At 55.7% G+C, this 57671-nt stretch carries 53 protein-coding genes and 1 other annotated feature (2 of these 54 running past the window's edge); of the genes, 37 read left to right on the forward strand and 16 right to left on the reverse strand.

The features are described from left to right. The 20 genes from tagH to deoD form a co-directional block, all read left to right on the forward strand. Window positions 1-873, forward strand: partial view of a type VI secretion system-associated FHA domain protein TagH gene (gene tagH / locus JWF83_RS10380; RefSeq protein WP_413650127.1) — the 3' portion only. Its footprint begins 831 nt before the window's first position; the window shows 873 of its 1704 coding nt (coding positions 832-1704); the start codon falls outside the window, past its left edge; its stop codon occupies window positions 871-873. After that, window positions 873-1667 (forward strand): PP2C family protein-serine/threonine phosphatase, encoded by a 795-nt coding sequence (locus tag JWF83_RS10385; RefSeq protein ID WP_413650330.1) that lies wholly within the window; start codon window positions 873-875, stop codon window positions 1665-1667. The genes tagH and JWF83_RS10385 overlap by 1 nt, the downstream gene beginning before the upstream one ends. Before the next feature lie 25 nt (window positions 1668-1692). After that, window positions 1693-2646 (forward strand): hypothetical protein, encoded by a 954-nt coding sequence (locus tag JWF83_RS10390; protein ID WP_413650128.1) that lies wholly within the window; start codon window positions 1693-1695, stop codon window positions 2644-2646. A 32-nt stretch (window positions 2647-2678) separates the two neighbouring features. After that, window positions 2679-3212: a type VI secretion system baseplate subunit TssE gene (gene tssE, locus JWF83_RS10395; RefSeq protein ID WP_413650129.1), complete on the forward strand. Its 534-nt coding sequence runs from the start codon at window positions 2679-2681 to the stop codon at window positions 3210-3212. A gap of 2 nt (window positions 3213-3214) precedes the next feature. After that, window positions 3215-5089, forward strand: coding sequence for a type VI secretion system baseplate subunit TssF (tssF, locus tag JWF83_RS10400; RefSeq protein ID WP_413650130.1), 1875 nt, complete (start codon window positions 3215-3217; stop codon window positions 5087-5089). Continuing rightward, window positions 5086-6147, forward strand: coding sequence for a type VI secretion system baseplate subunit TssG (gene tssG, locus JWF83_RS10405; RefSeq protein ID WP_413650131.1), 1062 nt, complete (start codon window positions 5086-5088; stop codon window positions 6145-6147). Before tssF ends, tssG begins: the two co-directional genes overlap by 4 nt. 1 nt (window position 6148) lies before the next feature. Beyond that, entirely contained in the window at window positions 6149-6547 is a 399-nt protein-coding gene (locus JWF83_RS10410; RefSeq protein WP_413650132.1) for a lysozyme inhibitor LprI family protein, read from the forward strand. Window positions 6548-6650: 103 nt separating this feature from the next. After that, entirely contained in the window at window positions 6651-8051 is a 1401-nt protein-coding gene (locus JWF83_RS10415) for a serine/threonine protein kinase (protein ID WP_413650133.1), read from the forward strand. Window positions 8052-8505: 454 nt separating this feature from the next. Continuing rightward, window positions 8506-8973: a hypothetical protein gene (locus tag JWF83_RS10420; RefSeq protein ID WP_413650134.1), complete on the forward strand. Its 468-nt coding sequence runs from the start codon at window positions 8506-8508 to the stop codon at window positions 8971-8973. 96 nt (window positions 8974-9069) lie between these two features. Continuing rightward, complete coding sequence (locus tag JWF83_RS10425; protein ID WP_413650135.1) at window positions 9070-9519, forward strand: lysozyme inhibitor LprI family protein; 450 nt, start codon at window positions 9070-9072, stop codon at window positions 9517-9519. 326 nt (window positions 9520-9845) lie between these two features. Then, a complete protein-coding gene (gene prfC, locus JWF83_RS10430) occupies window positions 9846-11435 on the forward strand; it encodes a peptide chain release factor 3 (RefSeq protein WP_413650136.1) in 1590 nt (529 codons plus the stop codon). A gap of 314 nt (window positions 11436-11749) precedes the next feature. Next, the gene (gene osmY, locus JWF83_RS10435; RefSeq protein ID WP_413650137.1) at window positions 11750-12364 is read left to right on the forward strand and encodes a molecular chaperone OsmY; all 615 of its coding nucleotides are present in this window, start codon (window positions 11750-11752) and stop codon (window positions 12362-12364) included. Window positions 12365-12505: 141 nt separating this feature from the next. After that, window positions 12506-12667, forward strand: coding sequence for a DUF1328 domain-containing protein (locus JWF83_RS10440; protein WP_413650138.1), 162 nt, complete (start codon window positions 12506-12508; stop codon window positions 12665-12667). 57 nt (window positions 12668-12724) lie between these two features. Continuing rightward, window positions 12725-12925, forward strand: coding sequence for a CsbD family protein (locus JWF83_RS10445; RefSeq protein ID WP_413650139.1), 201 nt, complete (start codon window positions 12725-12727; stop codon window positions 12923-12925). Between the two features lie 184 nt (window positions 12926-13109). Next, on the forward strand, window positions 13110-14162 hold the full coding sequence (locus tag JWF83_RS10450) for a patatin-like phospholipase family protein (protein ID WP_413650331.1): 1053 nt from the start codon (window positions 13110-13112) through the stop codon (window positions 14160-14162). Then, complete coding sequence (locus JWF83_RS10455) at window positions 14159-14929, forward strand: TatD family hydrolase (RefSeq protein WP_413650140.1); 771 nt, start codon at window positions 14159-14161, stop codon at window positions 14927-14929. The genes JWF83_RS10450 and JWF83_RS10455 overlap by 4 nt, the downstream gene beginning before the upstream one ends. A 274-nt stretch (window positions 14930-15203) precedes the next feature. Continuing rightward, the gene (gene deoC, locus JWF83_RS10460) at window positions 15204-15983 is read left to right on the forward strand and encodes a deoxyribose-phosphate aldolase (RefSeq protein ID WP_413650141.1); all 780 of its coding nucleotides are present in this window, start codon (window positions 15204-15206) and stop codon (window positions 15981-15983) included. Window positions 15984-16042: 59 nt separating this feature from the next. Further along, entirely contained in the window at window positions 16043-17365 is a 1323-nt protein-coding gene (gene deoA, locus JWF83_RS10465) for a thymidine phosphorylase (protein ID WP_413650142.1), read from the forward strand. A gap of 103 nt (window positions 17366-17468) precedes the next feature. Beyond that, complete coding sequence (deoB, locus tag JWF83_RS10470; protein ID WP_413650143.1) at window positions 17469-18692, forward strand: phosphopentomutase; 1224 nt, start codon at window positions 17469-17471, stop codon at window positions 18690-18692. 72 nt (window positions 18693-18764) lie between these two features. Then, window positions 18765-19484, forward strand: coding sequence for a purine-nucleoside phosphorylase (gene deoD, locus JWF83_RS10475; protein WP_413650144.1), 720 nt, complete (start codon window positions 18765-18767; stop codon window positions 19482-19484). A gap of 246 nt (window positions 19485-19730) precedes the next feature. Here the strand turns inward: deoD and JWF83_RS10480 are convergent, their stop codons facing one another. After that, complete coding sequence (locus JWF83_RS10480) at window positions 19731-20426, reverse strand: YtjB family periplasmic protein (protein ID WP_413650145.1); 696 nt, start codon at window positions 20424-20426, stop codon at window positions 19731-19733. 152 nt (window positions 20427-20578) lie between these two features. Between JWF83_RS10480 and serB the strand changes: the two genes are divergently transcribed. The 3 genes from serB (at window position 20579) to nadR (ending at window position 24255) form a co-directional block, all read left to right on the forward strand. Further along, window positions 20579-21556, forward strand: a complete 978-nt coding sequence (gene serB, locus JWF83_RS10485) for a phosphoserine phosphatase (protein WP_413650146.1) — start codon at window positions 20579-20581, stop codon at window positions 21554-21556. Between the two features lie 14 nt (window positions 21557-21570). Continuing rightward, on the forward strand, window positions 21571-22953 hold the full coding sequence (gene radA, locus JWF83_RS10490; protein ID WP_413650147.1) for a DNA repair protein RadA: 1383 nt from the start codon (window positions 21571-21573) through the stop codon (window positions 22951-22953). A 72-nt stretch (window positions 22954-23025) separates the two neighbouring features. Further along, entirely contained in the window at window positions 23026-24255 is a 1230-nt protein-coding gene (gene nadR / locus JWF83_RS10495; protein WP_413650148.1) for a multifunctional transcriptional regulator/nicotinamide-nucleotide adenylyltransferase/ribosylnicotinamide kinase NadR, read from the forward strand. Window positions 24256-24450: 195 nt separating this feature from the next. Here the strand turns inward: nadR and JWF83_RS10500 are convergent, their stop codons facing one another. Beyond that, window positions 24451-25452: a zinc-binding alcohol dehydrogenase family protein gene (locus JWF83_RS10500; RefSeq protein WP_413650332.1), complete on the reverse strand. Its 1002-nt coding sequence runs from the start codon at window positions 25450-25452 to the stop codon at window positions 24451-24453. A gap of 96 nt (window positions 25453-25548) precedes the next feature. Between JWF83_RS10500 and JWF83_RS10505 the strand changes: the two genes are divergently transcribed. Continuing rightward, window positions 25549-26445, forward strand: a complete 897-nt coding sequence (locus JWF83_RS10505; RefSeq protein WP_413650333.1) for a LysR family transcriptional regulator — start codon at window positions 25549-25551, stop codon at window positions 26443-26445. Window positions 26446-26477: 32 nt separating this feature from the next. Here the strand turns inward: JWF83_RS10505 and ettA are convergent, their stop codons facing one another. After that, window positions 26478-28145 (reverse strand): energy-dependent translational throttle protein EttA, encoded by a 1668-nt coding sequence (gene ettA, locus JWF83_RS10510; RefSeq protein ID WP_413650149.1) that lies wholly within the window; start codon window positions 28143-28145, stop codon window positions 26478-26480. 217 nt (window positions 28146-28362) lie between these two features. On the opposite strand from ettA, the gene JWF83_RS10515 reads away from it, so the two are divergent. Beyond that, a complete protein-coding gene (locus tag JWF83_RS10515) occupies window positions 28363-29310 on the forward strand; it encodes a 2-hydroxyacid dehydrogenase (RefSeq protein WP_413650150.1) in 948 nt (315 codons plus the stop codon). Between the two features lie 40 nt (window positions 29311-29350). Here JWF83_RS10515 and deoR read toward each other — a convergent pair whose 3' ends face one another. Continuing rightward, the gene (deoR, locus tag JWF83_RS10520) at window positions 29351-30115 is read right to left on the reverse strand and encodes a DNA-binding transcriptional repressor DeoR (RefSeq protein ID WP_413650151.1); all 765 of its coding nucleotides are present in this window, start codon (window positions 30113-30115) and stop codon (window positions 29351-29353) included. 15 nt (window positions 30116-30130) lie between these two features. Next, on the reverse strand, window positions 30131-30811 hold the full coding sequence (deoC, locus tag JWF83_RS10525) for a deoxyribose-phosphate aldolase (protein WP_413650152.1): 681 nt from the start codon (window positions 30809-30811) through the stop codon (window positions 30131-30133). Between the two features lie 191 nt (window positions 30812-31002). On the opposite strand from deoC (JWF83_RS10525), the gene rbsK reads away from it, so the two are divergent. From rbsK to JWF83_RS10540, 3 genes are read left to right on the forward strand one after another with little or no spacing between them, the layout of a single operon-like run. Beyond that, window positions 31003-31917, forward strand: a complete 915-nt coding sequence (rbsK, locus tag JWF83_RS10530) for a ribokinase (protein WP_413650153.1) — start codon at window positions 31003-31005, stop codon at window positions 31915-31917. Between the two features lie 14 nt (window positions 31918-31931). Next, complete coding sequence (gene fucP, locus JWF83_RS10535) at window positions 31932-33260, forward strand: L-fucose:H+ symporter permease (protein ID WP_413650154.1); 1329 nt, start codon at window positions 31932-31934, stop codon at window positions 33258-33260. Beyond that, entirely contained in the window at window positions 33257-34273 is a 1017-nt protein-coding gene (locus tag JWF83_RS10540; RefSeq protein WP_413650155.1) for an aldose 1-epimerase family protein, read from the forward strand. Before fucP ends, JWF83_RS10540 begins: the two co-directional genes overlap by 4 nt. A 38-nt stretch (window positions 34274-34311) precedes the next feature. On the opposite strand, the gene urtE is transcribed toward JWF83_RS10540, so the two are convergent. From urtE to atzF, 8 genes are all read right to left on the reverse strand, one after another. Then, entirely contained in the window at window positions 34312-35010 is a 699-nt protein-coding gene (gene urtE, locus JWF83_RS10545; RefSeq protein WP_413650156.1) for an urea ABC transporter ATP-binding subunit UrtE, read from the reverse strand. 1 nt (window position 35011) lies between these two features. After that, window positions 35012-35803: an urea ABC transporter ATP-binding protein UrtD gene (gene urtD / locus JWF83_RS10550; protein ID WP_413650157.1), complete on the reverse strand. Its 792-nt coding sequence runs from the start codon at window positions 35801-35803 to the stop codon at window positions 35012-35014. Beyond that, window positions 35796-36872 carry an urea ABC transporter permease subunit UrtC gene (urtC, locus tag JWF83_RS10555; protein WP_413650158.1) on the reverse strand — a complete coding sequence of 359 codons (1077 nt, stop codon included), beginning with the start codon at window positions 36870-36872 and terminating at the stop codon, window positions 35796-35798. The genes urtD and urtC overlap by 8 nt, the downstream gene beginning before the upstream one ends. Further along, window positions 36872-38446, reverse strand: coding sequence for an urea ABC transporter permease subunit UrtB (gene urtB / locus JWF83_RS10560; RefSeq protein ID WP_413650159.1), 1575 nt, complete (start codon window positions 38444-38446; stop codon window positions 36872-36874). Before urtB ends, urtC begins: the two co-directional genes overlap by 1 nt. A 91-nt stretch (window positions 38447-38537) precedes the next feature. Then, a complete protein-coding gene (gene urtA / locus JWF83_RS10565; RefSeq protein ID WP_413650160.1) occupies window positions 38538-39806 on the reverse strand; it encodes an urea ABC transporter substrate-binding protein in 1269 nt (422 codons plus the stop codon). Window positions 39807-39837: 31 nt separating this feature from the next. Further along, window positions 39838-40536: a GntR family transcriptional regulator gene (locus JWF83_RS10570; protein ID WP_413650161.1), complete on the reverse strand. Its 699-nt coding sequence runs from the start codon at window positions 40534-40536 to the stop codon at window positions 39838-39840. Then, entirely contained in the window at window positions 40520-44164 is a 3645-nt protein-coding gene (gene uca, locus JWF83_RS10575; protein ID WP_413650162.1) for an urea carboxylase, read from the reverse strand. Before uca ends, JWF83_RS10570 begins: the two co-directional genes overlap by 17 nt. Next, window positions 44157-45959 (reverse strand): allophanate hydrolase, encoded by a 1803-nt coding sequence (atzF, locus tag JWF83_RS10580; RefSeq protein WP_413650163.1) that lies wholly within the window; start codon window positions 45957-45959, stop codon window positions 44157-44159. Before atzF ends, uca begins: the two co-directional genes overlap by 8 nt. A 361-nt stretch (window positions 45960-46320) precedes the next feature. Here atzF and sltY point away from each other — a divergent pair, with 361 nt between their 5' ends. Next, window positions 46321-48243: a murein transglycosylase gene (sltY, locus tag JWF83_RS10585; RefSeq protein WP_413650164.1), complete on the forward strand. Its 1923-nt coding sequence runs from the start codon at window positions 46321-46323 to the stop codon at window positions 48241-48243. A gap of 45 nt (window positions 48244-48288) precedes the next feature. Next, complete coding sequence (gene trpR, locus JWF83_RS10590) at window positions 48289-48618, forward strand: trp operon repressor (protein ID WP_413650165.1); 330 nt, start codon at window positions 48289-48291, stop codon at window positions 48616-48618. Here trpR and yjjX read toward each other — a convergent pair. Further along, the gene (yjjX, locus tag JWF83_RS10595) at window positions 48604-49146 is read right to left on the reverse strand and encodes an inosine/xanthosine triphosphatase (RefSeq protein ID WP_413650166.1); all 543 of its coding nucleotides are present in this window, start codon (window positions 49144-49146) and stop codon (window positions 48604-48606) included. The genes trpR and yjjX overlap by 15 nt on opposite strands. A gap of 51 nt (window positions 49147-49197) precedes the next feature. Here yjjX and gpmB point away from each other — a divergent pair, with 51 nt between their 5' ends. Continuing rightward, window positions 49198-49845, forward strand: coding sequence for a 2,3-diphosphoglycerate-dependent phosphoglycerate mutase GpmB (gpmB, locus tag JWF83_RS10600; RefSeq protein ID WP_413650167.1), 648 nt, complete (start codon window positions 49198-49200; stop codon window positions 49843-49845). Between the two features lie 46 nt (window positions 49846-49891). On the opposite strand, the gene robA is transcribed toward gpmB, so the two are convergent. After that, a complete protein-coding gene (gene robA / locus JWF83_RS10605; RefSeq protein ID WP_413650168.1) occupies window positions 49892-50767 on the reverse strand; it encodes an MDR efflux pump AcrAB transcriptional activator RobA in 876 nt (291 codons plus the stop codon). Window positions 50768-50978: 211 nt separating this feature from the next. Between robA and creA the strand changes: the two genes are divergently transcribed. Further along, on the forward strand, window positions 50979-51452 hold the full coding sequence (gene creA / locus JWF83_RS10610) for a protein CreA (protein ID WP_413650169.1): 474 nt from the start codon (window positions 50979-50981) through the stop codon (window positions 51450-51452). A 96-nt stretch (window positions 51453-51548) separates the two neighbouring features. Here the strand turns inward: creA and arcA are convergent, their stop codons facing one another. Then, window positions 51549-52265 (reverse strand): two-component system response regulator ArcA, encoded by a 717-nt coding sequence (arcA, locus tag JWF83_RS10615; protein WP_413650170.1) that lies wholly within the window; start codon window positions 52263-52265, stop codon window positions 51549-51551. Window positions 52266-52891: 626 nt separating this feature from the next. On the opposite strand from arcA, the gene JWF83_RS10620 reads away from it, so the two are divergent. The 5 genes from JWF83_RS10620 to thrC all read left to right on the forward strand — a co-directional run. Continuing rightward, on the forward strand, window positions 52892-53590 hold the full coding sequence (locus JWF83_RS10620; RefSeq protein WP_413650171.1) for a tRNA/rRNA methyltransferase: 699 nt from the start codon (window positions 52892-52894) through the stop codon (window positions 53588-53590). Window positions 53591-53783: 193 nt separating this feature from the next. Continuing rightward, window positions 53784-53855, forward strand: a complete 72-nt coding sequence (thrL, locus tag JWF83_RS10625) for a thr operon leader peptide (protein WP_413650334.1) — start codon at window positions 53784-53786, stop codon at window positions 53853-53855. Further along, window positions 53791-53914: a sequence feature (Thr leader region), on the forward strand. Its footprint overlaps the gene before it by 65 nt. A gap of 27 nt (window positions 53915-53941) precedes the next feature. Further along, window positions 53942-56404 carry a bifunctional aspartate kinase/homoserine dehydrogenase I gene (gene thrA / locus JWF83_RS10630; protein ID WP_413650172.1) on the forward strand — a complete coding sequence of 821 codons (2463 nt, stop codon included), beginning with the start codon at window positions 53942-53944 and terminating at the stop codon, window positions 56402-56404. Between the two features lie 2 nt (window positions 56405-56406). Next, window positions 56407-57336 (forward strand): homoserine kinase, encoded by a 930-nt coding sequence (gene thrB, locus JWF83_RS10635; RefSeq protein WP_413650335.1) that lies wholly within the window; start codon window positions 56407-56409, stop codon window positions 57334-57336. Window positions 57337-57339: 3 nt separating this feature from the next. Continuing rightward, a protein-coding gene (thrC, locus tag JWF83_RS10640) for a threonine synthase (RefSeq protein ID WP_413650173.1) crosses the window boundary here: on the forward strand, window positions 57340-57671 show its 5' end (the start). Its footprint extends 952 nt past the window's final position; only the first 332 of its 1284 coding nucleotides appear in the window; the start codon lies at window positions 57340-57342; the stop codon falls past the right edge of the window.

Raw genomic sequence — 57671 nt, forward strand, 5'->3', positions numbered from 1 at the left:
GGCCTGTCGACGCCAGCTGCCGAGGCGACTGGCGCCGCAAGCCCGGCGCAGGCCCCCGCGCTGCCGGTCGATAATAACTCACCGCCCGCGCTAAGCGCGCAGCCGCAAACCGGGCAACAGGATTATGGCGGTATTACGTTGCCAACGCCGCAAACCGTGGCGCGCAACTATCCGCCGCCGCCGAAAGGGCGTCTCGGTATCGACCCGGTGGTGAATAACACGCAGCATCCGCCACCGTCGTCAGCCGGCGGCGAGGTTTTACAGGGGGAATTATTGCAGGCGCTGATCGACGGGATGGGGCTGACCGATATGCAGCCGGTGCCGCGTTTTGCACCACAGAATATGGAGCAACTCGGCCAGATGCTCAGCATGTTTTCTCAGGGCACGGTAGCGTTGCTGTCATCACGCTCAATCCTGAAGCGAGGCGTAAAAGCGGAGATGACGGTGATCCTTGATGAGGCTAACAATCCATTCAAATTGCTGCCTTCTGGCAAAACCGTCCTGATGCAGATGTTTGGCAGCCGCATGCCGGGTTTTATGCCGCCGACGCAATCAGTGCGCGATGCGCTGGTCGATCTCCAGGCGCATCAGCTGGGGATGATTGCCGGGATCCGCGCGATTATCGCTTCAATGCTGCAGTCGTTTAACCCGAAGCAGCTGGCTGAAGAAGCGCAGCAGGAAAATTCGCTGTCGCGACTGTCGCTGCCAGCCAGCCGCAAAGCCGCATTATGGGACTATTTCACCCGCCGCTATAAGCAAACTGCCGGTGAAATTGAAGACGACTTCCATACCTTGTTTGGCGAAGCCTTCTTACATGCCTACGACATGGAAGTTAATCAGTATAAAGATTCACAGAACCGAACGGAAAAATGATGAATATCACCTTTGCTTCCCTGTCGAATCAGGGCGACCGCGAAAGTAATCAGGACCAGCTTGGTGAACTTGTCGGGGAGCGTTCCGCCTGCTTTGTCGTCTGTGATGGTGTGGCTGGCTTTCCCGGCGGCGATATTGCCGCCAGGCTGGCACGCGATACGCTGGTTAGCTGTTTTGACGGGCAGCAGCATCTTAACGCGCAGCGTATTCGCCAGTGTGTGACCCACGCCAACCACGTAATCCGTCAGCAGCAGCAGCTTAATCGCGCCCACGGCCGGATGGGAACCACGATGGTCAGTCTGTTTATCGATCGTGATTACCAGCTTGCTTACTGGGCGCATGCCGGTGATAGCCGTCTGTACCTGTTTCGCCGTGGCTATCTGTTTCATGTCACCACTGACCACAGCCTGGTGCAGCAGATGAAAGATGCCGGACATCAAACCGATGGCATCAACAATAATCTGCTCTATTTTGCTTTGGGCATGGACGATGAGGAGCGTGGCGCCAGTTACAGCGACGTCGTGCCGCTGGAAGACGGGGATGTGTTTCTGCTCTGTACTGATGGTTTCTGGCATGGCGTGGCGCAGCAGTATATGCAGCAGGCGCTGCATATGGTGAATACGCCGCAAGAGTGGCTGACATTAATGCATCAGTTAATCAGGAAAACCGATGAACAGGCGGCAGGTAAGCAGGATAACTACAGTGCGATTGCGGTTTGGCTGGGTTCGCCACAGGAAACGACGCTGCTGCACTCCCTGGCGGACACTGCCCGGTTTATCTCCCCGGATGCCTGAGATATTACGTGGTGTAAGGAAACCTATGAAATATCCGCTAGTTGCAGTTTTTGCTCTGCTGACTGCCGCAGAGGCCGGCGCGCAGAATTATCGTGTGGTCTATTCCCCCTCACTCCAACTGGAGATCTATATTGATAACCTGAAAGATCAAAATCCGGCCAGCTGGTGCGCGCCGCAACTGCCGCTGCGCATTGTGGCGGGTGGCGACAAGCAACCTGAAGTGCTACAGGATTTTCTGCCGCGGGTGGGAAATTTGCTCGGACAACAGTGTGCCAGCCTTAATCAACTTGACTGGCAGATGAACGATAGCGCGGGCAACCCTCTGGCGCGCGGCAATGCGGCCAAAATGGATAACTGGGCGCCGAAGCTGAACGGCGGGGATGATCCGCGGACCCTGAGTAAGGCGCCAGAGTTGTCTCCGGCCGCCGATACCACACCCTGGCTGCAATTCAGTTTAATTGAGGGCTGCCATTTCCGCGGCTATTGGGGAACCGATAGCCGGGCCAGCGCGTTATTTGTACCGGCGAAGCAGGGGACAAAATGTGGCGATGATGGCTGGCTGAGCGGCCAGAGCCAGATTACCCAGGTGCTGCCGGGGGCGACCCGCAATATCAGCATCACTTTTCTGCAGGGTTTCCCGGTGGCTGGCCTGAATGGCGCGGCAGCAGAGAGTCCGCTGCAAATTACTACCGTTAACAATCAACGTATGGTGTTGAGTGATGCCGGCGCGCCGCAAAGCTGGATGATTTTACCCTATGCCGCGCAGCTGAATGGCTGGCAATCTGACGGTACTGTCGCGGTACAGCTGGCGCAGAGTGATGCGGCAGATGAAGACCAGTTACAGGCACGGCTGGAGGCGGTGCGTAAGGTCTGGTCGTCGTATCTGCTGGCGGACGGCCCGCTGACCATTCTGCTGGTAGATGCTCTGCAGCCGCAGCTTAAAGATCCGGCCGCAGGCGCCTGGCGCAGCATCAAATAAACCCCAGGCCATAACTGGCAGAGGATAAGGATATGCTCTCTCTTCATCAACAACGTCATCAATCTTCATCACTGCAAGGGCGTGACAGTATGCAACCCTCGCTGCTGGATCGTCTGAGTGATGATGCCCCGGACAAGCTGCAGGAGCTGCCTTCCCAGCGCTTACTGAGCCACAGTGCGCTGCGTCGTCAGGTATTGCGTGATTTGCAGTGGCTATTAAACAGCATTAACAGTACCAGCCGTCACGACCTGCGGTCATTGTTACATGTACAGCGTTCCACCTTTAATTTTGGCGTCACCGCACTGTCTGGTCAGCATGTGTCGGCTATCGAATGGTCGCGGCTACAGCGCCAGCTGACTGAGGCCATTGTGCATTTTGAGCCGCGGATATTGCCGCAGGGATTGCAGGTGCGTTGTCTCTCGGATTGCAAAGCGCTGAATCTGCACAATCTGCTATCGATTGAGATTAAAGGCCGGTTGTGGTGTGTGCCGTATCCGCTTGAGTTTCTGTTTCACAGCAAAATCGATCTGGAAAACGGCCATTTCGAGCTGAAAGATGTGGGTTAAATATGGACAGTAAACTCCTCGATTATTACAACCGTGAACTGGCCTATCTGCGCGAGATGGGCGCCGAGTTTGCCGCACGTTATCCCAAAGTGGCAGGCAGACTGGGGATGCACGGCATTGATGTCGCCGACCCCTACGTTGAGCGCTTAATGGAAGGCTTTGCTTTTCTGACCTCACGGATTCAGCTAAAAATGGATGCTGAATTCCCGCGTTTTTCCCAGCAATTACTGGAAATGATCGCCCCTAACTATCTGGCGCCGACACCCTCAATGGCCATTGCCCAACTGCACCCCGATGACAGTAAAGGGGATATCAGCAAAGGGTTTTGCGTGCCGCGCGGCACTATGATGGAGAGCGCGACCTTAAAGCGCAGTGGCGTCACCTGCAGCTATACCACCGCGCATGAGGTGATGCTGCAGCCGCTGTATATCCGCAATGTCGAACTGGGCGGCATTCCGGCGGATATTCCCCTCGGGCAACTGGGGCTCAGCCAGTGCGGCGCCGTCAGCGCATTACGGATTTCTCTCGAATGCTTTGACAACGTGATGCTTAGCCAGCTCAGTTTCGATCGCCTGATGTTCTTCTTTAGTGGTCCCGATATCCTTGCCCAGCAGTTGCTGGAATTGGTCATGGAGCATCGCGTCGCCATCCTCTGTCAGACCTCAGGCTCGCAACCACAGCGGATAACATTGCGCGATGACGCCTTACAGCAGGAGGGATTTGCCGCGGACCAGGCGTTATTGCCTGATGATTTGCGCAACTTCGACGGCTACCGGTTGTTGCAGGAGTATTTTGCCCTGCCGGCACGTTTCCAGTTTATCAGTATCAGCCAGCTAGGCCCGTTGTTAGCTGCGGCTAACGCTGCCCGGGGGTTTGAAATTATCGTGCTGCTGGATAAAGCCGAGATGGCGCTGGAACGGGTGGTCGACGACAGCCATCTGGCGCTGCATTGTACACCGGTGATTAACCTGTTCCCGAAAGTCACTGAACGGCAAAAAATCAGTGACAGCGCCCATGAGTATCACCTGGTGGTCGATAATATTCGTCCGCTGGACTACGAAATTTTTTCGGTAAAAAAGTTGTATGCCATAACTGATACAAGGCGTGAAGAGCAGGTTTTTCGCCCTTTCTGGCACACCTTCAGCCGGGATGACGGCAATTACGGCGCTTACTTCTCCCTGCGTCGTGAACCGCGCACCTTATCGGAAAGCGCCGAACGTTATGGCGCGCGCAGTAGCTATAGCGGCTCTGAAGTTTTCCTTTCGCTGGTGGATGAACGGCACACGCCCTGGCATGAAGATCTGCGCTATCTGACCGCCGAAGTGATCTGTTCCAGCCGGGATTTACCGTTACTGCTATTGCAGCAGGAACAGGCTAATTTCACCATGGCGGATTCGCTACCGGTGCGCGCGCTGAGTTTGCGTAAGGGCCCCACCGCCCCACGCCCGGCGCTGGCCGAAGGGGAAATAGCCTGGCGGCTAATCAGTCATTTACAGATGAATTATCTCAGTCTGATGGATGGTGATGACGGACAAGGCGCATCGGCATTACGTCAGTTGCTGGGACTGTATGCGGACCTGGCGGACGCGGCAGTAGCCCGCCAGATTGACGGGATCCGTCATTGCCAGCTTAAAGCGGTTAACCGGCGGGTAGCGCAACCCGGTCCGCTGGTCTACGCGCGCGGCATCGCCATTGAACTGACAATTGATGAGCAGGCATTTTCCGGTTCCGGTGCATGGTTACTGGGGAGCGTGCTGGCGCGGGTGTTTTCCCGTCTGGTGGCAATCAACAGTTTTACCGAGATGACGCTGTGTAGCCAGCAGCGCGGCGAAATCGGCTACTGGCCGCCAGCGACGGGCAAAAGGACGTTAATATGAATCAGGTCTCGACTGAGTCCGAATCGCACGGAAAAAGGCTGCGTTTAGCGGCGGATTTCTGGTCCGTACTGGCTGCGGCTCCCTGGCGCTATGACCTGTTTCAACTATTGCGGCATATTGATGCGCGCAGCGGTGAGCGCTATCCCCTTGGCCGTGCGCCGCTGCCATTACATGAACCGCTGCGGCTGGGGCAGCTTCCGGCCATGGCTTTTGCGCCATCCACGCTGGCGCAGGTCAGCGCGCGCGCAACCGCAGATGATGGCGGGCAACTGTACGATATTGCCATCTACAGCTTTGGACTGTTTGGCCCCAACGGGCCGTTGCCGTTGCATATCACCGAATATGTCCGTGAACGCATCTATCACTATCAGGACCGTAGCCTGACCGCCTTTGCCGATCTGTTTCACCACCGGCTGATCTTATTATTTTATCGTGCCTGGGCCGATGCCCAGCCGGTTGTCTCGCTGGATCGCCCGGATAATCATCATTTCGCTCATTATATTGCCAGTCTGACGGGCATGGGACTGCCGCAACAGCTGAACCGCGGCGGCCTGAGTACGCATGCGCGTTTTGCCGTGGCCGGGCATTTAAGCCGTCATGCCCGCGATGCGGAGGGTTTGAGTAAAATTTTGCGGCACTATTTTGCGGTACCGGTGCGGCTGGTGGAGAACCTGCCGCACTGGCTGCGCATTGATCGCCGCGATCAGGCGCGCCTGGCGAGCGGACGCAAGGTGCCGCGCCTCGGGAAAAACGCTTTTCTTGGGGTGGCGATACGCGATGTGCAGCACAAGTTCTGCATTGAACTGGGGCCGATGCCACTGGCGGCCTATCAGGACTTTTTGCCGGGTCAGTCTGCGACGCAACAGTTGTGTGACTGGGTAAAGCAGTATCTGGGCATTGAGTTTATCTGGCAGATACGTTTGCTGCTGGATGCCGGCGAGGTCAGTGGCGTGGTACTGGGTGGCGCGGCGCGGCTGGGCTTCACCAGCTGGCTGGGGCAGTCAGCGACAGCACAACCACGCGGCGATTTAATTTTTAGCCCGGAAGGTGCGCATTGAGATGATGAAGTTAATGGTTATTTTATGTGTTATCGCTGCAATTTTTTGTCAGCGCGCATTTGCCGCCAAGGTTCATTGTGAACATATCGGAAACCATGCCGAACTGACAAGTTGTTATATTACTGACTATCAGAAATCGGAGATTGAAATGAAAGAGGAAATAAAAAAATTCAAAAATAAAATAACCATTATTTCTGGTGGTGACAGCTTTAATCGCCGCTTTATAAAGTCTTTCGACAAAACACAGCGGCTGTGGCTTGAATTTCGCGAAAGTGAATGCAATACCCGGCAGTTACAGGCACGTGAGGGATCGCAGATGCATGCGCTGGTGGGGGCCGGATGTCGCCTGAAATTAAATGAACAACGGATTGAAAGCGTTAAAAACTATCCATTTCAATAATCTCCCAACTGGTGGTTACTGACTTTAAATATATTGCGGCGGTTATGTCGGCAAGCTGCCATTTGCTGACCTGAAGCCATTTGTTATCAGAGAGTTATCCATTATGTCACAACAAGATAACCCCCGAGCCGTGCCGAACGCGTTACCGGTTGGCTATCGCTTTAATGAGTTTGAAATTCAGCAAGTTATTGGCGGCGGTGGTTTTGGTATTGTGTATCGCGCTTTTGATCATCAGCTGAAACGGACTATTGCGATTAAGGAGTTTATGCCCTTATCGCTGGCTGTGCGCAACGATGAACTAAAACTGGTGCTGCGCAGCGAGCGTTTCAGTAAAAGCTTCCATGCCGGACTCAATAGTTTTATTCAGGAAGCGCGGCTGCTGGCACGTTTTAATCATCCGAACCTGCTCCATGTGCTGCGTTTCTGGGTACAGAATGATACTGCTTATATGGGTACCCAGTATTACAGCGGCAATACGCTGGCGCTGTTGCAGGCACAACGCCCTGAACTGATTAATGAAGCGTGGATCCGCAGCCTGCTGCCGCCGTTATTTGGCGCTATTAATACTATTCATCGCGAGGGCTATCTGCATCGCGATATCTCGCTGGAAAATATTCAAATCCAGGAAAATATGTCGCCAGTGCTGCTGGATTTTGGTTCTGCCCGTAAGGCGATTGGTAATTTGTCCGATGAAACGGAAACCATGCTGAAGCCAGGTTTCGCGCCGATAGAACAATACAGCGATAACAACGAGAGCGAGCAGGGGCCGTGGACGGATATTTATGCGCTCGGGGCGGTGCTGCACACCCTGATTATCGGTTCACCGCCGCCGGTAAGCGTAGTGCGGAGTATTGAAGACAGCTATCAGCCGCTGGGCGCTGTACGCCCGGCCGGGTATTCACTGCCGTTGCTGCAGGCTATCGATCGCGCACTGATGCTGAAGCCGGAAGATCGTCCGCAAAGCATAGACCAGCTGGCCATGCTGATGGCGCTGTCGGTTGACGGGCCGGAGCAACCGGCGGCCAGCAAAGCGACGGCGCCGACAGGGTTGCCGCAGCCGGCAGCGGAAGTGGTGAAAGCTGGCCGGTTGGTGATCCCTGCGCGTTTGCGGGTGCCATGCCTGATCGCGGCGGGAGTGGTGGCGGGAACCCTGATTGGCGCTCTGATGCACGGCGGCGGCGATCAGGAGGCCGAACCCGTATCCGTAGCGCCAGCAGTGTCTGCTGACGTCTTGCCGGGGCCATCAGCCAGCGCTGGCGTTGCCGCCCTCACTCCGCCTGCGCCGCCAGAACCGATTGCCCAGGTGTATATCAAACTGGTCTCGGGCGATGAAGTGTGGCTCAACAGCAGTCAACAGGCGCTGGTACCGGCTGCCAATGGCTTTGCCCGTTTACAGCTGCCGCCTGGCGAGTACCAGTTCAGCATTACCAATCAGGGCAAGCGGCGCGAACAAAAAATCACTATCGATCGCGAAGGAACCTGGCTGCTCAGCTCGCCGCTGTAAGTTGTGGCCGGGCCATATAAGGGAGCACTATTTTCTGGAGAGTGGCTATGTCTGAACGCATAACAGCGCATTTGCCAAAGCCACCGTCTTCAGCGGGCGGCGAGGTTTTGCAGGGGGAATTATTGCCAGCGCCGATCGATGGGATGGGCTGACCGATATGCAGCCGGCGCCGCGTTTTGCACCACAGAATATGGCGCAACCCGGCCATGGTAAGGAGAGTAGTAGCCAGTAGTTAGTTCATGCCGCAATGGGAAAACTTAATATCAACCGATTCAGAAATCGCTCCGCAGTAATCATCGCCGATGCCGTTAGCCGACAGACTCACCATCCTGAAACTCTCCGGTGCCTAAACAACTCTTCTAAACCGCCTTTCCAGCGCGTGGCGCAGTTGAAAAGGCGGTGACTTGATGATGTAGTAGCGCGACTAAAGAGCATTCGCGTTGGAGCATAAAAAATGACCAAGAACGACCAGCATCCCTGGCGCAAGTTAACCCCTTTATCGCTGTTCATCTCAGCGATGATGCTGTCAGGGGCGGCTGGCCTGTTTCAGCAGGCGCAGGCAGAGGACGTGCTGCAATACAAACCAACCGTGGTAACGCTGGAAGGGGATGTGGATATGCAGCAGTTTGACGGCCCGCCTGGCTACGGCGATGGCCCGAATGATAAAAAGGTGTATGTGCCGGTATTACATCTGGCAACGCCAGTGTCGGTCACCCCGGCACCCAATACCTCAAATGAGGATCCGGACAGCGAGCCGGAAAATAATGTTACCGAAATGCAGGTGCTGTCTGAGAAAGGTCCGGTGAAACTGGATGGCTGCTATCGCATCAGCGGCAAATTAATGCATCAGGTAATTGCTGACCACTATACGACGGTGCTAATCGTTATGGATTCGGCACAGCCCTCGACTAACTGTAAATAAGCGACCGCTGCCGCCGGTGTATGACATCAGCGTGGGTTGATGATGCCCACGCTATGTTTTAAGGAAGATTCCTGGCGCAAGGAGTGGCGACGTTTTATGAATCAATACCTGATATTACTGTTTGTCTGTCTGCAGCTGACGGTGCATGCCTGTCGCGCCGCCGGTGATAAGGGAACCGCTGCGCAATATCTCCCCTGCCGGGAAAACGCCGCTGGTGTTGCTGCTGTGGCGCAGCATTGCATGCGTCATGAGCTGGCATGGCAAAATAAACGATTAACTGAAAACTATAACCGCTATATCCGCGCTCTTGCCCCTCCGGCACGTAATAAAACCATGGCTGCGCAGCGTTTATGGTTAAACTTCCGCGATATGGAGTGTGATGCCAGGCGCGCAACCGCGGCGCCGGGTTCGCTGGCTGAACTATTGCGCGAAAATTGCTATCTGGAACTCACCCGGCAGCGTGCTGATGATTTCTCCCGTCGATCGCTGTCAGGTCATCAGGGCCAGGGTCTATTGCCGGTGACGACTCCGGCGGCGGATCCCTGACTGCCGATCGGTTTCTGGCTCTGCTGCGTCAATGCCTGGCGAGTTATCTTTTTCTGCCGTAAACTGCCCGCTAATAAGTATCCCCAATTTCTGAGGTCAATCCGGTGTAGAACCTGACAAATCGCCCGCAAATTGACAGTAACCGCATACTGCTGAATGCCCTGCATAACGGCTGGCTGATGCTTTCTGATCGATTAAACGGCGTTCCGGATTGTTTATAGCCCTCGGATCGGCGAAAATGCCGGCCATTGATGATTAATCGTCTGTGATCGCGGACATGCGCGGCTTGCGCTGCAGCATCACAGCACCAAACCAGAAGATTCCCGATGTCAAATGCACCCTTTATGCAAGAGGTGGCTCGCCGCCGCACTTTTGCCATTATTTCCCACCCCGATGCCGGTAAAACCACCATCACTGAAAAAGTGCTGTTGTTCGGACAGGCCATTCAGACCGCCGGTACCGTAAAAGGTCGTGGTTCCAACCAGCATGCCAAATCTGACTGGATGGAGATGGAAAAGCAGCGTGGTATCTCGATTACCACCTCGGTGATGCAGTTCCCGTATCACCAATGTCTGATTAACCTGCTGGATACCCCAGGCCACGAAGACTTCTCTGAAGATACTTACCGTACTCTGACGGCGGTTGACTGCTGTCTGATGGTTATTGATGCCGCAAAGGGCGTTGAGGATCGTACCCGTAAGCTGATGGAAGTGACCCGCCTGCGCGATACGCCGATTCTGACCTTTATGAACAAGCTTGACCGCGATATCCGCGATCCGATGGAAGTGATGGATGAAGTGGAAAGCGAGCTGAAAATTGCCTGCGCCCCAATCACCTGGCCGATCGGCTGCGGCAAGCTGTTTAAAGGCGTTTACCATCTCTATAAAGATGAAATCTATCTCTATCAGAGTGGTAAAGGTCACACTATCCAGGAAGTGCGCATTGTTAAGGGGCTGAATAACCCGGATCTGGACAAGGCGATCGGTGAAGATCTGGCGGCTCAGCTGCGTGAAGAGCTGGAGCTGGTGCAGGGCGCATCCCATGAATTTGACCAGCAAGCTTTTCTTGCAGGCAAACTGACGCCGGTGTTCTTCGGTACCGCGCTGGGTAACTTTGGCGTCGACCATATGCTGGATGGCCTGATTGAGTGGGCTCCGCCACCGATGCCGCGCCAGACCGATGTCCGTGTCGTCGCGGCGGCTGATGATAAGTTCACCGGCTTTGTATTTAAAATTCAGGCCAATATGGACCCGAAACACCGCGACCGCGTGGCATTTATGCGGGTGGTATCCGGTAAGTATGAAAAAGGCATGAAGCTGCGCCAGGTGCGTACTGGCAAAGATGTGGTGATCTCCGATGCGCTGACCTTTATGGCCGGTGACCGTTCCCATGTGGAAGAGGCTTTCCCGGGCGATATTATCGGTTTGCATAACCACGGCACCATCCAGATTGGCGATACCTTTACCCAGGGTGAAAATATGAAGTTCACCGGTATTCCGAACTTCGCCCCTGAGCTCTTCCGCCGCATTCGTCTGCGCGATCCGCTGAAGCAGAAACAGCTGCTGAAGGGGCTGGTGCAGCTATCGGAAGAGGGCGCGGTCCAGGTATTCCGCCCGGTGCATAACAACGATCTGATCGTGGGTGCGGTGGGGGTGCTGCAGTTTGACGTGGTGGTTGCGCGTCTGAAAAGCGAATACAACGTCGAGGCGATTTACGAATCGGTCAATGTCTCTACTGCCCGTTGGGTAGAATGTCACGATGCGAAGAAGTTCGACGAATTTCAGCGTAAGAACGAACTTAACCTCGCACTGGATGGCGGCGACAACCTGACGTATATCGCACCCACCATGGTAAACCTGAATATTACCCAGGAACGTTATCCTGAGGTGGTGTTCCGTAAGACGCGCGAACATTAATCGTCAGTGCTTCTTCTGCTGGCCGGGCTTGCCCGGCCACAACAGTATTTGCCTGGCTATCATGATCTTTATCTGCTGATCTCTGCTCATTGTTTACCCGCCACACACAGACTCTTCCTAAAAAACCTCCTTTTTAGCCCTTTTGCCTGCGTTTAAACCACAGAATCAAGCTAAATCCTGATTCTTGACTATGGTTATCTCTGTCGGGTGCTGATTTGTGTGGTTTTACCCTCAGACCCATTTCAACAGTTACGCCGTTTGTAGCTGTAAAGCTCACGGTTGTGGGCGTATCAACAGGTAGAAGGAATATATCGATGAACAACACTAAAATTGTCAAAACTCTGATGGCTGTGATGGTTGGTTCTGCGCTGTTAAGCGGCTCCGCTCTGGCAGAACAAACCATGACCCAGAAAGCAACAGCCACTGCCGATAGCGCAGGTTCGAAAATCGATAGTTCTATGAAAAAAGTCGATGGCTATATGGGCGACAGCTCAGTCACAGCGAAAGTAAAAGCCGCCCTGGTAGACGACGAGGCGATTAAAAGTACGGATATTTCAGTTAAAACGCATTCCGGCGTGGTTACGCTAAGCGGTTTTGTCACCTCACAGGATCAGGCTGAAAAAGCCGTCGAACTGACAAAGAAAGTTGAAGGCGTGAAATCCGTGAGTGACAAACTTCACGTTAAAGACGGCAAAGCGCAGTCGGTAAGCGGTTACGCAGGCGATGCGGCAACGACCAGCGAAATTAAAGCTAAACTATTAGCTGATGACATTGTGCCATCACGTAATGTGAAAGTTGAAACCAATGACGGTGTTGTTCAGCTGTCCGGTGTGGTGAAGACTCAGGCACAGTCCGAACGTGCTGAAGGGATTGCCAAAGCCATTGACGGCGTGAAAAGCGTTAAGAACGACCTGACGGTTAAACCATAAGCGTCAATCTGTCGCGGTTCCGCTATCGGAGCCGTGGCAGAGAGTAGTAGCGGTATAAGAAAGAGAAGATAAATCCGCAGCCAGTATGGGCGGATGGCAAGAGACAAGCGGTTCGATTTTCACTATGGTAAGGAGAGGCTTATGTTTCGTTGGGGTATTATTTTCCTGATTGTTGCGCTGATTGCAGCTGCATTAGGTTTTGGTGGTTTAGCAGGTACAGCCGCGTGGGCAGCTAAAGTTGTCTTCGTGGTTGGTATCATCCTGTTCCTCGTCAGCCTGTTTACCGGTCGTAAACGGCCTTAGCGGCCCTGGTTAAATCGAACATGTGCTTCGATTAAGCTCTCTTAGCGGAGGCCAGTCATGAATAGCGACATCATCGTTGGCAGATATAAGCAATTGAAAGGTCAGCTTTGGTTAATGTGGGCGGAATGGTTTGATCACGATTGCGCCTGGGTCGCAGGGAATAATGGCTGGCTCTCCGGCATCCTGCAGGAGGATTACGGCAGAGAGCAGCAGGATCCTGGACTGAAAAAACCGTCACCGCAGGAGCCTTTGCAATAAGGGCTACCCTGTTTGTCATGCTTTATCCCCGGTGTTATAACTCCTCAGAGATACTTGTCCTGGTTCAGAGCGCAGCTGCGCGGACGGCATCAATGCCGCCGCTGAAGATAGCCAGCGGAGCCATCTATGGTTTCCGGTTATCGTGATGCTGGCTTCTCTCGCAACGACTTCTGAGGATACGCCGTTGGGCAAACGCATCCCTGTTACCCTGGGTAATATTGAGCCTTTAAGGTTAGCCCCCTTTAAGCCGGGTAAAATCGCCCTGGTGTGCGAAGGAGGAGGGCAGCGCGGCATCTTTACCGCGGGTGTGCTGGATGAGTTTCAGCGCGCAAATTTTAACCCTTTCCAGCTGATGCTTGGCACTTCTGCCGGGGCACAAAATCTTTCGGCTTTTGTCTGTGCCCAGCCGGGCTATGCGCGGCGGGTGATTACCCGCTATACCACCAGCAAGATGTTTTTTGATCCTCTGCGCTTTGTGCGTGGCGGCCATCTGATCGATCTCGACTGGCTGGTGGATATCACCGCGAAAGAGTTTCCGCTGGCGATAAGCAGTGCTGAGAAGATGTTCAGCAGCGGCAAAGAGTTCTATATGTGTGCCTGTCGCAGTGATGATTATACGCCGGGTTATTTTGCTCCGACGGCGGATAACTGGCTGAATATCATTAAAGCATCCAGCGCCATCCCGGGTTTCTATCGCCCGGGAGTGGATCTGGATGGCATCAGTTATCTTGACGGCGGCATCAGCGACGCGATTCCGGTGCGCGAAGCGGCACGTCGCGGCGCCGATACCATAGTGGTGATCCGTACGGTACCCTCGCAAATGTACTATACCCCGCAATGGTTCAGGCGTATGGAGCGCTGGCTCGGTGAAAGCGCGCTGCAGCCGCTGGTCAATGTGATGCAGCAGCATGCGCAGAGCTATCATCAGATTCAGCGTTTTATTGAAAAACCGCCGGGTAAGTTACGCATTCTGGAAATTTTTCCGCCGAAACCGCTGGCCAGCAGTGTACTGGGCAGCCGGGTGGCATCACTGAATCAGGATTATCATCTTGGTCGCCGCTGCGGACGCTATTTCCTCGCCACCGTCGGACAATCGCTGAGCGATAGCGGCACCTTTCTTCGTCATCAGCGGATTACACCGCCGGCGGCGGTCGCGAATCAGCCGGATCACACCGCGATTATTCGCGATCCGGTTGCCGGTAATGACGTGGATTATGATGAAGGATCCCGGGCATGAGTTTTGTTGATACTCACTGTCATTTTGATTTTCCCCCGTTTAGCGAGCAGCAGAGCGAAAGCCTGCAACGCGCCGCCACTGCCGGCGTCGACAAAATTATCGTCCCGGCGGTCGCCGCCTCGCGCTTTCAACGGGTACTGGCGCTGGCAGAACATCATTCTGCCCTGCATGCCGCACTGGGACTGCATCCGATGGCGGTTGCTGAACATAATGATGCCGCACTTGCCTTGCTGGAGCAGCATCTGCAACAACGGCCCGCTAAACTGGTGGCGATAGGCGAGATCGGACTCGATCTCTATATGGCCGATCCGTTGTTCGATAAACAACAGGCGCTGCTGGATGCTCAGTTAAAGCTGGCGCGCGATTATCAGCTGCCGGTGATCCTGCATTCGCGCCGTACCCACGATAAACTGGCAATGCATTTAAGGCGTATTGAGGTGCCGCGCCGTGGGGTAGTGCATGGTTTTGCCGGTAGTTTGCAGCAGGCGGAGGCTTTTATTAATGCCGGTTATCGCATTGGCGTAGGCGGTACTATTACTTATCCGCGCGCCAGTAAAACCCGCGAGACCATTGCCCGCCTGCCGCTCAGCGCGCTGTTACTGGAAACGGATGCGCCGGATATGCCGCTGTGCGGTTTCCAGGGCGAGCCGAATCGCCCCGAGCGGGTGGTGAATGTCTGGCAAACGCTGTGCGAATTGCGCAGTGAACCCCCGGAATTGATTCGCGAAACGCTGCGTGAGAATACCCGTCTGCTGTTTAACATCTGATCTCAGCGCCGTGTCTCCCTGCCGGTTGCCGCCGAGGCTGCAATAAATAAATGTTATAATTATCACATTTCTGTAAGAGATCGCCTTTACAGCATCGCCGGTATTTTTGTTATGCTGCTTATTAGTGGTTTATTGTGATATTAGTCGCAATATATATAGAATGATAACAATCGTTTCTTAATCAACTGTGAGTTTAAGCACATCAACGGCGGCAATGTACTGTTAAAATGTTAACATTGTCGCAGGCTCACTGAATCTGTTGTTGGAGAGTAGCATGACTGATGTAACCGCTGCGGCGCTGCGCGCGCTGAAATTGATGGATCTGACCACTCTGAATGATGATGACACTGAGGCGAAAGTGATCGCGCTCTGCCATCAGGCGAAATCCCCGGCCGGTAACACTGCGGCCATCTGTATCTACCCGCGGTTTATTCCGATTGCGCGCAAAACGTTGCGTGAGCAGGGTACGCCGGATATCCGTATTGCGACCGTGACCAACTTTCCGCACGGTAATGACGATATTGAGATTGCGCTGGCCGAGACCCGTGCGGCTATCGCTTACGGCGCCGATGAAGTGGATGTGGTATTTCCTTATCGTGCGCTGATGGCCGGTAACCGCGAGGTGGGGTTTGCGCTGGTGAAAGCCTGCAAAGAGGTTTGCGCCGCCGCCAGAGTACTGCTGAAAGTGATTATTGAAACCGGTGAACTGAAACAGGCGGCGCTGATCCGTCAGGCCGCCGAAATCGCCATCGACGCCGGCGCGGATTTTATTAAAACCTCAACGGGTAAAGTGCCGGTGAATGCCACACCTGAAGTGGCAGAGATTATGCTGACGGTGATCCGCGACAAAGGCGTTAAAGCCGGGGTGGGCTTTAAACCTGCGGGTGGGGTGCGCACCGCTGAAGATGCGGCGCTGTATCTGAAACTGGCTGATGATCTGCTGGGTAGCGACTGGGCCGATGCGCGCCACTTCCGCTTTGGCGCCTCCAGCCTGCTTGCCAGTCTGCTGAACGCCGCCGGTTATCACACCGCCGCCAGCCAGGCCGGTTATTGATCTTCCGGGGCGACAGGTCTGTCGTCCCGGCTTATCCTGGTATCACACAGGGGGTTACCTTGTTTCTGCCGCAAGAAATTATCCGTAAAAAACGCGATGGTCAGGCGCTTAATGACGATGAAATCCGCTTTTTTATTAATGGCGTGCGGGATAACACCGTCTCGGAAGGGCAGATCGCCGCACTGGCGATGACCATCTGGTTTCACGACATGTCTCTGCCGGAACGGGTGTCGCTGACCATGGCGATGCGTGATTCGGGCACGGTGCTGGACTGGCAATCCCTGAAACTCAATGGCCCGATGGTGGATAAACACTCCACCGGTGGCGTTGGGGATGTCACCTCACTGATGCTGGGGCCGATGATCGCCGCCTGTGGCGGCTATGTGCCGATGATCTCTGGTCGTGGCCTTGGTCATACCGGCGGCACGCTGGATAAACTGGAAGCGATTCCTGGCTTCGATATTTTTCCGTCCGATGAGAGCTTCCGCAGCATTATTAAACAGGTCGGCGTGGCGATTATTGGCCAGACCAGCTCGCTGGCGCCAGCAGATAAGCGTTTCTACGCCACACGTGATATTACCGCGACGGTGGATTCCATCCCGTTGATTACCGCTTCGATTCTGGCGAAAAAACTGGCCGAAGGTCTTGATGCGCTGGTGATGGATGTCAAAGTCGGGTCCGGCGCCTTTATGCCGACCTTTGAGCAGTCCGAACTGCTGGCACGGGCGATTGTTGGCGTTGCCAATGGCGCCGGCTGTAAAACCACCGCACTGCTGACCGATATGAACCAGGTACTGGCATCCAGTGCCGGTAATGCGCTGGAAGTGCGTGAAGCGGTGCGCTTCCTGACCGGCGAATACCGTAATCCGCGTCTGTATGAGGTTACGATGGCGCTCTGTAGCGAGATGTTGCTCTCCGGCGGGCTGGCCAGCGATGCGGCAGAGGCGCGCAGTAAACTGCAGGCGGTGCTGGATAACGGCAAGGCGGCAGAGGTTTTTGCCCGGATGGTGGCAGCGCAGAAAGGGCCGGGCGACTTTATTGAGCGGCCGGATCACTATCTGCCCGCGCCAATGCTCAGTAAAGCGGTATATGCCGACCAGGCGGGTATTGTCAGCGCCATGGATACCCGTGCGCTGGGTATGGCGGTGGTCGCCATGGGCGGCGGTCGTCAGCGTGCCAGCGACAGCATCGATTACAGCGTTGGACTGAGTGATATGGCGCAGCTCGGGGATGCGGTGGATAGCCATCGTCCCCTGGCGGTGATCCATGCCGCCAGTGAGGCTGGCTGGCAGGAGGCGGCACAGGCGCTGAAATCAGCGATTAAACTAAGCGATAGCGCCCCGCAGGCCACACCGGTTATCTATCGCAGAATCAGTGAATAGCCTTGAACTGTCCAATACTTCGGGCGGCAACCGGTATTCTTTAGGTATACTGATCCGATCGCTATTTTTTAATCCGCATCGCGTGAATACGCAGGAGAGCAGGATGAAACGTGTATTTATCATGGTGCTTGATTCCTTCGGAATCGGTGCCAGCAAAGACGCCGACAAGTTCGGCGATCAGGGTTCTGATACCCTCGGCCACATTGCTGAGGCATGCTTTAACGGTGAAGCGGATATCGGGCGTAAAGGACCACTGCAGTTGCCTAACCTCAGCGCGCTGGGTCTCGGTAAAGCGGCTGAAGAGTCTACCGGTAAATTCCCGCCGGGACTGGATAAAAATGCTGATATTATCGGAGCTTATGCTTACGCCAGCGAACTCTCCTCCGGTAAGGATACACCGTCAGGCCACTGGGAGATTGCCGGTGTGCCGGTGCTGTTTGACTGGGGTTACTTCAGTGACAAACAGAACAGCTTTCCGCAGGCGTTACTGGATAAACTGGTTAAACGGGCAAATTTGCCGGGCTATCTTGGCAACTGCCACTCTTCCGGTACGGTGGTGCTTGACCAGCTGGGTGAAGAGCATATGAAAACCGGTAAGCCGATTTTCTACACTTCGGCTGACTCGGTATTCCAGATTGCCTGCCATGAGCAGACCTTTGGACTCGATCGTCTGTACGAGCTATGCGAAATCGCCCGTGAAGAGCTGACGGAAGGCGGCTATAACATTGGCCGCGTGATTGCGCGCCCGTTTATCGGCGATCAAGCCGGACACTTTGAGCGTACCGGCAACCGTCACGATCTGGCGGTTGAGCCGCCGGCACCGACGGTGCTGAAAAAGCTGGTGGATGAACAGGGCGGCGAAGTGATTTCGGTGGGTAAAATTGCCGATATCTATGCCCATGTCGGCATTACCAAAAAGGTGAAAGCTACCGGTCTGGATGCGCTGTTTGATGCTACGGTAAAAGAGATGCAGACGGCGCCGGATAATTCCATCGTGTTTACCAACTTTGTCGATTTCGACTCCGCCTGGGGACATCGTCGCGACGTTGCCGGTTATGCCGCCGGGCTGGAACTGTTTGACCGTCGTTTGCCGGAGTTAATGGCTCTGGTGAAAGAGGACGACATTCTGATCCTGACGGCTGACCACGGTTGCGATCCCACCTGGCAGGGCACCGAGCATACGCGCGAGCATATTCCGGTCATGATTTACGGTCCGAAAGTGAAGCCGGGTTCGCTGGGTTACCGTGATACCTTTGCTGATATCGGCCAGACCGTGGCGAAATACTTTGGCCTCTCCGCGATGGAATACGGCAAAAACATGCTGTGATAAGCAGCGCTGACTTTTTGTTTTGCGACCGTTTCTGACGGTCGCTGTACTGACTAATTAAGGGATATACAGATGGCAACGCCTCATATTAATGCTGAAATGGGTGATTTCGCGGACGTGGTACTGATGCCAGGCGATCCGCTGCGCGCTAAACACATTGCCGAAACTTTCCTTGAAGATGCGGTTGAAGTGAATAACGTTCGTGGCATGCTCGGTTACACCGGCACCTATAAAGGCCGTAAGATCTCGGTAATGGGTCACGGTATGGGCATTCCATCTTGCTCAATTTATGCGAAAGAGCTGATCACTGAATTTGGCGTGAAGAAAATCATTCGTGTCGGTTCCTGCGGCGCGGTGCGTGCTGACGTAAAACTGCGCGACGTAGTGATCGGTATGGGCGCCTGCACCGATTCCAAAGTTAACCGTATGCGTTTTAAAGATCATGATTTCGCCGCGATTGCCGATTTCGCCATGGTGCGCAATGCGGTTGATGCCGCCAAAGCTCTCGGGGTTGATGCGCGCGTCGGCAATATTTTCTCTGCCGATCTGTTCTATACGCCCGATCCGCAGATGTTTGATGTGATGGAAAAATACGGTATTCTGGGCGTGGAAATGGAAGCGGCGGGTATCTATGGCGTGGCGGCAGAGTTCGGTGCGAAAGCGCTGGCGATCTGTACCGTATCCGACCATATCCGTACTCATGAGCAGACCAGCGCTGCTGAGCGTCAGACCACTTTTAGCGAGATGATCCATATCGCGCTGGAGTCGGTACTGTTAGGCGATAAAGAGTAAACACGCTGCCTTGTCCGGGCGGTGTTATTGCCGCCCGTATAGTGGTTTCAATGCTGGTAAGTATCTATTCATAAAACCTCCCCGATCCTTGCGTTAGCCCGCAGCTGCTGTACCGTTTCCGCTATATTATCTATTCATAAATCTATTCACTATGACCGATTTAAGCACATGATTGCTGCACGCTCCGCTGGACCGCGGCAGCCTGCAGGCACAGCTACTGGCAAACCCTGACGAAGGAGGCGGCGATCAGCGCCGACTTTCGCCGGCTGGCGGGGTTGCCGTGTCACTGTTCTCTGTGGCCGCGCCGCTCTCTTCTTCATGGTCCTCTTTCACCGGCGTACTGGCGGTTAGCAGGAATGGGGATTGCTGCCAGCGGGTTCGGCGATCGCGCAGCAGGGTGCGGGTGAGAATAATGCCGATGGCCAGCGCCAGCAGCATCATCAGGCGCAGAATATTGGTGGTGTTATCCACCTGCTTGGCCTCAGTGACCAGCACATGGGTATCCAGCGTGACGCGCAGAAAGCCGAGCGGGCCGCCATTGCTGTCGAGCGGCTGCACAATTTGATGATTGAAGTAGCTACCGGCGCGCTTGCCGCCGATGGCCAGCCGGTCACGCACATTGATATTTTCTCCGCTGCGCGCCAGCAGCGTACCGTCATCGCTATATACTGAGGCGTCAAGAATACGGCTGTGATCGGTCATCTGCGCCAGCAACGCCTGGATCTGCTGGCGATTATCTTCGCCATTCTCCATCAGCGGCGTCAGGCTGAAAGCCACCTGCTTCGTCAGGGTTCGCGCCAGCTCTTCTACCTGCTCAGAACGGGCCATCTGGTGCCCAAGGCTGAACCATGAAGCGCCCTGCATTAACACCACCAGCAGCGTCAGGCAGATAAGCACAATCGCGGTGCGATGCAGGCGAAATTTCAGTTTGGCTTTAGCCATCTCAAACCTTCAAATTTTGTGAACAGCCACGCAGCTGTTTTCGACACTTTATGTTGCCAGAAGCGCAGCATACAAGGTAGCCTCTTGCGTGGTTTTGTTAGGTTGTGTTGAGTCATTTTACCCAGCCTGTAATGTCCTTAACAGGAGCTGTAATGCCAAATCGTCTGACCTGGTGTGACCTGCCTTCCGATGTTTCTCTCTGGCCGGGTTTACCTCTTTCTCTCAGTGGCGACGAAGTGATGCCACTGGATTATCGTGCCGGGCGTACCGGTTGGTTGCTTTACGGGCGTCAGCTCGATAAAGATCGTCTGACACACTACCAGCATCAGCTGGGCGCGGCGATGGTCATCGTCAGCGCATGGTGTGTGGATGATTACCAGGTGATTCGCCTGGCGGGTTCACTGACGCCGCGCGCGACTAAACTGGCGCATGACAGCGGGCTGGATGTGGCTCCGTTGGGCAAAATTCCGCATCTGAAAACCCCAGGCCTGCTGGTGATGGATATGGATTCCACCGCCATCCGCATTGAATGCATCGATGAAATCGCCAAACTGGCGGGTAGCGGTGAACTGGTGGCGGAAGTGACGGAACGCGCGATGCGCGGCGAGCTCGATTTTGCCGCCAGCCTGCGTCAGCGCGTGGCGACACTGAAAGATGCGGATGCCAATATTCTGCGGCAGGTTCGCGATGAACTGCCATTAATGCCAGGCTTAACCACGCTGGTGCAGAAGCTACAGGCGCTGGGCTGGCAGGTGGCGATCGCTTCTGGCGGTTTTACTTACTTCGCCGAATACCTGCGCGATAAACTGCATCTGGCAGCCGTGGTGGCGAATGAGCTGGAGATCCGCGACGGTAAGCTGACCGGAGAAGTCGTCGGCCAGATCGTCGATGCGAAGTTTAAAGCGCAAACGCTGCTGAACCTGGCGAAGAAGTATCAGATCGCCGCAGGACAAACCGTGGCGATCGGCGACGGGGCGAATGATCTGCCGATGATCGCGGCTGCGTCGTTGGGTATTGCCTACCACGCGAAGCCGAAAGTGAATGAAAAAACCGAAGTGACCATCCGCCATGCGGATCTGATGGGGGTGTTCTGCATTCTCAGCGGCAGCCTGGTTCACGAAGAGCGTTAACCTGAGGATAAAATTTGGCAAAGGCGGTAAAACGCGCCTTCGTTTGTAACGAATGCGGCGCAGACTACCCGCGCTGGCAGGGGCAATGTAGCGCCTGCCAGGCGTGGAACACCATCACTGAAGTACGCCTTGCCGCGTCACCCGCCGCTGCGCGCAACGAACGCCTGTCGGGCTATGCGGGCAGTGGCGGTCCCAGCCGGGTGCAAAAGCTTTCGGAGATCAGCCTCGAGGAGTTGCCGCGTTTTTCCACCGGGTTCAAAGAGTTTGACCGCGTGCTTGGCGGTGGCGTGGTGCCGGGGAGCGCGATTCTGATTGGCGGCAGTCCGGGTGCGGGTAAAAGTACGCTGCTGCTGCAAACCCTGTGTAAGCTCGCCCAGGGGATGAAAACCCTGTATGTCACCGGTGAAGAGTCGCTGCAGCAGGTCGCGATGCGCGCGCACCGCTTAGGGTTACCTACCGAAAACCTGTTGATGCTGTCGGAAACCAGTATCGAGCAGATCTGTCTGATCGCCGGGGAAGAGCAGCCGAAGCTGATGGTGATCGACTCGATTCAGGTGATGCATATGGCGGATATCCAGTCATCTCCCGGCAGTGTGGCGCAGGTACGCGAGACTGCGGCTTATCTGACGCGCTTTGCCAAAACCCGGGGGGTCGCCATTATCATGGTCGGCCATGTGACCAAAGATGGTTCGCTGGCCGGTCCGAAAGTGCTGGAGCACTGTATCGACTGTTCGGTGATGCTGGATGGCGATGCCGATTCGCGTTACCGCACGCTGCGTAGCCATAAAAACCGCTTTGGCGCGGTCAATGAGCTGGGGGTATTCGCCATGACCGAGCAGGGACTGCGTGAGGTGAGTAATCCCTCGGCAATCTTCCTGTCACGGGGTGATGAAGTGACCGCCGGCAGTGCGGTAATGGTATTGTGGGAAGGGACACGGCCGTTGCTGGTGGAGATTCAGGCGCTGGTCGATCACTCGATGATGGGGAACCCGCGTCGGGTGGCGGTTGGTCTGGAGCAGAACCGTCTGGCGATTCTGCTGGCGGTATTACACCGTCATGGCGGTCTGCAGATGGCCGATCAGGATGTGTTCGTGAATGTGGTCGGTGGCGTGAAGGTCAGCGAAACCGGCGCCGATCTGGCGCTGATGCTGTCGATGGTGTCCAGCCTGCGCGATCGCCCGTTGCCGCAGGATTTAGTGGTATTTGGTGAAGTTGGGCTGGCCGGGGAAATTCGCCCGGTGCCGAGTGGCCAGGAGCGGATCTCTGAAGCGGCGAAACATGGTTTCCGGCGCGCCATTGTGCCGGTCGCTAACGTACCGAAAAAGCCGCCGGAAAATATGCAGGTGTTTGGCGTGAAGAAACTGACCGATGCGCTGGCGATTCTGGACGATTTATAATTTCCCTGCGCCGGAAATACCCGGCGGCAGGCTATCAGCGGCTATTGCGCAGTGACATGCAGGAGGCATTTCATGTCGTCATTTGAGTATTTGAAAACGGCGATTCGCCAGCAGGGCTGTACCCTGCAACAGGTGGCGGATGCCAGCGGCATGACCAAAGGTTATCTGAGCCAGTTACTGAATGCCAAAATCAAAAGCCCCAGCGCGCAGAAGCTGGAAGCGCTGCACCGCTACTTAGGGCTGGAATTTCCGCGGCGCGAGAAAACCGTCGGCGTGGTATTTGGCAAGTTTTATCCGCTGCATACCGGCCATATCTATCTGATTCAGCGCGCCTGTAGCCAGGTGGATGAGCTGCATATCATTATGGGCTACGACGAGCCGCGTGACCGTATGCTGTTTGAAAACAGCGCGATGTCGCAGCAGCCGACGATCAGTGACCGTCTGCGCTGGCTGCTGCAAACCTTTAAATACCAGAAAAACATCCGCATTCACTCGTTTAATGAACAGGGAATGGAGCCTTATCCACACGGCTGGGATGTCTGGAGTGAAGGCATTACCTCGTTTATGGCAAAGCAGGGTATTGAGCCGAATCGGGTTTATACCAGTGAAGAGCAGGATGCGGGGCAATACTTTGAACATCTGGGCATCGAAGCGGTACTGATCGATCCCAGGCGATCGTTTATGAATATCAGCGGTGCGCAGATTCGTCAGGATCCTTTCCGTTACTGGGACTATATTCCGACGGAAGTGAAACCTTTCTTTGTGCGTACCGTGGCGATCCTTGGCGGTGAGTCGAGCGGCAAATCGACGCTGGTCAATAAGCTGGCGAATATCTTTAATACCACCAGTGCGTGGGAGTTTGGCCGCGACTATGTCTTTTCCCACCTCGGCGGTGATGAGATGGCGCTGCAGTACTCCGACTACGATAAAATTGCCCTCGGGCAGGCGCAATATATCGATTTTGCCGTCAAGTACGCCAATAAAGTGGCGTTTATCGATACCGACTTTGTCACCACCCAGGCGTTCTGTAAAAAGTATGAAGGGCGCGAGCACCCGTTTGTGCAGGCGCTGATTGATGAGTATCGCTTTGATCTGGTGATTCTGGTGGAGAATAACGTGCCCTGGGTGGCGGATGGGTTACGCAGCCTCGGCAGCTCGGTGGATCGTAAAGAGTTTCAGGATCTGCTGGTGCGTATGCTGAACAGCAATAACATTCCCTATGTGCATGTGGAGGAAGACGACTATGACAGCCGTTTTCTGCGCTGCGTGGAACTGGTGAAGGAGATGCTGGGCGACAGATGATCGCTGTCTCCCTGCTTTTGACATCAGCAGCGGCAATGTTTATGTCGACATTGGTCCGGATGATGCCGACGCAATGCGCATATGACAATCGGCAGCATCGTCGGCAACCCACGTAGTACACCGGGCAGTTTGAAAGTTGTATTTACCTGATAAATCGGTCTGCCAGGGGCGGCGTTCCCGCCGCCCACTGTCAGATTAATACACCATCACCACTTTGCCGCGCATATGGCCTTCCAGCACCCGCTGGTGGGCGGCAGTCAGGGTTTCGACACTGAGTCCCGTCAGGGTTTCATTGAGCGTGGTGGTCAGTTTACCGGCATCCAGCAGGCTGGCGACCTGATTCAGGATCTCGCCCTGGCGGGCAATATCCGGCGTAGTGAACATGCTGCGGGTATACATAAACTCAAAATGCAGGGCGGCACTCTTCAGTTTCAGCTCGCTCATATCCAGCGGATGTTCATTTTCGACGATGGTACAAATATGGCCCTGCGGCGCAATCAGCTGCGCCATGCTATGCCAGTGCCCGTCGGTATCATTCAGACAGAAAATATAATCTACCTGCTTCAGACCGAGTTTCTCCAGCTCACCGGCCATATCCTGATAGTTAATCGTCTGGTCAGCGCCGCGATCCCGACACCACTGTACCGAGTCCGGCCGCGAAGCGGTGGCGATCACCTGCAGCTTGCTGTTAAGTTTGGCCAGCGGGATCGCCAGCGAGCCCACACCGCCGGCACCACCGATAATCAGCAGGGTTTTCCCCGCGGCGGCATCCTGAATCTTCAGGCGTTCGAACAGCCCTTCCCAGGCGGTCAGCGCCGTCAGTGGAATGGCGGCAGCGGCAGCCCAGTCAAGGCTTTTCGGCTTATGGCCGGTAATACGCGCATCAATCAGCTGCAGGGTGCTGTTACTGCCCGGACGGGTGATATCACCGGCATAGTAAACTTCATCGCCCGGCTTAAAACCGCTGACGTTACTGCCGGTCGCCACGACCACTGCGCTGGCATCCCAGCCGAGAATGCGCGGAGCCTGCAGACCGTTTTTCTGCGCGCCTTTGTGTACCTTGGTGTCCACCGGATTGACCGAGGCGGCTTTTACCTCAACCAGCAGGTCATATTCGCCTGGCGTCGGTGTCGCTGGCTGAATTTCAATAAACTGTGCCGGATTTTCCGGGTTAATCGCAATCGCTCGGTTATTCATCATTATCCTCCTGAGTTAAGTGGCTTAATTGTAGAAGCGATTCACTGGAGTGATAAGATGGACAATCAATGACAGAGTGTTCGCCCGGGATGAACAATAATGTTTAAGCAGTTACAGGATATGGCCCTGTTTGCGCTGGTGGCGGAAAGCGGCAGCTTTACCGCGGCGGCGCGGCGTGCCGGACTGCCGAAATCAAGCGTCAGCCAGCGCATCAGCCAGCTGGAGCAGGCGCTTGGTTTGCGTTTGCTTAATCGCACGACGCGTCAGCTGAATCTGACCTTTGCGGGCGAACGCTATCTGATTCACTGCCAGGAGATGCTGCAGGCCAGTGAGCGCGCTGAGCAGGCAATCGAACGTCTGCGCGCTAACCCCAGTGGCCGCTTACGTATTACCAGCCCGGCAGGCATCGGCGCCACGCTGCTGGCGCGCTGCAACGCGCAATTTCAACAGCAGTTCCCGGATGTCACGCTGGAAGTATCGGTATCAGATGATCTTCGCGATCTGGTGCATGAAGGCTTCGACGTGGCGTTGCGTACCGGTAAGCCGCAGGACTCTTCGCTGATTGGCCGGCGCATTGGTTACTGCCAGCGCCTGCTGGTCGCCGCCCCGGCATACCTGGCGCAGCATGCGCTGATTCAGCACCCGCATCAGCTGGCAGAACACCGTTGCATTGCCCATCGCGCCTGGAGCGAGTGGTTACTGACGCGCGGCGAGGAGTGGCACAGCTGGCTGTTACCGCCGACCCATATGACCGATAACCTGATTTATGCGCGTGAGTGTGTCTTACAGGGGGCGGGGATTACGCTGTTGCCTCGCTTTTTAACCCATCAGCTGATGCAGGAAAAGGCGCTGGAACAGGTATTGCCGCAGTGGGAAGTGGAGGGTAATGAGTTGTGGCTGGTCTATCCGGGTCGCAAGCTTAATTCACCCGCGCTGGCCTGCTTTATTGATTTTGCGCTGAATTCAACGGTGTTTAGCGAATTCTATACTTAGGGGCGACCGGCAGGCCGCCCCGGTAATAACCACTACTTGGTCATGCGCTTGTACTTGATGCGTTTTGGCTCCAGCGCTTCGGCGCCGAGGGTACGCTTCTTGTACTCTTCGTATTCGGTAAAGTTACCTTCGAAGAATTCGACCTTACCTTCATCCTGATAATCGAGGATATGGGTAGCAATACGGTCGAGGAACCAGCGGTCATGGGAGATCACCATTGCACAGCCCGGGAACTCCAGCAGGGCGTTCTCCAGTGCGCGCAGCGTCTCGATGTCGAGGTCGTTGGTCGGTTCATCGAGCAGCAACATATTGCCGCCCACCTGCAACAGCTTCGCCAGATGCAGACGTCCACGCTCACCACCGGACAGCTCGCCGACGCGTTTACCCTGGTCGACGCCTTTAAAGTTAAAGCGGCCAACGTAAGCGCGACTTGGCATCTCGGTATTGCCGACCCGCATAATATCCTGGCCACCGGACACTTCTTCCCAGACGGTTTTCGAATTATCCATCGCGTCGCGGAACTGATCGACGGAAGCCAGTTTCACGGTATCGCCCAGCTCAATGCTGCCGCCGTTTGGCTGCTCCTGGCCGGATAACATGCGGAACAGGGTGGATTTACCGGCGCCGTTAGGACCGATAATACCGACAATCGCGCCCTTCGGCACGGAGAAGCTGAGATCATCAATCAGCACGCGGTCGCCGTAGGATTTGCTCAGGCCGTTAACCTCAACCACTTTATCGCCGAGGCGCGGACCCGGTGGAATAAACAGTTCGTTGGTTTCGTTACGTTTCTGATATTCAGTGCTGTTCAGTTCTTCAAAGCGGGCCAGACGAGCCTTACCTTTTGACTGACGGCCTTTCGCACCCTGACGCACCCACTCCAGCTCTTTCTCAATCGACTTGCGACGCGCGGCTTCCTGAGAAGCTTCCTGCGCCAGACGCTGATCTTTCTGCTCCAGCCAGGAGGAGTAGTTACCTTCCCACGGAATACCCTCACCGCGGTCAAGTTCCAGGATCCAGCCCGCGACGTTATCGAGGAAGTAACGGTCGTGGGTAATCGCCACTACGGTACCCTCGAAGTCATGCAGGAAGCGTTCCAGCCAGGCTACGGATTCGGCATCCAGGTGGTTGGTTGGCTCATCCAGCAGCAGCATATCGGGTTTTTCCAGCAGCAGACGGCAAAGCGCCACGCGGCGACGCTCACCACCGGAAAGGTTAGCGATTCTGGCATCCCAGTCCGGCAGGCGCAGGGCATCGGCCGCACGCTCCAGCTGGCTGTTCAGGTTATGGCCATCGTGCGCCTGGATAATCTCTTCCAGTTTGCCCTGTTCGGCGGCCAGTTTGTCGAAATCAGCATCCGGTTCGGCATACAGTGCGTACACTTCATCGAGACGTTTCAGCGCGCCGACCACTTCCGCCACCGCTTCTTCGACGGATTCACGCACCGTATGTTCGAGATTCAGCTGCGGCTCCTGCGGCAGATAACCGATTTTCAGACCAGGCTGCGGGCGGGCTTCGCCTTCGATATCTTTATCGATACCGGCCATGATGCGCAGCAGAGTTGATTTACCGGAGCCATTCAGACCGAGAACGCCGATTTTGGCGCCCGGGAAAAAGCTCAGGGAAATGTTTTTGAGAATGTGACGCTTCGGCGGAACCACTTTGCCGACGCGATGCATGCTATAGACGAATTGAGCCACGTTAGAATGAGCCTCTTAAGGTCTGCGTTGATGTTGGGGGCGGAACTGCCCACTCAGATGACGAAGTTTAGCTGTTTTCCCCGGTTAATCACAGCCGGGGGCGGCAGTATGGTCGGTATATTCTGTCGTTTAGTACTCCTTAGCCGGATAACTGTTTGATTTTCGCGCATGCATGACGCTATGCTGATTTTTTGCCTTTCAAACCAGAGGGATGTCAATGAAAGTTCTGATTGCGGCCGAAGAGAACGCGTGGGGCGGCATGATCCAGCAGCTGCGCCAGCAACTGCCCGACGTCGAATTTATTGCCTCAGCCGGACATGCCGCGCATAGTCTGGCCGGTTTTGATGTGCTGATCCCGGGGATGGCGCGGGTGGATGCGCGCCTGTTGCAAACCGCTGACCACCTGAAGTTGATTCAGCAAGCCGGCGCCGGTCTGGAAGGGGTGGATCTGCGTAGCGCCGGGGGGCAGGGGATTAAGGTGGCCAATGTGCCATCCGACCATTCCGGTAATGCCGATTCGGTGGCGGAGCTGGGGATCTGGATGATGATCGGCCTGGCGCGTAAAGCGCTGGAGTTACCGGGCAGCATTGCGCAGCAGCGGCTTGGTCAGCCAACCGGTTTAGGGCTGATGGGGAAAACCGTCGGACTGGTTGGCGTTGGCGGGATTGGCAAAGCGTTAGCCAAACGGCTGGCGGCATTCGGTATGAGGCTGATCGGCGTGAAACGGGAAGCCGATCCGGCTTTTGCGGCACAGCATCAGCTCAGCTGGTTAGGTACTATGGAGCAACTGCCGCAACTGCTGGCGGAAGCTGATTTTGTCATTTTAAGCCTGCCGGACAATGCGCTGACCCGGGATATTATTGATGTCAACGCGCTGGCGCAAATGAAGGCAGGCAGCTTTCTGATTAACTTAGGCCGGGGCGGATTGATTGAGAAAGCGGCGCTGATCGCCGCACTGGAGTGTGGACATCTTGCCGGAGCCGGGCTGGATGTCTTCTGGCAGGAGCCACCCGATCCGCAGGATGATATTTTCAGCTACAACGTGATTGCCACGCCGCATATTGGCGGGGTGACCGATATTTCCCTTAACGGTAATGTGGCGGGGGTTTGTGACAATATCCGGCGCTTACGCGATGGCGAAGAGATCCTGCATCGCTGGGCGTAAAATACGGCGGGAGCCATTAATGGCTCCCTGCAATAGCGTTTTACAGGGTTATGACCTGCACCTCTGCCTGTTTCAGCTTTTGCGCCAGTGCCTTCGGCGGCGCGCTGTCGCTGATCAGCGTATCAAACAGATCCAGCTCGCCGATACGGGCGGGCAACACTTTGCCAAACTTACTGCTGTCGGCCAGCAAAATTTTGCGCTGGGCACGCTGCAATGCATGATGTTTCATCTGCAACTCATTGATATTGTAGCAGGTGGCACCCTGGTTCAGATCAATCCCGGCCGCCGAGATAAACGCCAGTGACGGACAGAGTTCATCCAGCACATGATTTTGCCCCAGCGGGGTAAAGATGGCGTTATCCGGATGGAATTCGCCGCCGCTGAGGATCACATGACAGCCCGGTTTCTCTTTCAGTGCCAGAAAGGTGTTCATCGCACAGCAGATAGCGGTAAAAGGCAGTTGATCATCAATGGCATCAATCACATACGGGATAGTGGTGCCGCAATCAAAAAACACCGTATCGTTAGCGTTAATCAGCGCTGCCGCCAGCTGTGCCAGCTGCTGCTTCTTGCCGACGTTTTGCGACTGCTGATCGGAAACAAAGTAGTGACCATGGCTGTTGCGCGGATCGCTGACAATATAGCCGCCGAGCAACACTACCGCTGAGGGTTGCTCATTTAAATCGCGACGAATAGTCATTTCCGAGACCCCCAGCAGCTGGGCGGCATCTTTCAGATGGATCTTGTCGATGCGCTTGAGTGCCTGCGCCAGTTTATTCACGCGCTCGTCGCGCCGGGTTTCCATGGTGACTTCCTTTAATTAATATCCCTGGCCAGATGGGGTATTGCCAGACACGATCGCCACACCTGAACTGGTGCCAATACGGCTGGCGCCCGCCGCGATCATCGCTTCCGCCGTCTGGCGATCGCGCACCGCGCCGGAGGCTTTTACCGCCACGCCAGCGCCGACGGTTTGCTGCATTAAACGCACATGCTCTTCGCGCGCGCCGCCGCTGCTAAAACCGGTAGAGGTTTTCACAAACGCAACCTTCAGCTCACGACAAATCTCACAGATTTTAATGATTTGCGCATCGTTAAGCAGGCAGGTTTCCAATATTACCTTTAATGGGATCGCCCCGCAAACCTCACGCACTGCGCGGATATCGGCAGTCACCGCCGCAATCTCACCACTTTTCAGCCAGCCGACATTAATCACCATGTCGATCTCCTGCGCACCGGCTGCGATAGCGGCCTGCGCTTCAAACGCTTTACTGGCGGTTAAACCGGCGCCCAGCGGGAAACCAATCACTGAACACACTTTTACGCTGCTGCCGCGCAGCTGTTCGGCGACCAGTGGCACATAGCCTGAGTTAACGCATACCGCACAGAAATGCCAGGTCAGCGCTTCCTGACACAGGGTAATGATTTGCGCCTGCGTGGCATCGGCGGCTAACAGGGTGTGGTCGATATAGGCAGCATAGTCACGGCTGGCAGTGGTCATAAGATACTCCGCAGATAAGGGATAGGGTTTTTGTTAAAATAATAACATTAATTATAGCTTGTCAAACCTCTTTTTGCTCCGGCTGAACGGTTATCTTCAGCTGAGATGGTTGTCACAAAAATAACATTACAGGATTGTTATTGTTATTTTAACAACATTTAATGTTGGCAAATTACCCACGGGAGAATGTTATGGATATTGCCGTCATCGGTTCGAATATGGTGGATTTAATCACCTACACCAATGTGATGCCAAAAGCCGGTGAAACGCTGGAAGCCCCTGACTTTGCTATTGGCTGTGGCGGTAAAGGCGCCAATCAGGCGGTGGCGGCCGCTAAGCTTGGGGCCAGCGTAATGATGGTCAGCAAAGTGGGCGCAGACCTGTTTGCTGAAAATACCGTTAATAACCTGCAGGCGTTTGGCATCGACACCCGCCACGTCACCATCGCGCCGGGGGTATCCAGCGGGGTGGCGCCGATCTTTGTTGATGACCAGTCGCAGAACCGCATTTTGATTATTAAAGGGGCCAACAATCAGCTGTTGCCGGCGGATATTGATGCGGCGGAGCAGCCGCTGAAGCAGTGCCAGCTGATGATCCTGCAACTGGAGATCCCGCTCCCGACGGTGTATCACGCCATTGATTTTGCCAGCCGGCACGGTATTCGGGTGATCCTCAACCCGGCGCCGGCGGTAGCAGAGCTGGATATCGACTACGCCTGCCGCTGTGATTTCTTTATGCCTAATGAAACTGAGCTGGAGATCCTGACCGGTATGCCGGTGGCGACGGAGCAGGAGGTGCTGCGTGCCGGACAGACGCTGCTGCGCCGTGGTCTGAAAAACCTGATTATTACCCTCGGAAGTCGTGGTTCGGTATGGATGCAGGGTGACAGCGTACATCGTGTCAGCCCGACCACAGTACAAGCCGTCGATACCAGCGGCGCGGGCGATGCTTTTATCGGCTGCTTTGCGCACTTTCTGGTGCAGAACGGCGATATCAAACAGGCGATGCAACTCGCTTCGGCCTTCGCCGCCTGTAGCGTTACCGGGCGTGGAACCCAGCGTTCTTATCCCGATGCCGTCACCTTCCAACGTTTTCTCAACGCCTGAGTGAGGATCCTTGTATGCATCAGAATATTGTTCAGCAATCCGATGGTTATCTGAATAAAACGCCGCTGTTTCAGTTTATTTTGTTGTCCTGCCTGTTCCCGCTGTGGGGCTGCGCCGCCAGCCTGAATGACATCCTGATCACCCAGTTTAAGAGCGTCTTTGCGCTGAGTGATTTTGCCAGCGCGCTGGTGCAGAGTGCCTTCTACGGCGGCTACTTTCTGATTGCCATTCCGGCATCGCTGGTGATCCGCAGCTCCAGCTATAAAATTGCCATTCTGACCGGACTGGCGCTGTATATCGCCGGCTGCATTATGTTTTATCCGGCGTCGCATATGGCGACCTATACCATGTTCCTCGCGGCGATTTTCGCTATCGCCATTGGTCTGAGTTTTCTTGAAACCGCTGCCAATACCTACAGTTCGATGATTGGCCATCGCCACCACGCCACACTACGGCTGAATATCAGCCAGACCTTCTATCCGGTGGGGGCGCTGATGGGAATTGTGCTGGGGAAATATCTGGTATTCCAGGAGGGAGATAGTCTGCAGAGCCAGATGGCGACGATGAATGCCGAACAGATTCACCAGTTTCGCCTGACCATGCTGGAGCATACGCTGGAGCCGTATAAATATCTGGTTATGGTGCTGGTGGTGGTAATGATTCTGTTTCTGCTGACCCGTTACCCGCGCTGCAAGCCAGAAAGTGGCGGCAAGACGCTGCCGACGCTGGCGCAGACCTTTCGTTACCTGGCGAAGAATCGCCATTTCAAACGCGGGATTGTGACGCAGTTCCTGTACGTCGGCATGCAGGTGGCGGTATGGTCATTCACCATTCGTCTGGCGCTGAATCTGGGCGCCGCCAATGAGCGTCACGCCTCAAACTTTATGATCTATAGCTTTATCTGTTTCTTTATCGGCAAGTTTGTCGCCAACTTCCTGATGACGCGCTTTCGTGCCGAGAAAGTGTTGATCGCCTATTCGGCAATCGGCGTGGCGACGCTGGCCTATGTGATGCTGGTGCCTAACTTTACCGCCGTGTATGCCGCGGTGTTTGTCAGCGTGCTGTTCGGACCCTGCTGGGCGACAATTTACGCCGGTACGCTGGCAACCGTGGAGAATAAATACACTGAGGTGGCGGGTGCCTTTATTGTGATGGCGATTGTCGGCGCGGCCTTTGTGCCTGCGCTACAGGGGCTGGTTTCCGACCATTTCGGCTCGATGCAGCTGGCTTTTGGCGTCTCGCTGCTGTGCTTTGCCTGGGTGGGTTTCTATTTCTGGGGTGAGCTGCGCGCTAAAAAACAGTCGCAGACACAGGGCGCTGAATTAGCCGGGGAGGCACAATGAAAACCACCTTACCGCTCCATCCTTCGCTGTTCCATGAAACGCCACGCACGCTGCTGGATAACGCGCGCTTTAAGGTTGAGCTGTTCCGCTATCCGTCCGGTATTGAAGCGGTACGGCTGGTGAACGGACGCGGATTTGTCATTGTGCTGCCGTTTTATGGCCAGATGATCTGGGATATGCAGTTTGACGGGCATCGCTTAACCATGGGCAGCGGGTTTAAACAGCCGCTGCCGGGCGCGAGTATTATCGATACCTACGGCTGTTTCGCCTTTCACTCCGGGCTGCTGGCCAACGGCTGCCCGGCAGCAGAGGATAACCATCCGCTGCATGGCGAAATGGCCTGCGCGCGTATGGACAGCGCCTGGCTGACGCTGACAGAGGATCGTCTGGCGCTGCACGGCGAGGTCGAGTATATCAAGGGCTTTGGCCATCACTATCGCGCGGCGCCTGCGGTGACTCTGCTGGGTGATGCGCCACGCATTGAGATTGCCATGCAGGTCACTAACCTTTCCGGTGCCGACATGCCGCTGCAGTATATGTGCCATATGAACTACGCCTGGGTGACGCAGGGACGCTTCAGTCAGAACATTCCGGATACGGCGTTTCAGCTGCGCAGCTCGATTCCGGGACATGTGCATCCGACGCCGCAATGGCTGGATTATACTCAGCAACTGGCGGCCGCCCCGCAGGCGTTTGACGGTCTGAACCGTGCGGAAATGTGCGACCCTGAAATCGTGTTTTTTGCCGATAACCTGCCGCAGTATGTGGATCACGCCGAGTTTATGCTGCACTCGCCTGAGGGCTACAGCTTTGTTACGCGTTTTGACACCGCGCAATTCACTGCCGCCACGCGCTGGATGTTGCACAATGCCGACCAGCAGGTGGCGGCTTTTGTGTTACCGGCCACCTGCCGTCCGGAAGGGCAGAATGCCGCCAGACGGGCGGGTACCTTAATCAGCCTGGCAGCGGGTGAACAGCGTCAGTTTCGCGTGGAGACCGGGCTGGCAGATTAACGTTGCGTAAGCGCCGACAGGCAGTCCGGCGGGACTGCCTAAATCGCGACCAGTCCACGCACGCCATCGGCTTCCATACTGTCGCCGCGGCCACGCTGTACTATCTCACCGCGTGACATCACCAGGTAGTTGTCCGCCAGCTCGGCGGCGAAATCATAGAACTGTTCAACCAGCAGGATCGACATATCACCGCGCTGCGCCAGCTGGCGGATCACCGCGCCGATCTCTTTAATCACCGAGGGCTGGATCCCTTCCGTTGGCTCATCAAGGATCAGTAGCTGCGGTTTGCAGGCCAGCGCCCGGCCAATGGCTAATTGCTGCTGCTGACCACCGGAAAGATCGCCGCCGCGCCGCTGTTTCATCTCTTGCAGTACCGGAAACAGCTGGTAGATCTCTTCCGGCACCTGCCTGGCCCGGGCGGCGGGAAAACGCGCCAGCCCCATCAGCAGATTCTCTTCGACGGTCAGGCGCGGAAAAATTTCGCGCCCCTGCGGCACATAGGCAATGCCCGCCTGTACCCGCTGATGCGGTTTACGGCCATTAATCACCTGATCCTGCCAGCGGATGGTGCCGGATTTGGCCGGGATCAACCCCATCAGGCACTTCAGCAGGGTGGTTTTACCGACGCCATTGCGCCCCAGCAGGCAGGTCACTTCTCCCTGACGGGTTTCAAATGACAGCCCGCGCAAAATATGGCTGCCGCCATAATATTGATTCAGTTCAGATACCTGTAGCATATCAGCGCCCCAAATAGACTTCGATAACCTGCTCGTTAGCCTGCACCTGGCGCAGCGAACCTTCCGCCAGCACCTGACCCTGATGCAGGACCGTAACATGGTCGGCAATGGTTTCGACAAAGCCCATATCATGCTCCACCACCATCAGCGAATGCTTACCGGCGAGGCTGCGGAATAGCTCGGCGGTATAGTCGGTTTCGGCATCGGTCATCCCGGCTGCAGGCTCATCAAGCAGCAACAGATGCGGCTCCTGTACCAGCAGCATACCAATCTCCAGAAACTGTTTTTGCCCGTGAGATAATAATCCGGCCGGACGCCAGCGCTCGGCGCTGAGGCGCAGCAGCTTCAGTACTTCATCGATACGGTCCTGCTGCTCGCTGTTCAGTCTGGCGCGCAGGCAGGCCCACACCGACTTGTCGGTTTTCAGCGCAATTTCGAGGTTTTCAAACACCGACAGCGCTTCAAATACCGTCGGTTTCTGGAATTTACGACCAATGCCGCTGCGGGCAATAGCCACCGGCGACAGGGTGGTAAGATCGGTATCCTGATCGTAAATCACTTTGCCATTGTCCGGTCGCGTTTTGCCGGTGATCACATCCATCAGGGTAGTTTTACCGGCGCCGTTCGGGCCGATCACGCAGCGCAACTCACCGACGCCAATGCTCAGCGAGAGATCGGTTAACGCGCGGAAGCCATCAAATGAGACGTTGATAGCGCTCAGTTGCAGAATGGGATCGCTCTGCTGACGATGGCGATCCGCCAGCTGGGGTTGGGTAAACAGTTGCTCAGTCATGCTTTCTCCGACGAATCAAACCAATGACTCCACGCGGCAGAAACAGCGTGACGAGAATAAACATCAGGCCGAGGAAGAATAGCCAGTACTCGGGAAACGCCATGGTGAACCAGCTTTTCGCGCCGTTAACGATACCGGCGCCGAGCAACGGGCCAATCAGCGTGCCGCGTCCGCCTAATGCCACCCAGATCGCGGCTTCAATAGAGTTGGTCGGCGACATTTCACCGGGGTTGATTATCCCCACTTGTGGTACATACAGCGCACCGGCCAGCCCGCACAGTACCGCCGATAGCGTCCAGACAAACAGCTTAAAACCCTTTGGATCGTAACCGCAGAACATCAGGCGGTTTTCGGCATCGCGTACCGCGGTGAGCACCCGGCCAAATTTGCTGCGCGCGAGGGCGAAACCAATGCCGAGACTGATGATTAACAGCAGCACGGTGGCGACAAACAGTCCGATCCGCGTACTGGTGGCGGTCACCGGAAAACCCAGCAGGGTGGTAAAGCCGGTAAAACCATTGTTGCCGCCAAAGCCGGTTTCATTACGGAAAAACAGCAACATACCGGCATAGGTCAGCGCCTGCGTCATAATCGAAAAGTAGACGCCTTTAATCCTGGAACGGAAGGCGAACCAGCCGAACACCAGGGCCAGCAGGCCGGGCACCAGCATAATCAGGCACAGCGCCCAGGCAAAGTGCTGGGTGCCAGCCCAGAACCACGGCAGCTCGCTCCATGACAGAAACGACATAAACGCCGGCAGACCCTCGCCTGCTGCCTGACGCATCAGGTACATGCCCATGGCGTAACCGCCGAGCGCAAAGAACAGACCATGACCCAATGACAGCAGCCCGGCATAACCCCAGACCAGATCCAGGGCCACCGCCACAATGGCGTAGCAGAGGATCTTGCCGATCAGCGTCAGCATATACGTCGAGATGGCCAGCGGACTCTCCGCCGGTAACAGCGCCAGAAACGGCATAATCAGTAGCGCCAGCAGGGCGATAACACCGATGCTGATGGCCAGCCGCGGTGCTTTTTGCGTAACGGTTAGCGTTATTGGTTGTGTCATCAGTCAATCACCCGTCCTTTAAATGCAAACAGCCCCTGCGGTCGTTTCTGAATAAACAGAATGATCAGCACCAGGATCAGGATCTTGCCGAGTACCGCGCCGATTTGCGGCTCCAGCACCTTATTCAGAATGCCGAGCCCAAAGGCAGCGACCACGGTTCCCGCCAGCTGACCCACGCCGCCCAGTACCACCACCAGGAAGGAGTCGATAATATAGCCCTGACCCAGCTCCGGGCCGACATTGCCTAACTGCGACAGCGCCACGCCGCCCAGCCCGGCGATGCCGGAACCGAGGCCAAACGCCAGCATGTCGACGCGGCCGGTGGGCACGCCGCAGCAGTCGGCCATGGCGCGGTTTTGCGTTACCGCGCGCACATTCATGCCGAGACGGGTTTTATTCAGTAACAGCCAGGTAAGGATCAGCACGGCAACGACAAACAGGATCACCGCGATACGGTTATACGGCAGCACCAGATTCGGCAGGATCTGCATACCGCCGGAGAGCCAGGCCGGGTTAGCCACTTCAAGGTTCTGCGCGCCAAACAGCACGCGCACCAGTTGGATCAGCATCAGGCTGATGCCCCAGGTGGCGAGCAGGGTCTCCAGCGGGCGGCCATACAGATGGCGGATCACCGTACGTTCCAGCAGCATGCCGATGGCGGCGGTAATAAAAAAGGCGGCCGGCAGCGCCAGCAACGGATACCACGCCAGCCATTCCGGGGCAAAACGCTGGAACATGCTCTGCACCAGCCAGGTGGCATAGGCGCCGAGCATCAGCATCTCGCCATGCGCCATATTAATCACCCCCAGCAGGCCATAGGTGATCGCCAGACCCAGCGCCGCCAGCAGCAGAATCGATCCCAGCGAAAGACCGGTAAACGCCTGACCGAGCAAATCGCCCCACATCAGACGCTGTTTAATCTGTTTCAGGCTGTCGGCGGCGGCGGCGCGCACCCCGGCATCCGGCTCATTTTGTGGTTGGGTGAGTCGTTGCAGACTGCCCTGCATTTGCGGGTCGCTGGTGTCGCCCAACAGTTTGACGGCGTTCAGCCGCACTTCGGGATGACTGTCGCTAAGCTGCAGGTTAGCCAGCGCCAGCGCCAGCGCATCATGCACCTCGCGGTCCGGTTCGGCGGCCAGCCGTCGGGTCAGCAGCGGCAACTGATCGGCAACTGCATCATTTTGTAATGCACGCGCAGCGCGCAGGCGGGTTGCCGGGTCGTTGCTCACCAGCTGGAGTGATGCCAGCGCGTTAATGGTCAGGACGCGCAGACGGTTATTGGTAAACAGCTTTTTCGGCGTACCCTGTGGCCTATCCGTGCCTTCCAGCGGCGTAAAGCGGCCATTGTCTTCGATAAACAGTTGTTTGTTCTGATCGATAACCAGCGACTCATCACGCAGAGCCTGCAACAGCGGCAGGCGCGCAGCCTCAGGCGCCGCTGCCCACTGCTGTAACAGTTTTGCCTGTTCAGTGCGGCTGGCAGCGGCGTAATCCGCCGCCGGACCGGCTTGTGCGACCCATGGCGCCAGCAAACATAGTGACAGCAGTAACCAGCATAATTTGATTATCTTCATATGATTTGAACCGTGCCCGTTGTGATACGGGGGGCATTAACGTCCCCCGGCGATCGGCGTACGGGCGGGATATCACTCCCGCCCGCAGGGGTTACTGCGTTGATTTCACCGGATGATCGGGTTTTTTATCGTTACCGGCGATATACGGGCTCCATGGCTGGGCGCGTACCGGTTGTTCGGTCTGCCATACCACGTTGAACTGACCGTTATCTTCGATTTCGCCAATCATCACCGGTTTGTGCAGGTGGTGGTTGGTGTTATCCATGGTCAGGGTAAAACCATCCGGCGCGGCGAAGGTCTGTCCGGCCATAGCGGCACGGACTTTATCCACATCGGTAGTACCTGCTTTCTCAACCGCCTGCGCCCACATATGGATACCGACATACGTCGCTTCCATCGGGTCGTTGGTTACCACGGTGTCAGCATTTGGCAGCTTGTGCGCTTTGGCATAAGCACGATAAGCGGCGACAAATTTGGCGTTAGTCGGGTTATCGACGGATTCAAAGTAGTTCCAGGCGGCTAAGTTACCCACCAGCGGTTTGGTATCGATGCCGCGCAGTTCCTCTTCACCGACCGAGAAGGCGACCACCGGGACGTCGGTCGCTTTGATGCCCTGATTAGCCAGCTCTTTATAGAACGGCACGTTGGAGTCGCCATTGATGGTGGAAACCACTGCGGTTTTACCGCCCGCGGAGAACTTTTTGATATCGGAAACGATGGTCTGATAGTCGCTGTAGCCAAACGGCGTATAGACCTCTTTGATATCTTTATCCTGAATGCCTTTCGAGTGCAGGAAGGCGCGCAAAATCTTGTTGGTGGTGCGCGGATAAACGTAATCGGTCCCCAACAGGAAGAAGCGTTTGGCTGCGCCGCCATCTTCGCTCATCAGGTATTCCACCGCCGGGATTGCCTGCTGGTTTGGCGCTGCGCCGGTATAGAAGACGTTTGGCGACATCTCTTCGCCTTCATATTGCACCGGATAGAACAACAGACCGTTCAACTCTTCAAAAACCGGCAGCACTGATTTACGTGATACTGAAGTCCAGCAGCCAAACACCACGGCGGCTTTATCCTGGGTCAGCAACTGACGCGCTTTTTCGGCAAACAGCGGCCAGTTGGAGGCCGGATCAACCACCACCGGTTCCAGTTTTTTGCCCAGCACGCCGCCGCTGGCGTTGATCTCATCAATCGTCATCAGCGCCACGTCTTTCAGCGGCGTTTCTGAAATCGCCATGGTTCCGGATAGCGAATGCATAATACCGACTTTGATGGTATCAGCAGCCTGAGCCCCCCATGCGATGCCCATGCTGACAACCGTGGCAGAAAGTGCGAATGCTTGCAAAAGTGAACGTCGTTTCATATCAACAGCCCCTCAAAAATATAGGTTTGAATTATTCGGGTGAACTGGTTTGAAGCCTTGCCTGCTGTAGCATATGTAAAGTAATTTTCCTGACCTCGGCCTTACTGACGGAGATATGATCGGTCAGGATGCGCTGTGCCTCCTCGGTTTGTTGTTTTAATACCGCCAGCAAAATACGGGCGTGCTCACTATAGGTGGCCTCAATACGGTCCTCACGGGTAAAGTCGAGGCGCCGGATGATGCGAATTTTTTCAGTTAATTCAGCATGGATACGCGCCATTTCGCTATTGCCGGCGGCCGCGACGATGGCCATATGGAAGCCTTCGTCATGTAGCGAAACTTCTTTTCCCTCTGCCAGCCGCGGCTGATCGATCCAGAAGGCTTTCAGCTCCGCCAGCAGCTCCGCGCAACGTCCGGGCGGCATGCCGCATAAGCGGCGAATCGCTTCCCGTTCCAGCACGATGCGAAAATCGTACAGCTGTTCAAAATATTCAAAATCGAACGACCGTACCTGCCAGCCGCTGCGAAACCACACTTCGACATAGCCTTCGCGCTCCAGCCAGAACAGCGCCTGCCGCACTGGCGTGCGGCTGACCTGCATACGTTCCGCCATTTCACTTTCACTGAAGCGATCGCCCGGCATCAGGCGAAAATCAAAAATGTCATTTTTGATGGTCTGGTACACGCGTTCGGCCAGGACCTCCGGGCGTCCTTTATTGCGTTTTAGCATCGTCAGATCCCTGCTCCAGCCACAGCAGCGCGTCGCCCGGGCTGACCGGACGGCCCGGCTGGCAGCCAATCCGTTTCACGCGACCTGCCCGCGGCGCAGTGATCGCCAGCTCCATTTTCATGGCTTCGACAATGATCAGCGGCTGCCCTGCGCTGACGTCATCGCCCGGTTGCACCAGCACTTTCCAGATATTGCCGTTCATATCGGCGTCGATGCGCAGGGCATGGTCATCGGGCTCAACGGGCGGCAACTGCTCTTCGCTGGCGAGCGGGGCCGCTTCCTGTTCCTGTTGCCACAGGGAGACTTCCGCCGCAAACGCGCTGGCCTGATGCTGGCGAAAATCAGCTATCGACGGTGCATTGTCGCGAAGAAAGCGGGTATGTTCGGCGAAATCGAATACCGTCTCTTCGATGGTGATACTGGCGCGGCCTTCGCGGAAATCTTCGCGCAGCGTTTCCAGCTCGGCCTCGCTGACCGGATAGAAGCGCACCTGATCGAAGAAGCGCAACAGCCAGGGCTCGCCGGCGGCAAATTGCGGATTTTTGAGGAATTTATTCCAGATGGGCAGGGTGCGCCCCACCAGCTGATAACCGCCGGGGGAGTCCATGCCGTAGATACACATATACATGCCGCCAATGCCGACGGTACCTTCTGCGGTAAAGGTCCGCGCCGGGTTATATTTGGAGCTCAGCAGGCGATGGCGCGGATCGATCGGCACCGCACAGGGGGCGCCGAGATAGACATCGCCGAGACCGAGGATCAGGTAGCTGGCAGCAAAAATTACCTTGCTCACCGCCTCGCGGTTGGGCAGGCCGTTGATGCGCTGAATAAAGTCGACGTTGTTTGGCAACCAGGGAGCACTGGCGCGTACTGTCTCCTGATAGCGCCCGACCGCGCCGAGGGTGGCGCTGTCTTCGAAGGCCATTGGCAGCCAGACAATGCGCGATGGCACTTTCATGCTGGTGACATCGCCAAGATCCTGTTCCAGCGTCAGCAACTCCGCTATCAGCTGTTTCTGACTGAGGATGCGGCTGTCGTAACGGATTTGCAGGGAGCGCACACCAGGTGATAACTCTTCGATACCCGGTCGGGCGTTGGCCCGCAGGGCCTCCATCAGCAGCCAGACTCGCAGGCGCAGCGCCAGATCGAGCACGTTATCGCCATACTCAATCAGCACATAGTTATCGCCTGCCTGGCGGTAAACGACGGTTGGCGTGGTGCTGGTCGCGGCAAGCGCTGCCAGTATGGTCGCGGAGCCCTGAGCGGTAGTCGCCAGCGACGGCAGATCAAAAGCCGGGACATGGCTGCTGGTCAGGCTTTCCACCGCGCTGTTTTGCGCTTTTTCCAGCGCATGGGCTTCGTCAAAACTGATCGGATGAAAACGAATGCGATCGCCCGGTTTCACCTGGCCCACTTTCCACAGTTCCGCTTTGGCAATGGTTACCGGGCAGACAAAGCCACCGAGGCTCGGGCCGTCGCGGGTCAAAATCACCGGAGAGTCACCGGTAAAGTTCAGCGCGCCAATGGCGTATTCGCAGTCATGAACGTTGGAAGGGTGCAGACCGGCTTCGCCGCCGTTGGCGCGGGTCCAGCCCGGTTTCGGACCGACCAGACGTACGCCGAGACGGTTAGAGTTGTAATGCACCTGCCATTCGCTGGCAAAGAATTCGTCAATTGAGGCCTGGGTGAAGAAGTCCGGTGCGCCGTGCGGTCCGTATAGCACGCCAATACGCCACTCGTCGCTATACACCGGCACCACCGACGGGTGTACCGCCTGCGGTGCGCTGACCGGGGCAGGGGTGGTGCAGGCATCAAGTTCCGGCTGAGAGATTGCCAGCATGTCGGCGACGCGCAGCGTCCGTCCGGCATGGCCGCCAAACTGTCCCAGCGCAAAGGTCGAGCGGCTGCCGAGATATTCCGGTACGTCAAAACCATTACGCACCGCCAGGTAAGTACGGCAACCGGCATGGGCGCGCCCCAGCGTCAGGGTCTGCCCGGCTTTCACCGTCAGCGGCTGCCAGTATGCCACCGTAACGCCATCCAGCTCAGCCGGGCAGGCGGCGCCGGTCAGGGCGATGGTGGTCTCGCTGTGAAAACGCAGCGTCGGGCCCTGTAAAGTAAACTCCAGACCGGCGGCTTCTTCTGCGTTGCCGACAATACGGTTGGCGAGACGGAAGGCAAAATCATCCATCGGCCCTGAGGGCGGTACGCCAATATCCCAGTAACCTAAACGACCCGGGTAATCCTGAATGCTGCTCCAGGTCCCCGGTTGCAGCACTTCGATCACCTTCGCCGTCGGCGTGAAACTATCCAGCATCCGCGTCCAGACCTGCCCGCTGCGGAAGGCGTCGGTTGCCACGATTTGCCGCAGATAATCGAGGTTGGTGGCAATGCCGTGGATCCGCGTTTCATTCAGCGCCTGCCGCATTTTTGCCAGTGCCGCTTCACGGGTCGCGCCATGGACGATCAGCTTGGCGATCATCGGATCGTAGAAAGCGGAGACTTCAGTACCGGTGCTGATCCAGCTGTCGATGCGTACGTCGTCCGGGAAACTGACTTCGGTTAATACCCCCGGGCTGGGCAGGAAGTTTTTCAGCGGATCTTCCGCGTAAATACGCACTTCCACCGACGCCCCCTGCGGCGCGGCCGTCATAGCTGACCAGTCCGGTTGTTCACCGGCTGCGACCTGCAGCATGCACTCCACCAGATCCAGCCCGGTGACGCATTCGGTGACCGGATGCTCAACCTGTAAACGGGTATTCACTTCGAGGAAGTAAAACGCATCCTGTTCGGCGTCGTAGATATACTCCACGGTACCGGCGCTGCGATAGCTGACCAGTTCACCCAGCTTCACCGCCGAAGCGAGCAGGGCGGCGCGGGTGGCATGCGGCAGGTTCGGCGCCGGGGTCTCTTCCACCACTTTCTGATTGCGGCGCTGCAGCGAACAGTCACGTTCGCCAAGGGCGATCACCCGGCCCTGGCCGTCACCAAAAATCTGTACTTCAATGTGGCGGGCACGATCAATACAGCGCTCCAGAAACACCCCGGCATCGCTAAAGAACTGCTCGCCGAGCCGGCGCACGCTTTCCCATGCCGCACTCAGGGCAGCGGCATCGGCGCAACGGGTTAAGCCGATACCGCCGCCGCCGGCGGTGCTTTTCAGCATCACCGGATAACCAATCTGTTGCGCGGCGCTCAGGGCTTCTGCCAGCGAGTTGAGCAGCGGGGTGCCGGGGGTCATCGGCACGCCCGCCGCCGCCGCCAGCTCGCGCGCCCGGTGTTTCAGACCAAACTCGCCAATCTGCTGCGCGGTCGGGCCAACAAAGGCGATACCGGCTTTTTCACAGGCCCCGGCAAACGGCAGACTTTCTGACAGAAAACCATAACCCGGCCAGATGGCTTCACTGGCGGTCTGCTGCGCCGCCGCCAGTATTTTATCGATGCGCAGATAGCTGTCGCTGGCCTTCTCACCGCCGAGCGCAATGGCGATATCGGCATCCTTAACATGCTGCGCATTTTTATCCGCTGCGGAATAGACCGCCACGCTGGTAATGCCAAGGCGTTTCAGGGTGCGAATGGCGCGGCAGGCAATCTCGCCGCGGTTGGCGACCAGTACGCGGTTAAACATGGGAGGTCTCCTTACGATTCAGCCAGCTGCGCCAGCCGCCAAATTCAGTAATGTCACGTGCATCGCGCAGCACTGCCGGTTCGCAAATAAAGCCTTTTACCTGGCGGCCATCAAGCAGCGTCAGCGTGCCGATCCCCAGCGGCGCAGGGATCTCGGCAACAAACTCCCCGAAGCGCGCCAGCGGGATATCCCACAGTTCAACGGTAATCGCTTTGCCACTGTCGGTTTTGGCCAGACCCGGCTTCGGCGGTTGCGTATTCGCCAGCGCATACAGGCGATAGCTGGCGGCGGTTTGCGTCTCTTCTACCAGCACCGCGTCGCGGCTGGTCAGCTGGTGGTTAAGCGGCATACCGCTCAGATGAGCGCCGACCACGGCCACGCGCACATGGCGGCTGGAAGGGGCCAGCGGCAGGCTGCGGTCCGGCGGTGCTTTGCCGGTGGCGCCAAGCGGCAGCGCCTGTTGCGCCTGCCAGCGCTGACCAAAAGTCGCCAGCGCCCGATCGTGCCAGGCCGGGGCAATCAGCGTAATTCCCGCCGGTAAGCCGTCGCGCCGGAACGGTCCCGGCAGCGCCAGCGCCGCCAGATCCGCCAGATTGGTGAAATTGGTGTAGGTGCCAAATTGCGAGTTGTAACGCACCGGCTCTTGCTGCATCTCTGCGAGGGTATGGATGGTTGGGGAAGTAGGTACGACCAGGGCATCAAACTGACTCAGGGTCTGCTGGATCTGGCGGGTCAGCTCCGCACGCAGGTATTCCGCTTTAAAGGCGTCGACCGCACTGTAGTGTTCACCGCTGGCGACAATGCCATACACCACCGGATCCATATTTTGCGGATGTTGCAGCATATCGCCCACCGCGACGGTGCGTTCGGCCACCCACGGGCCAGCGTAAAGCTGTTCGGCCAGCTGGTGGAAAATGCTGAAGTCGATAGTATGCAGCGTGGCGCCGCTGGCGCTCAGCGCCACCAGCGCCTGTTTCCAGGCGGCCTCGGCTTCGGCATCATCAAAGAACGTCGGGTTAGCCGGAATAGCAAGGCGCGGCGTGGCTGGCAGCGCCGCCGGGGCCAGCGCCGGATTACGGCGTGAATAGGCATCGCTGGCGTCGTAACCGCCGGCGATCTCCGCCACATTAAACGCGTCTTCGACCGTCAGGGCAAACACCGAGAGGGTGTCATTCAGGCGACAGGCGGGCACCACGCCGCTGGCGGACAGCCAGCCTTTGGTCGGCTTCAGACCGACGATATTGTTAAAACCGGCAGGGACGCGCCCGGAACCGGCAGTATCGGTACCCAGCGAAAAACCGACCAGGCCGCGTGCCAGCACCGACGCCGATCCGGAACTGGAGCCGCCGCTGACATAGTCAGGATTGAAGGTGTTGCATACCGCACCAAATGGCGAACGGGTGCCAACCAGACCGGTAGCGTACTGGTCGAGGTTGGTTTTGCCTATCACCACCGCGCCAGCGGCTTTCAGCCGGGCGACCGCAGTGGCATCGTTCTCTGCCAGATAGGTAAAAGCCGGACAGGCGGCGGAGGTTGGCCAGCCTGCGACATCAATATTATCTTTTACCGCAAAAGGCACGCCGAACAGCGGCAGGGCCGCCGGATCGCTGCGATAAGCCGCCAGCAGCGGCTCGGTCTGCGCGCGCAGCTGCGCCGGGGTCGGCAGCCAGATCCAGGCGTTATCGTCGGTGGAAAGCGTGGCCAGCAGATTTTCCAGCGTGGCGGTTATCGCCTGCGCATTCTGCTGATAATAGTGTTGCCACTCCTGCAGGGTGAACCCGGTTGTTGCTGCCATGATTTGAATTCCATCTGGTATACAAGATTGGATTCAGTAAAGCAAACGGTGTGCCATAATTTATCTTTTTGATTTATATAGTATTAAAATGAATTGCTGCTAAGGTGTGCGCATTGATTGCACATTGATTGCACATCGGCTGAACAAAAATGGGGCGACCAGCGATTCTCACAGTGCATAATCATTATCCTGGCGGGCATTCGTAAAAATTTGTCCTAAGCATGGCGCGAACGATGGCATCTGGTTAGCATGAAGAATTGGCCGGCGGCATGAATGTCGCCCCGACAATGGGATAGCTGAAACCCCGTTATACTTAGATAGTGATAGCAGAATTAAGAGAGGCGCTAACGTGGGAAAGGTCATGGCGGACAAGTGGCAGTACTGGATGGTTGGAGCCTGTTTGACAGTAATGGCTGGTAGTGTTCAGGCCGATTCGTTAGATGCGCAGCGCGTTCGTTACCAGCAGATCAAACAAGCCTGGGACAATAAGCAGATGGATACCGTGGATCAACTGATGCCCACGTTACGTGATTACCCACTCTATCCCTACCTCGAATATCGCCAGCTGGCGCAAAATCTCGATCAGGAAACCAGCCTGGCGGTCAGCAACTTTATCCAGCAGCATCCCACGTTGCCACCGGTTCGCTCGCTGGCGGCCAGTTTTGTCAATGAACTGGCGCGTCGCCAGGACTGGCGCGGTCTGCTGACTTTCAGCCCGGAGACGCCGAAGCCGGTAGCGGCGCGCTGTAACTGGTATTACGCTAAATGGGCTGGCGGCGAGCAGCAACTGGCTTATAGCGGCGCCAAAGAGATCTGGCTGACCGCCACCACGCTGCCAGCGACCTGCGATAAATTGTTTAGCGTCTGGCAGGATGCCGGCGAACGCAGCCCGATTACCACGCTGGAACGTATTCGCCTCGCGATGAAAGCCGGCAACAGTAGCCTGGTGAATTCCCTGGCGAAGCAGCTGCCAGCTGACTATCAGACCATTGCCAATGCGGTAATGGATTTGCAAAACAATCCGGCTGGCGTGGAATCCTTTGCCCGTTCGGTTGGTCCGACCGATTTTACCCGCCAGGCTACCGCGATTGCTTTTGCCAGCGTGGCGCGACAGGACGTAGAGAATGCGCGCGCCATGGTTCCGTCGCTGGTGCGTTTGCAGAAGCTGGATGAGCAGGAAGAGCAGGAGCTGAATGAAGCGGTCGCCTGGCGCCTGATGGGCAACGATGTCACCCCGGAACAGGCTCGCTGGCGCGATAATATCGTGATGCGTAGTGAATCCACCTCGTTGATCGAGCGGCGGTTGCGCATGGCGCTGGGGAATAACGACCGTCATGGTTTTAATACCTGGCTGGCGCGCTTGCCGCTGGAAGCGAAAGAGAAAGACGAATGGCAATACTGGCAGGCGGACTTACTGATTGAGCAGGGACGTAAAGAAGAGGCTGACGGCATTCTGCAGAAACTGATGCAGGGACGTGGCTTCTATCCGATGGTGGCGGCTCAGCGGCTGGGCGTCGCTTATCCGATGCGCGTCGATAAGGCGCCGCGCGTTGACAGCACGCTGGTGCAGAGCGCGGCGATTAGTCGGGTGCGGGAGCTGATGTACTGGAATATGGATAACCTGGCGCGTACCGAATGGGCGTATCTGGTTGCCAGTAAAAACCCGCAAGAACAGCAGATGCTGGCGCGTTATGCTTTTGAACAGGACTGGTGGGATCTGAGCGTACAGGCGACGATTAGCGGAAAACTGTGGAATCACCTGCAGGAGCGTTTCCCGCTGGCGTGGGATGATCAGTTTAAACGCTTTACCAGCGATAAGAGCATTCCGCAGAGCTACGCCATGGCCATTGCCCGGCAGGAGAGCGCGTGGAATCCGAAGGCGCGTTCACCGGTGGGGGCATCCGGCCTGATGCAGATTATGCCGGCCACCGCGCAGCATACGGTGCAGATGTACAGTATCCCAGGCTATATAAATAGCAGTCAGTTGCTTGATCCGCAGACCAATATCCAGATTGGCACTCAGTATCTGGAGTATGTTTATCAGCAATTTAGTCAAAACCGTATTTTCGCTTCGGCGGCGTATAACGCCGGGCCGTCGCGGGTTAAAACCTGGCTGGGTAACAGTGGCGGACGCCTTGATTCAGTGGCGTTTATTGAAACCATTCCGTTCTCGGAAACGCGCGGATATGTGAAAAACGTGCTGGCGTATGATGCTTATTATCGCCACCTGATGAATAAGCCAGACAAGATCATTGCCGATGGTGAGTGGCAGCGGCGTTATTGAGTGTGCTATTCTTCTGTACTCGTTAATGAGTACGGAAGAACGTTTATGACTCAATCTGTAATACCTGTTACTGAAGAGCCGCATAATGCCGAGTGGCTGCGTTTCGTTGCGCTGATGCAACGGGCGTTTGCCGATAATCTGCATTTGCCGTTGTTACAGTTGATGATGACGCCCGATGAACGCGAGTCCTACGGTACCCGGCTGCGGATTATTGAAGAGTTAATGCGCGGAGAGATGAGCCAGCGTGAGTTAAAAAATGAGCTGGGTGCCGGTATTGCGACCATTACCCGTGGCTCAAACAGCCTGAAAGCCGCGCCGCCAGCGCTGAAAAACTGGCTGGAGACGCAACTACTGAATGGCTCAGATAAGATCTGAGCCTTCGCTCTTCAGCTGGTAGATATCGTTATGAAACGGGCAGAGCGCCAGAATCAATGCCTGATGATAGACGCTGGTGCGAGTCAGTAAACCATGGGTAAAGGCGCCAATGGCTCCTCCCTGCTGTTTAATGTTCTGGTTGCCGGTCAGGCGCGCCATTTCATCACCCAGTTCGCGACCCTGATGAATACCCTTCATCACAATCGGCGGCAGGGTAAAGCTGGCGGAACGTGATTCACCGCGCTGTTTATGGTCTTCAATCACCATCCACGCAAAGGCGCTGGTGTCTTCGATTCCGGCTTCGATTGCTACCCAGAAGTGAGCTTCTGGTCGCACCTGACGCGCATTCATCACGCGCTGACGTGCGCCAGTTCTCGTTTCTGTATTTGTAACCGGCTGCGCAGCAACGCCACTGTCGACCTCAACACCTTCGATATGGCAGGATCCTTCGCCGAAAACATCGCTGAATGCCTGAGAAATCGCGCTAATTTTTGCCGGATTGATGGTAGCAGCGACAACATGGTACATAATTGTTTGAACCCTCTACGCAAATTTGTCGCAGTATAACGGAAAAATTACATGTTACAGGTCTATCTTGTTCGCCACGGAGAAACGCTCTGGAATGCCGCCCGACGTATTCAGGGACAATCAGACAGCGCCCTCACCGCGAAAGGCGAACAGCAGGCGTCTCAGGTCGCTGAGCGCGTGAAGTCTTTAGGTATTACCCATGTTATTGCCAGTGACCTCGGACGCACGCGTCATACCGCTGAAATCATTGCTGATGCCTGTGGTTGCAGCGTAACACTTGATGCGCGTTTGCGTGAATTAAATATGGGGGTGCTGGAGCAGCGCCCTATCGATACGCTGACCGCAGAAGAAGAGAGCTGGCGTAAGACACTGGTCGACGGCACTGAGGGTGGCCGCATTCCTCAGGGAGAGTCGATGGCGGAGATGGCGGCGCGGATGCACGCGGCGCTGAACGCCTGTCTTGACCTGCCGGCCGGTTGTCGTCCGTTGCTGGTCAGTCACGGTATGGCGCTGGGGGTGCTGGTGAGTACTATCCTTGGTCTGTCGCCGAGTGCCGAGCGTCGTCTGCGGTTGCGCAACTGCTCGATTTCACGGGTGGATTATCAGCAGAGCGCCTGGCTGGCTTCCGGCTGGATTGTTGAGACCGCAGGGGATGTTTCGCATCTGGATGAGCCGTCGCTGGATGAGTTACAGCGCTAGCATGGCCGCCAGGGCGGCATTAATGCCGCCCTGGGGTGGTTCGTGATTAAGCCTGAGGCCGAATCGGAATCAAATAATCGCAGCGAATCTCGGTTGGCGGATCCTGACGTTTCTTGCCGCCATGGGTATGGAAACGTTCAATATCCTGGCCCTGACGGCGTGTCAGTCCCAGCGTAGGCATACAGGTGCCATAAATCAGCAGGATAAATTCTTGCAGATCGCCGGTCGGTCCCTGGTAGCTAAACTGCACGTATTCCCCGGCTTCCAGTAACACCGTCTGGGTGGATTGCATCGCCTGCGTCAGCTGGTCCGACAGCACTGCCGTGGTGTAGAGGATCTCCTGCTCATCGTCTTTCTCCTGACTTGGCCGCGACTCATGCAGACCATACAGCATTGGCGGCACGGTATCGGTTTCTGTCAGGAACTGACGCCAGAAGTGGATGCGCATCTCATCGCGGTAGCGTGAAATCTGTTCCAGCGTACAGGTATAGCTCTGGGTCTGGCCGACCAGCACCGTCTCCGGCAGCGTGACATAAGTCGGTTCCGGTAGCTGGAATTCGCCAAGGCGGATCGGCGGCCGGATACCAAAAGAGTTCCAGTCTGAAGAACGGCGGTAGTAAGCTGGCGTCTGCGCAAACTGCTTTTTAAAGGCGCGGGTAAAGGTTTGTTGCGAGTCAAAACGATACTGCAACGCAATATCCAGAATCGGACGGCTGGTCAGACGTAACGCAACCGCAGCCTTCGACAGACGGCGTGCCCGGATGTAGGCGCCGATCGCATGGCTGGTGACTTCCTTGAACATTCGTTGCAGATGCCATTTGGAATAACCTGCTTTTGCTGCCACATTGTCGAGCGACAATGGTTGATCCAGATGGCTCTCCAGCCAGACAAGCAAATCGCGAATGATACCGGCTTGGTCCATAAATCGTCCTCTTTCGTACACAGTGTTGGCGCAGGGAAAAGCAAAGTCGACGAATAATAGCACTAAATGCCTGGAAACCTGCGGCGGTTTTATTAGTCCGAATGTGCTATATCAATGCAAATTGGTGTCAGTTAATAAATGCAGGAAGGTGTGAACCCCGTTTCGGTGTTTAGCTTACAGTTTCATCTATTTCTTATGCAATGGTAACGTAATGATAATAAAAGCTCGGTTATTAGTAACGGCAGTTATTTTTTCTGCGTTCGCTGCTCAGGCAGAGGTCGTCGGCTCAGTAGATACGGTGTTTAAGGTGTTTGGACCCGATCATAAAATCATCGTCGAAGCCTTTGATGATCCCGACGTAAAAAATGTAACTTGTTATATCAGCCGGGCAAAAACCGGTGGTATTAAGGGTGGCCTGGGGTTGGCAGAAGATACTTCGGATGCCGCGATTTCCTGTCAGCAGGTGGGGCCGGTCACGCTAACCGATAAGATTGCCCAGGGTAAAGCGGAAGGTGATGTGGTGTTCCGTCAGCGGACCTCACTGATATTCAAAAAATTGCAGGTAGTGCGCTTTTTTGATCAAAAACGCCATGCGCTGATCTATCTCGCTTATTCCGACAAAGTGGTGGAGGGTTCACCAAAGAACGCGTTGAGTGCGGTGCCAATTATGCCGTGGAAGGAGTAAACGGGCCTGTGCAACCCATTGAAAAGGGCGGCATTAATGCCGCCCCGTTCAGTGTCGGATCTGAAACAACGCAGGCGGCTGGATGCCGCCGGTTAATCAATCGTGCAGATCGCCACAGAAACGATAACCTTCGCCGTGAATGGTGGCGATGATTTCCGGCGTATCCGGTATTGACTCGAAATGTTTACGGATGCGACGAATCGTCACGTCAACCGTGCGATCGTGTGGTTTCAGTTCGCGACCGGTCATTTTTTTCAGCAGATCGCCACGGGTCTGAATTTTGCCCGGGTTTTCGCAGAAGTGCAGCATCGCACGGAACTCACTGCGTGGCAGTTTGTACTGTTCGCCGTGCGGGCTGATCAGGGAACGACTGTTGATATCCAGTTCCCAGCCGTTGAACTTATAGCTTTCAACCAGTTTGCGTTCGTCGCTACTGATCGCCAGGTTCATGGTGCGTGACAGCAGATTGCGCGCACGAATCGTCAGTTCACGTGGGTTAAACGGTTTGGTGATGTAGTCATCAGCACCGATTTCTAACCCCAGGATCTTGTCGACTTCGTTATCGCGGCCGGTCAGAAACATCAGCGCAACGTTAGCCTGCTCACGCAGTTCACGCGCCAGCAATAAGCCATTTTTACCAGGCAGATTAATATCCATAATCACCAGGTTTACGTCATTTTCGGTCAGGATCTGATGCATTTCTGCACCGTCCGTCGCTTCATACACCATGTAGCCTTCGGCCTCAAAAATACTTTTGAGGGTATTGCGGGTCACTAATTCGTCTTCAACGATAAGTATGTGCGGGGTCTGCATGTGTTCGCTACCTAAAATTGCCAACAAAATCGAAAACAGGACGTACAACCGTTAAATCACCTGGCTGTGAAGTAACCCTCTCAGGTGAGGATTTAACCGAAGTACAGAATTATGTTCTTGATGCACTATCCATCAACGTCAACAACATTGTCAGCTCAGCCATAAGGATGAATCCTGCATGCCCCGGCACTGTCCTAACGCCGTATATCCTAACTGCATTAACAGCAACATAACAGTGCTGACTACAAGCGATACGCATTAAAACAACGCTTCGTTGACTTATATCAAAATCAATTGTAGCACGTTAACACTTTTGTGAAAAACTCTTCGTAGAATGCCAGCTTAGCTCACAATTCTCCCCCAAATAGCCTCGATTCAGCGGGAAATTAACCGTCAGCGTGATTTTGTCGGTATGTTGTTTTTAACTATATGATTATTATTGTTTATTTGTTAATTACCGCGATTAATTGCCGGTTGGTGGCGCAAGGGGATGGCTAAGGCGAATCTGAGGTAATTTAACGCGGGAAATTAACCTTGTTATCTAATTGTTAAATACGCCAAACTGTTATTTAACATGCTGTCATGTCAGAGTATCCGCATGTGCAAATGTAACATTTAAGGCTGTCATGCTGTTTCCTCTGATTCTGGTCGCTCCTGCCCGTGCGGAAAATGTCGGTGCTGCTGCACGGGCAATGAAAACCATGGGTTTTACTGAATTGCGTATTGTGCAAAGTCAGGCTTATCTGCAGCCCGCAGCCCGCTGGGTGGCACACGGTGCCGGCGAAATTCTTGATAACGCTACGCATTTTAACTCGCTGGCCGAAGCGTTGGCGGATATCGATTTTTCGGTAGCCACCACTGCGCGCAGCCGCGCCAAATTCCGCTATTACGCTACGCCGCAGCAGGTGCAGGCGATCCTGCAAGAGAAGATGCAGTGGGTAAACCGTATGGCGCTGGTATTTGGCCGCGAAGATAGCGGGCTGACTAACGATGAACTGGCGCAGGTTGATTTGCTGACCGGCATTCCGATGGCTAATGAGTATCCCTCGCTTAATCTGGGGCAGGCGGTAATGGTGTACTGCTATCAATTATCCGCGCTGCGTCAGCTGGCGGTGGTCCCGGCGGCGGCGGCCGATCAACAGCAGCTAAGCGCGTTACGTCAGCGTATCGACCAGTTACTGGTGACGCTGGCAGTGAATAATGATGAGAAACTGGTCGACTGGTTGCAGCAGCGTATTGGCCTGCTGGAGCAGCGCGACAGTGCGATGTTGCATCGTCTGCTCCATGATGTAGAAAAAAAACTTATAGATAAAAATTCGGTCTGATCGTCATCTGGCAGTGGGAGTCACCAGCAAAATTGCCAGAGGTGAAATATCCACACAAACAAGCGGCAATTTGCGATGGAAGTAGTGGATTTGGCGGTGATTTATTGCAGATAAAAAAATTGACTTAGCCATCACTTTGCTTTAATTCTGGAAGACAGACAGATATCAAAAGACAGACAGACGAAAAATCTAAATGCGCAACATCAGCCTGAACACCACAATTATTATTACCACCACCATTACCACAGGTAACGGTGCGGGCTGACGCATACAGGAAATAACAAAAAAAGAAGCCCGCACCTAAACAGTGCGGGCTTTTTTTTTCGGCATAAATTCAGGAGAGCTTTAAACATGCGAGTGCTGAAATTCGGCGGGACCTCAGTGGCAAATGCAGACAGATTTATGCGTGTTGCCGACATTCTGGAAAGCAATGCGCAGCAGGGACAGGTCGCGACGGTGCTCTCCGCCCCGGCTAAAATTACCAACCACCTGGTGGCGATGATTGAGAAAACCATCAGCGGTCAGGACGCATTGCCGAATATCAGCGACGCTGAACGCATTTTCGCTGAACTGCTACAGGGGCTGGCTGAGGCTCAGCCAGGCTTCGCTTATGATCGCCTGAAAACCCAGGTGGATCTGGAGTTCGCCCAGTTAAAGCAGATCCTGCACGGTATCAGTCTGCTCGGGCAGTGCCCGGACAGCGTGAACGCGGCGATTATCTGCCGCGGTGAAAAACTCTCGATCGCCATTATGGAAGCGCTGTTACAGGCCCGTGGTTATGGCGTGAGCGTGATTGACCCGGTAGAGATGTTGCTGGCCGTCGGCCATTATCTGGAATCAACCGTGGATATCGCCGAGTCAACCCGTCGTATTGCCGCCAGCCAGATCCCGGCGAGCAATATGGTGCTGATGGCGGGCTTTACCGCCGGTAACGAACGCGGTGAACTGGTGGTGCTGGGGCGCAACGGTTCCGACTACTCGGCAGCGGTACTGGCGGCCTGTTTACGCGCCGATTGTTGCGAGATCTGGACTGACGTTGATGGCGTCTATACCTGTGACCCGCGCCAGGTGCCGGATGCGCGGCTGCTAAAGTCGATGTCGTATCAGGAAGCGATGGAGCTGTCCTACTTCGGCGCCAAAGTTCTGCATCCACGTACTATCACGCCTATCGCCCAGTTCCAAATCCCATGCCTGATTAAAAACACCGCCAATCCGCAAGCCCCCGGCACGCTGATCGGTGGCGATGGCGTGGATGATGAAAACCCGGTTAAGGGCATTACCAACCTGAATAATATGGCGATGTTCAACGTCTCTGGTCCGGGAATGAAAGGGATGGTGGGCATGGCCGCGCGGGTATTTGCCGCGATGTCACGCGCCGGTATTTCGGTGGTGCTGATTACCCAATCCTCTTCCGAATATAGCATCAGCTTCTGCGTATCGCAGGGTGACCTGGGGCGTGCGCGCCGCGTGCTGGAAGATGAATTCTATCTGGAATTAAAAGATGGCCTGCTGGAACCGCTGGATGTGATGGAGCAGCTGGCGGTGATCTCGGTGGTCGGCGACGGTATGCGCACTCAGCGCGGCATCTCCGCCAAATTTTTCTCGGCGCTGGCGCGCGCCAATATCAATATCGTGGCGATTGCGCAGGGTTCCTCAGAGCGCTCAATCTCGGTGGTGGTCAGTAATGCCGACACCACTACCGGGGTGCGGGTGGTGCATCAGATGTTGTTCGCCACCGATCAGGTGATTGAAGTGTTTGTGGTCGGCGTCGGCGGCGTTGGCGGCGCGTTGATCGAGCAGTTGCATCGTCAGCAGCCATGGCTGAAAAACAAACATATCGATCTGCGCGTCTGCGGTATCGCCAACTCCAAAGCGTTACTGACGAATGTGCACGGCGTGTCATTAGACAACTGGCAAGAGGCGCTACAGGCGGCGAAAGAGCCGTTCAGCCTTGAGCGCTTGTCACGTCTGGCGAAAGAGTACCATCTGCTGAACCCGGTGATTGTCGACTGTACTTCCAGCCAGGCGCTGGCCGATCAGTATGCCGATTTCCTTGCCGATGGCTTCCATGTGGTGACGCCAAATAAAAAGGCCAACACCTCCTCCTGGAACTACTACCAGCAGATGCGCACCGCGGCGGCGAAATCGCGGCGTAAGTTCCTGTATGACACCAATGTCGGCGCCGGTTTGCCGGTTATCGAAAACCTGCAAAACCTGTTAAATGCCGGTGATGAGCTGATTCGTTTCTCCGGTATCCTGTCTGGCTCGCTGTCATTTATCTTTGGTAAACTGGATGAGGGCGTATCACTCTCTGCAGCCACCAAAATGGCGCGCGATATGGGCTTTACCGAGCCGGATCCGCGCGACGACCTCTCCGGTATGGATGTGGCGCGTAAGCTGCTAATCCTTGCCCGCGAAGCCGGCCATCAGCTGGAACTGAGTGATATCGAGATTGAAGCGGTATTGCCGGCCAGCCTGACGCAGATCGCCGATGTCGAAACCTTTATGCAGCGCCTGCCGGAGCTGGATGATGCTTTTGCCAACCGCGTGGCCGCCGCCCGTGAAGAGGGTAAAGTGTTGCGTTTTGTCGGTGTGATTGAAGAGGGCGGGGTATGTAAGGTGAAAATTGACGCCGTCGACGGTAATGATCCGCTGTATAAAGTAAAAAATGGTGAGAATGCGCTGGCGTTCTACAGTCGCTATTATCAGCCGATTCCGCTGGTACTGCGCGGTTACGGCGCCGGTAATGATGTTACCGCCGCCGGGGTATTTGCCGATCTGTTACGCACGCTGTCGTGGAAGTTGGGAGTTTAATGATGGTAAAAATTTATGCACCGGCCTCGATTGGCAATGTCAGCGTCGGCTTTGATGTTCTTGGCGCGGCGGTATCGCCAGTTGATGGTTCGCTGCTGGGCGACTGCGTAAGCGTGGAAGCCGCCGACAGCTTTAGTCTGGTTAACGAAGGGCGTTTCGTCAGTAAACTGCCGACCGATCCGCAAGAGAATATCGTTTATCAGTGCTGGGCGCGCTTCTGTGAAGCCATCGGTAAACAAGTGCCGGTAGCGATGAAGCTGGAAAAAAATATGCCAATCGGCTCCGGGCTTGGCTCTTCCGCCTGTTCGGTAGTGGCTGGCCTGATGGCGATGAATGAATTCTGCGGTAAGCCGCTGAGTGATACCGAGTTACTGGCGCTGATGGGCGAGCTGGAAGGGCGTATTTCCGGCAGTGTGCACTACGATAATGTCGCGCCATGTTTCCTCGGCGGTCTGCAACTGATGCTGGAAGAGAACGGCATTATCAGCCAGGAAGTGCCAGGCTTTGATGACTGGCTGTGGGTAATGGCATATCCGGGCATTAAGGTTTCCACCGCCGAAGCGCGGGCGATTTTACCGGCGCAATACCGCAAAGAAGATTGCATCAAACATGGTCGCTATCTGGCGGGATTTATTCATGCCTGCCACACTCAGCAGCCGGCGCTGGCGGCGAAACTGATGAAAGATGTGATCGCCGAACCGTATCGCACTAAACTGCTGCCAGGTTTTGCCGCCGCACGGCAGGCGGCGCAGAGTATTGGCGCGCTGGCCTGTGGTATTTCCGGTTCCGGTCCGACGCTGTTTGCCGTCTGCGACAATACGGATACCGCGCAGCGTATGGCCGACTGGCTGAGCCAGCACTACCTGCAGAATGATGAAGGCTTTGTACATATTTGCCGTTTAGACACGGCAGGCGCACGTAAACTGGGATAACGCATGAAACTGTATAACCTTAAGGATCACAACGAGCAGGTCAGCTTTGCCCAGGCGGTAAAGCAGGGTTTGGGCAAACAGCAAGGGCTGTTTTTCCCACTGGAGCTGCCTGAGTTCGAACTGACTGAAATCGATGAGATGCTGAAGCTGGATTTCGTGACCCGCAGCAGCAAAATCCTCTCCGCCTTTATCGGCGATGAAATTGCGGCGCATCAGTTGCAGCAGCGCGTGAAACAGGCGTTCGCTTTCCCGGCGCCGGTGGTCAAAGTGTCGGAAGATATCTCCGCGCTGGAGTTGTTCCATGGCCCGACCCTGGCATTTAAAGACTTCGGCGG

This window comes from Pantoea sp. B65, assembly GCF_047308185.1.
Lineage (GTDB): Bacteria > Pseudomonadota > Gammaproteobacteria > Enterobacterales > Enterobacteriaceae > Erwinia.

Bases quoted from the DNA above. Each gene is read 5' to 3' on its own strand.
- JWF83_RS10445 (WP_413650139.1), top strand. From the start codon at position 12,725: ATGAATAGCGACATCATCGTTGGCAGATATAAGCAATTGAAAGGTCAG.
- deoD (WP_413650144.1), top strand. From the start codon at position 18,765: ATGGCAACGCCTCATATTAATGCTGAAATGGGTGATTTCGCGGACGTG.
- urtB (WP_413650159.1), bottom strand. From the start codon at position 38,446: ATGAAGATAATCAAATTATGCTGGTTACTGCTGTCACTATGTTTGCTG.
- urtE (WP_413650156.1), bottom strand. From the start codon at position 35,010: ATGCTACAGGTATCTGAACTGAATCAATATTATGGCGGCAGCCATATT.
- JWF83_RS10500 (WP_413650332.1), bottom strand. From the start codon at position 25,452: ATGAATAACCGAGCGATTGCGATTAACCCGGAAAATCCGGCACAGTTT.
- thrB (WP_413650335.1), top strand. From the start codon at position 56,407: ATGGTAAAAATTTATGCACCGGCCTCGATTGGCAATGTCAGCGTCGGC.
- urtD (WP_413650157.1), bottom strand. From the start codon at position 35,803: ATGACTGAGCAACTGTTTACCCAACCCCAGCTGGCGGATCGCCATCGT.
- yjjX (WP_413650166.1), bottom strand. From the start codon at position 49,146: ATGTACCATGTTGTCGCTGCTACCATCAATCCGGCAAAAATTAGCGCG.
- deoB (WP_413650143.1), top strand. From the start codon at position 17,469: ATGAAACGTGTATTTATCATGGTGCTTGATTCCTTCGGAATCGGTGCC.
- JWF83_RS10540 (WP_413650155.1), top strand. From the start codon at position 33,257: ATGAAAACCACCTTACCGCTCCATCCTTCGCTGTTCCATGAAACGCCA.
- prfC (WP_413650136.1), top strand. From the start codon at position 9,846: ATGTCAAATGCACCCTTTATGCAAGAGGTGGCTCGCCGCCGCACTTTT.
- arcA (WP_413650170.1), bottom strand. From the start codon at position 52,265: ATGCAGACCCCGCACATACTTATCGTTGAAGACGAATTAGTGACCCGC.
- JWF83_RS10425 (WP_413650135.1), top strand. From the start codon at position 9,070: ATGAATCAATACCTGATATTACTGTTTGTCTGTCTGCAGCTGACGGTG.
- osmY (WP_413650137.1), top strand. From the start codon at position 11,750: ATGAACAACACTAAAATTGTCAAAACTCTGATGGCTGTGATGGTTGGT.
- JWF83_RS10415 (WP_413650133.1), top strand. From the start codon at position 6,651: ATGTCACAACAAGATAACCCCCGAGCCGTGCCGAACGCGTTACCGGTT.
- tssG (WP_413650131.1), top strand. From the start codon at position 5,086: ATGAATCAGGTCTCGACTGAGTCCGAATCGCACGGAAAAAGGCTGCGT.
- JWF83_RS10440 (WP_413650138.1), top strand. From the start codon at position 12,506: ATGTTTCGTTGGGGTATTATTTTCCTGATTGTTGCGCTGATTGCAGCT.
- JWF83_RS10385 (WP_413650330.1), top strand. From the start codon at position 873: ATGAATATCACCTTTGCTTCCCTGTCGAATCAGGGCGACCGCGAAAGT.
- JWF83_RS10455 (WP_413650140.1), top strand. From the start codon at position 14,159: ATGAGTTTTGTTGATACTCACTGTCATTTTGATTTTCCCCCGTTTAGC.
- urtC (WP_413650158.1), bottom strand. From the start codon at position 36,872: ATGACACAACCAATAACGCTAACCGTTACGCAAAAAGCACCGCGGCTG.
- deoR (WP_413650151.1), bottom strand. From the start codon at position 30,115: ATGGAAACCCGGCGCGACGAGCGCGTGAATAAACTGGCGCAGGCACTC.
- tssF (WP_413650130.1), top strand. From the start codon at position 3,215: ATGGACAGTAAACTCCTCGATTATTACAACCGTGAACTGGCCTATCTG.
- tssE (WP_413650129.1), top strand. From the start codon at position 2,679: ATGCTCTCTCTTCATCAACAACGTCATCAATCTTCATCACTGCAAGGG.
- JWF83_RS10570 (WP_413650161.1), bottom strand. From the start codon at position 40,536: ATGCTAAAACGCAATAAAGGACGCCCGGAGGTCCTGGCCGAACGCGTG.
- gpmB (WP_413650167.1), top strand. From the start codon at position 49,198: ATGTTACAGGTCTATCTTGTTCGCCACGGAGAAACGCTCTGGAATGCC.
- atzF (WP_413650163.1), bottom strand. From the start codon at position 45,959: ATGGCAGCAACAACCGGGTTCACCCTGCAGGAGTGGCAACACTATTAT.
- JWF83_RS10620 (WP_413650171.1), top strand. From the start codon at position 52,892: ATGCTGTTTCCTCTGATTCTGGTCGCTCCTGCCCGTGCGGAAAATGTC.
- JWF83_RS10420 (WP_413650134.1), top strand. From the start codon at position 8,506: ATGACCAAGAACGACCAGCATCCCTGGCGCAAGTTAACCCCTTTATCG.
- deoC (WP_413650152.1), bottom strand. From the start codon at position 30,811: ATGACCACTGCCAGCCGTGACTATGCTGCCTATATCGACCACACCCTG.
- fucP (WP_413650154.1), top strand. From the start codon at position 31,932: ATGCATCAGAATATTGTTCAGCAATCCGATGGTTATCTGAATAAAACG.
- thrA (WP_413650172.1), top strand. From the start codon at position 53,942: ATGCGAGTGCTGAAATTCGGCGGGACCTCAGTGGCAAATGCAGACAGA.
- sltY (WP_413650164.1), top strand. From the start codon at position 46,321: ATGGCGGACAAGTGGCAGTACTGGATGGTTGGAGCCTGTTTGACAGTA.
- nadR (WP_413650148.1), top strand. From the start codon at position 23,026: ATGTCGTCATTTGAGTATTTGAAAACGGCGATTCGCCAGCAGGGCTGT.
- JWF83_RS10480 (WP_413650145.1), bottom strand. From the start codon at position 20,426: ATGGCTAAAGCCAAACTGAAATTTCGCCTGCATCGCACCGCGATTGTG.
- urtA (WP_413650160.1), bottom strand. From the start codon at position 39,806: ATGAAACGACGTTCACTTTTGCAAGCATTCGCACTTTCTGCCACGGTT.
- deoC (WP_413650141.1), top strand. From the start codon at position 15,204: ATGACTGATGTAACCGCTGCGGCGCTGCGCGCGCTGAAATTGATGGAT.
- JWF83_RS10390 (WP_413650128.1), top strand. From the start codon at position 1,693: ATGAAATATCCGCTAGTTGCAGTTTTTGCTCTGCTGACTGCCGCAGAG.
- uca (WP_413650162.1), bottom strand. From the start codon at position 44,164: ATGTTTAACCGCGTACTGGTCGCCAACCGCGGCGAGATTGCCTGCCGC.
- trpR (WP_413650165.1), top strand. From the start codon at position 48,289: ATGACTCAATCTGTAATACCTGTTACTGAAGAGCCGCATAATGCCGAG.
- serB (WP_413650146.1), top strand. From the start codon at position 20,579: ATGCCAAATCGTCTGACCTGGTGTGACCTGCCTTCCGATGTTTCTCTC.
- creA (WP_413650169.1), top strand. From the start codon at position 50,979: ATGATAATAAAAGCTCGGTTATTAGTAACGGCAGTTATTTTTTCTGCG.
- rbsK (WP_413650153.1), top strand. From the start codon at position 31,003: ATGGATATTGCCGTCATCGGTTCGAATATGGTGGATTTAATCACCTAC.
- robA (WP_413650168.1), bottom strand. From the start codon at position 50,767: ATGGACCAAGCCGGTATCATTCGCGATTTGCTTGTCTGGCTGGAGAGC.
- JWF83_RS10515 (WP_413650150.1), top strand. From the start codon at position 28,363: ATGAAAGTTCTGATTGCGGCCGAAGAGAACGCGTGGGGCGGCATGATC.
- JWF83_RS10410 (WP_413650132.1), top strand. From the start codon at position 6,149: ATGATGAAGTTAATGGTTATTTTATGTGTTATCGCTGCAATTTTTTGT.